We start from the raw sequence: 54821 nt of genomic DNA, 5'->3' as shown, positions 1-54821 counted from the left end.
GGGCTCGTCGGCGAGTCCGGCTCGGGCAAGAGCATCACCGGCTTCTCGATCATCGGCCTGATCGACCCGCCGGGCCGCGTCGAGGCAGGCTCCTCGGTGAAGCTGGAGGGGCGCGAGCTCGTCGGCCTCTCCTCCGCTGAACTGCGAAAAATCCGCGGCAAGCAGATCTCGATGGTCTTCCAGGACCCGATGATGACGCTGAACCCGATGTTGACCATCGGCACGCAGATCAGGCTCGCTCTGGAAGCGCATGAGGCGGTCTCGGGCGCCGAGGCGCGCCGCCGCGCCGTTGCCGCGCTGGCGCAGGTCCGCATTCCCGACGCGGAAGCCAAGGTCGATTTCTACCCGCACCAGTTTTCCGGCGGCATGCGCCAGCGCGTCGCCATCGCGATCGCCCTGCTGCACCGGCCGAAGCTGATCATCTGCGACGAGCCGACGACCGCGCTCGACGTCTCCGTGCAGGCCGAGATTCTTGCCGAGATGAAGGAGCTGGTCGCTGAGCTCGGCACGGCGCTGATCTGGATCAGCCATGACCTCGCCGTCGTCGCTTCGCTCGCCGACCATGTCTGCGTCATGCGCCACGGCAGGATCGTCGAGGCCGGGCCGACGCTCGCGGTGCTGACCCATCCGCAGCATCCCTATACGCAGTCCCTGCTCGACGCCCTGCCCTCGCGTTCCGAACCCGGAAAATTGCTGGCTGGCGGTGTCGGCTCCGACGTCGCGCCGCCGCCGCGCCTCGCCAGACAGGTGCCGCCTGCCGTCGCCGACGCCGTGCACTATGTCCGCATCGAGCATGTCGCCAAGCGCTTCACCCAGACGCCCGGCCTGTTCCGCAAGCTGGCCCAGAAGGCCGGCCTGTCCAAGGCGCCGACCGTGGTGCAGGCGGTCGACGATGTCACGCTGGTGCTGAAGCGCGGCGAGGCGCTCGGCCTCGTCGGCGAATCCGGCTCGGGCAAGTCGACGCTCGGGCGGGTCGCCGCCGGCATCTATGCACCGGATCAGGGTCTCGTCCGCATCGACGGCTCAGCCGTGATGAGCGCGGGCGACAATCCGCATAAGGTCACGACCCGCGTCCAGACCATCTTCCAGGACCCTTTCGCCTCGCTCAACCCGCGCATGACCGTGGGCGACAGCATCGCCGAGGGGCCGCTGGCGCACGGGCTCGTCGAGCGCGCACAGGCGAAGACCTATGTCCGGCAATGGCTGGCGGCGGTCGGGCTCGATCCCGATTTCGCGGCCCGCTATCCGCATCAGTTCTCGGGCGGCCAGCGCCAGCGCGTCGCCATCGCCCGCGCTCTCGCGATGCAGCCCGACGTCGTCGTCTGCGACGAGCCGGTCGCCTCGCTCGACGTTTCGATCCAGGCGCAGATCATCAACCTGCTGATCCGGCTCCGGCAAGAGCTCGACCTGACGCTGATCTTCATTTCGCACGACCTCTCGGTCGTCCGCCATCTCTGCGACCGCGTCGCGATCATGTATCGCGGCCGGATCGTCGAGAGCGGCGCGGCGGGTGAGGTCTACGACCATCCGCAGCACGATTACACCAAGCGCCTGCTTGCCGCGGTGCCGGTGCTGCCGGGCACTGCTACGACCTGAGGAGAACTGCCATGACCGACGCCAACGAACTCCTGCCCTGGCAATGGCCGGAAGAGGTCTGGCGCGGCAAGGTCGAGCAGGTCCGCGCCGGCCGCAACCTGAAGCCGGCCAGGTGGAAGAACGGCGCCCGCTGCGCCGTCGCCCTCTCCTTTGACGTCGATCACGAGACCAACGAACTGCGCGATGGCGGCAAGTCGGTCGGGCGGCTCTCCTGGGGCCAGTACGGCAACCGCGTCGGCGTGCCGCGCATCCTCGATCTGCTGAAGCGGCACGATATCCCGGCGAGCTTTTTCGTGCCCGCCGTCACCGCCCTGCTCTATCCTGAAGAGCAGCGCCGCATCGTCGGTGCCGGCCATGAGATCGGCCTCCACGGCTGGATTCACGAGGTCAACACGGCGGTGCCGGCCGCAAACGAGCGCGAACTGCATCTGCGCTCGGCCGATACGCTGGAGAAGGTCACCGGCATCCGCCCGGTCGGCATGCGCACCCCGTCCTGGGACTTTTCCGAGGTGACGCTTGCGATCGAGCGCGAGCTCGGCCTGCTCTACGACAGCTCGCTCTTCGCCGATGACGATCCCTACGAGATTGTCGAGAAGGGTGAGGCGACCGGCATCGTCGAGCTGCCGGTCGAGTGGATCCGCGACGACGCACCCTATCTCAGCATGAACCGCTTCCAGGCGCTCCGGCCCTATACGTCGCCGGAAGCGGTCTTCGACATCTTCCGCCGCGAGTTCGAGGGCGCCTATGCGGATGGCGGGCTCTTCCTGCTGACCATGCATCCGCATGTCATCACCTATCGCTCGCGCTTCTGGATACTCGAGGAGCTGGTCCGGCTGGCCAAGGCGAAGGGCGATTGCTGGTTCGCGACCCATGCCGAGATCGCGGCCTATGTGAAGGCTGAGGCCGGCATCTAAATCGGCAGGGCGGCGGAACCGCTGCCCGATTCCTGCCGTTTTCGCTTCATCGGGGGTTCAGGCCGGAGGCGGCCTGATATCTGCACGTTGAAACGAACGACGGGAAAAGAAAATGCGCACGAAACGCTGGTTGCTGGTCGGGACCGTCCTGCCGGCCCTCGTCCTTTCGCAAGCCGGGCAGGCCTTCGCCGAGGCCGGATACCGGGTCGCACAGGCCCCCGCCCCCGGAGACAAGGATGATCCGCGCGGGCCGCGGCGCCCGCAGCAGCCAGGCGCACAGCCCGGTCAGCGTGGCCCGGAACGCCCTGCTGCCCCGAGCGCCCCCGCCCAGCCGCATGCGCCGCGCCCGCCGCAGATGCAGCCCGCTCCGGCGGCACCCCGGCCGCAGCCTTCCGTCATGCCCGCGCCGCGCGCCGAGCCCCCGGCCGCGCGTCCGCAGCCCGAGCGCCCGGCGATGCCGCGTGAGGTGCCTGCTGCGCCTCGCCCCACGCCGAATGCCGCGCCATCTCCCCGGGAGGCCCCGGCCGCCCGCCCGACACCACCGCGCCCGCCGGCCGAGCCGACGGTGCCCGCGGCGCCGCGTACCGCGCCTCAGCCGCCCGCGCCGCCGGCCGGCGCATCGCCATCAACCGTTCCGCGTGGCGGCCCGGCTGTTCCGCCTTCGGCTGCGCCGACCCAGTCCCGCCCGCCGGGAACGCCGCCTGCGACGGCGCCGGCCGCTCCGTCCCAGCCCGGTGCCGGCGCGCCGCCCTCTGCGGTTCCGCGAGGTGGTCCGTCGGTTCCGCCCTCGGCTGCGCCGACCCAGCCCCGCCCGCCGGGAACGCCGCCTGCGACGGCGCCGGCCGTTCCGTCCCAGCCCGGCGCCGGCGCGCCGCCCTCTGCGGTTCCGCGTGGCGGCCCGGCCGTTCCGCCTTCGGCTGCGCCGGGCCGGCAGCGCCCGCCGGCCGCGGCGCCGCAGCCCGGTGCTCCCGTCCAGCCGGATGCGACCGTTCCGACGCCGCCTGCAGGGACGGCTCCGACGCGGCCGTCGCGCCCGGCTCCGGGAACACCTCCGGCCGGGGCGCCGGGCGCTCCGGCTCCTGCACAGCCGGGCGCCGCAGTCCCGACGCCGCCCGCCGGTGCCGCGCCGGTCCAGCCGGGACGCACGGCTCCCGGTATGCCTTCCGGGGGAGCGCCAGGTACGGCTGCTCCCGCGCAGCCGGGCGCCATTCCGGGCCAGCCGCCGGCCGGAGCCCCCGGCCAGCCGCCCCAGCGTGAGGGCCGCCGCGGCGGCATCTCGCCGGGCGTGGCCGGTGCGATCGGCCTCGGCGCCGGCGTCATCGGTGGCATCATGGCGACGCAGGGCGCCGAGCGCTTCGACGACATCCGTCGCGAGCGGCGGGAGCAGCGCGAGGGCGACCTCACCATCATCCGTGAGCCCGGCCGCACCATCATCCGCGACGATGACGGCCGCGCCATCATCCGCCGCGACGAGGACCAGCGCTTCCGCGATCTCGGCTGGCAGGGCCGCTCCGAACGCCGTGGCGACGAGAACCGCACGATCTTCGAGCGCCCCGACGGCACGCGGATCGTCACCGTCACGGACGAGCAGGGCCGGCTGATCCGCCGCACGCGCATCGACCGCGACAACCGCGAGGTGATCATCATCGACAACACGCTGCGCGACCGTCCGGGGCGCTTTGCCGATGATGTCGTCGTGCTCCCGCCGCCGCCGCTGCCGATCCCGCGCGAGCGCTATATCGTCGATGCGGACCAGGCCGACGAGGACCTGATCTACGAGACGATCATCGCCCCGCCGATCGCCGCGATTCCGCGCCGCTACACGCTGGACGAGGTCCGCTACTCGCCGGATCTGCGCGCCCGCATGCGCAGCGTCGATATCGATACGATTAATTTCGATACCGGCTCCTGGCAGGTGGGGCAGGATCAGGCGCGCCGCCTTTCGGTGATCGCGGATTCGGTGAAGCGCGCGCTGCAGCGCTCGCCCAACGAGGTCTTCCTCGTCGAAGGCCACACCGACGCTGTCGGCGCCGATATCGACAATCTCTCGCTCTCCGATCGCCGGGCGCAGTCGGTCGCGGAGATCCTGACGCGCGACTTCCAGATCCCGCCGGAAAACCTGACGACCCAGGGCTATGGCGAGCAGTATCTGAAGGTGAACACGCAGGAGGCTTCCCGCGAGAATCGGCGCGTCACGCTCCGGCGCATCACGCCGCTGCTCAACGGCCAGAACCAGTGACACCCGGGCGGGGCGGCTCTCCAGGCAGCCCCGCTCTTCCGCAGGCGCAGGGAACACCCGTTCCCTGCGCCTGTTTCATTTGCGGAGGACAGAGCATTTTCAAGCGAGGTGGGCACCGGTTCGCGTGAAGAAAATGCGACAAGCAATGGTCCAGGCCGAAGGGAGATGCCGCCATGAGAAAGTTCGTTCCGGTTCTGGCTGGATTGCTGGCCGCCAGCCTGCCTGGTGCAGTGCCGGTGCAGGCCCAGACGGTATCGCCTCCGGCCAGACCGCAGGCTCCCGGCGTGCCGCCGGCGCCGCGATCGGGGGAGGCGGCTCGTCCGACGACGCCCAACACTATGGCGCCCCGCGACGAAAAGCGCGGTACCGGCGAGGACAAGGCGCAGGTCCGGCCCGAGCGCGATCCGCCGATGCCCAAGCCGGTGCCCTCGATCATCGCACCTTGAGCAACCGGGTTGAGGATTTGGTAGGGTTGCCCGGCTAGGGTGCCCGCCATGAGCGACACCGTTTCCCTTGCCCAGAGCATCGTCACGATGCAGGCCGCCTCGACCCAGCAGGCGCTGTCCGTCGAGATGCTCAGGCAGAATGCGCAGGCCGATCAGGCTCTGGTCGCCATGCTCCAGCAGAGCGCCGAGCAGACGCAAGCCGCGCTGCCGGCCGGGCAGGGCACGCTGGTCGACCTGACTGTCTGAGCCCTCCGTCCAATCCGACCAGACCTTTGCACAGCCCGTTGCCAAGCGGCGGCGCTGCGCCTAACCTCGTCCGCGTTCCGAGGGGTGCCCGCAAGGGCTGAGACGGCTTTCGAAGCTGAACCCATCGAACCTGATCCGGGTCATACCGGCGGAGGGACTGGAACGCGGTGCAGCCTTGGCCTGCACCCGCATCACAGCGCTTGAACCGCTTCGACGCCGGATCTCCTGACCTGTACCAAGGAGGAGATCCCCTTATGAATGCCCACGCAAAACCCCAGAAGAACAGCGTCAAGACCGCTCCCCAGAGCGTGACGACCGGGCCGATCATCGGCTCGCGCAAGATCTATGTCGCGGCGCCCGAGCATCCCGAGATGCGCGTGCCCTTCCGCGAGGTCGTGCTGACGACGGATGCCGAGCCACCGGTACGGCTCTACGATCCGTCCGGGCCCTTCACCGAGACCGATGCGAAGATCGATCTCAATGCCGGCCTCAATCAGCCGCGCCGCGCCTGGCTCGATGCGCGTGGCTTCCAGACTGTGCCCGGACGCGCTGTGACGGCCGCCGATAACGGCCATATCAGCGAAGCGCAGCTCGTTCCCGCCTGTCCGGCTGAGCGTCCGATCCTCGAGGCGAAGCCAGGCCAGATGACGACGCAATACGAGTTCGCGAAGGCCGGCATCGTCACCCCCGAGATGATCTATGTCGCGCATCGCGAGAATCTCGGCCGGGCCGCCATGCTGGAGGGCGCGCGCGAACGCCATGCCGATGGCGAGAGCTTCGGCGCCAGCGTCCCGGAATTCGTCACGCCCGAATTCGTCCGCGACGAGATCGCGCGCGGCCGAGCGATCATCCCCGCGAATATCAACCACCCCGAGCTGGAGCCGATGGCGATCGGCCGCAATTTCCTGGTCAAGATCAACGCCAATATCGGCAACTCGGCTGTGACGTCGGGCGCCGCCGAGGAGGTCGAGAAGCTGGTCTGGGCGATCCGCTGGGGCGCCGACACGGTGATGGACCTCTCCACCGGCCGCAACATCCACAACATCCGTTCCTGGATCCTCAGGAATTCGCCGGTGCCGATCGGCACCGTGCCGATCTACCAGGCGCTGGAGAAGGTCGGCGGCGATCCGATCAAGCTCGACTGGGAGGTGTTCAAGGACACGCTGATCGAGCAGGCCGAGCAGGGCGTCGACTATTTCACCATCCATGCCGGCGTGCGCCTGCCTTACGTCCCGCTGACGGCGAACCGCGTCACCGGCATCGTCTCGCGCGGCGGCTCGATCATGGCGCGCTGGTGCCTTGCGCATCACAAGGAAAGCTTCCTCTACGAGCGCTTCGACGAGATCTGCGAGATCATGCGCCGCTACGACGTTTCGTTCTCGCTCGGCGACGGCCTGCGGCCCGGCTCGATCGCCGATGCCAATGACCGCGCCCAGTTCGCCGAGCTGGAGACCTTGGGCGAGCTCACCAAGATCGCCTGGGACAAGGGCTGCCAGGTGATGATCGAGGGCCCCGGCCATGTGCCGATGCACAAGATCAAGGAGAACATGGACAAGCAATTGCGCGAATGCGGCGAGGCGCCGTTCTATACGCTTGGACCGCTGACCACCGACATCGCGCCGGGCTATGACCACATCACCTCGGGCATCGGGGCTGCGATGATCGGCTGGTATGGTTGCGCCATGCTCTGCTACGTCACGCCGAAGGAGCATCTGGGTCTCCCGAACCGCGACGACGTCAAGACCGGCGTCATCACCTACCGGATCGCGGCCCATGCCGCCGATCTCGCCAAGGGCCATCCGGCGGCGAAGATCCGGGACGACGCGGTCAGCCGCGCCCGTTTCGACTTCCGCTGGGAGGACCAGTTCAACCTGGCACTCGACCCCGACACGGCCCGCGAATTCCATGACGAAACCTTGCCGAAGGACGCCCACAAGGTCGCGCATTTCTGCTCGATGTGCGGCCCGAAATTCTGCTCGATGAAGATCACGCAGGATTTGCGCGCCGAGGTGCTGGCCATGGGTGAAAACGAGCGCAAGGCGCTGGAGGCGCTTGCAGACGAGGGCATGGCCGCCAAGTCGAAGGAATTCCTCGACAAGGGCGGCAGCATCTATCTACCTGCGGCAGAATGAGCGCTTTCAGCGAAAAGCTCGACGCCGCCGGCGTCGCATCGATCCTCGCGCGGGTGGCAGAACGCCGCCCACGCGTCCATTGCCTGACCAATACGGTGGCGCAGAACGTCACCGCCAACATGCTGCTGGCTTTCGGGGCGGTGCCCTCGATGGCCGGCCACCCCGACGAGGTCGCGGCCGTCGCGGCGGGCGCGGGCGCGATCCTGATCAATCTCGGCACGATCAGCCCGGAGGGCGAGCGGGCCATCCCGAAGCTCCTGGCCGTGGCGCAGAAGCACCGCATTCCACTGGTGCTCGACCCCGTCTTCGTCGAGCTCTCACCCCTGAGATTGCGGCTGGTCGGCGACGTCCTGGCATCGTTCCACGTGCTGGTGCGCGGCAATGCCACCGAAATGGCCGTGCTGGAGCCACTTTTCGTACTGAGGCGGGATATCGTGCGCGTCACCACCGGCGCGGTCGACCGGATCGAGACCGAAGGCCGGAGCCTGTCGGTGGCGCATGGCCATGCGTGGATGACGAAGGTCACCGGCCTCGGCTGCGCATCGAGCGCGCTGGTCGCGGCTTGCCGGGCGGTCGAGCCGGACCCGATGATCGCGGCGGCGGCAGCGCTCACGGCCTATGGTATCGCCGGCGAGATCGCGGCCGAACGGGCCGCCGGGCCCGGCAGCTTCGCGATGCATCTGATCGATGCGCTCGCCGGGCTCGACGAGGCCTCGCTCGCGGCCCGGATGAGCTGAAGCCACCGCTGTCATCCCGCACGCGCTGCGGCACGCAAGTGCTGCTGCGCAGATGCGGGACCGTCCGCAGGAAAAGGCGCCCTCTCGGGCAGGGCGCGCGCTTGAAAGGCGCCCTCTCGTCATGCGGTCCCGTGTCTGCGCAGCGGCATTTCATGCCGCAGCGCGCACGGGATGACGCTCTGCCCCGCTATTGCGTCGGCGTCAGCGAGAGCGGCGCAGGCTTCGGGCGTGGCCTCGGCTTGGTCGCGGCGGCCTTCGGCTCGGTGTTGAGGCCGAGCCGGGCGCGCAGCGAGGCGGCCCGCGCCTCGGTGACCCGCGCGCCGCAGAAGCCGAACTGGCCCTCGCGCTGGAAATCCCGGCAGATCATCTCGCGCTCGGCCGAGAAGCCGGCCTGCTCGCGCGCGAGCACGCGCTGCTCGATGGCGTCGGACTTGGCGGTCAGCGTCCGGTAGCCCTCGCGCACGGCGCGCTCGGCGACGCCGCGCGCGCGCTCGATCTCCTTGGCCTGCCCTGAAACCACGCGCGCATCGGGCCCCCACAGCCCGCGCGGGTCGATCCGGCATTGCGCGGCCTGGACGACGCAAGGCTCCGTCGGCTCGACCACGAGGAAGGCGCCGTCGAGCACGTCGAAGACGATCGGGCAGATCGGCGCCTCCAGCCGGTAACGCGGCACGCCGGCCGGGCGCCCGAGCGCCGTGACGGGGAGAGGCGCGTCGCCGAAGGAGACGGCGCAGGGCTCGACGAGGTTCGTGCTCTGGAAACCGTCGAGATTGAGCTTGAGGCCATAGCCCGTCGCCGTCTTCGAGAACACCGCCTCGCCGTGATGGCCGTGGCGGTGCAGGGTCTTGCCGATGATGGCATCCTCGCCGGCGACCTTGATGGCGGGCATGCTGGGTGGGCGCGGCGCTGCCGGGGCGCCGGGCCGGGAGGGCGCGGCCTGCTGGGTTCCGGGCGCGTTGAACGGCTGGGCGCCGGGCAGTTGCAGTGGCTGCGCATGCGCCACGGTTGCGGCCGTGGCGAGGGCTATCGAGGCCAGGATAAGGCGCATCGGTCGAGTCATGGCGGCCCAGTGAAGCCTGAACGGCCTTTCTGCATGCAGGCGCGAGCCGGGTTAGACAAGGACGGGAAGGCCACACCCGGCCGGAAAGCGCGTTTCGCGGGCAGCCCGGCCGGTGCTCCCCGTTGCTTAATCGGCTCGCCTGTCTTGCAAGGGGTGGAACACCCTCACTATATACGCCGCCAAGGGGCGGTTTAACCACCGTCAAACGTGGAATGCCGGTTTCGTTCGCCGCTGAAGCGGGGGCGATCCGGTCCATGGGCCGGCAGGCGACGGACAACCGTCGCAGGTCGGCGATCTGCTCAATCGAAAGGGATCCCATCCATGGGTAAAGTCATTGGTATCGACCTCGGCACGACCAACAGCTGCGTTGCAGTGATGGAAGGCTCGACGCCCAAGGTCATCGAGAATTCGGAAGGCGCGCGCACCACGCCCTCCATCGTCGCCATCACGGATGACGGCGAACGCCTTGTCGGCCAGCCTGCGAAGCGCCAGGCCGTCACCAACCCGGAGCGCACCTTCTTCGCGATCAAGCGCCTCATCGGCCGGACCTTCGACGATCCGATGACGCAGAAGGACCTGAAGCTCGTTCCCTACAAGATCAAGAAGGCCTCCTCGGGCGATGCCTGGGTCGAAGCCGACGGCAAGGACTATTCGCCGTCGCAGATCTCGGCCTTCACGCTGACCAAGATGAAGGAGACGGCGGAGGCCTATCTCGGCCAGCCCGTCACTCAGGCCGTCATCACGGTTCCCGCTTATTTCAACGACGCCCAGCGCCAGGCGACGAAGGATGCCGGCCGCATCGCCGGCCTCGAAGTGCTGCGCATCATCAACGAGCCGACCGCGGCTGCGCTGGCCTATGGCCTCGACAAGAAGCAGGCCGGCACGATCGCTGTCTATGACCTCGGCGGCGGCACCTTCGACGTTTCGATCCTCGAGATCGGCGACGGCGTCTTCGAGGTGAAGTCGACCAATGGCGACACTTTCCTCGGCGGCGAGGACTTCGACATGCGCCTGGTCGAGTACCTGGCGGACGAGTTCAAGCGCGAGCAGGGCATCGACCTGAAGAAGGACAAGCTTGCTCTCCAGCGCCTGAAGGAAGCGGCGGAGAAGGCCAAGATCGAGCTCTCGACCACAGCCCAGACCGAGATCAACCTGCCCTACATCACGGCGGATGCCTCGGGCCCGAAGCACCTCGCCATCAAGCTCTCGCGCGCCAAGTTCGAGAGCCTGGTCGACGATCTCGTCCAGCGCACCATCGAGCCCTGCAAGAAGGCGCTCAAGGATGCCGGCCTGTCGGCGGGCCAGATCGACGAGGTCGTCCTCGTCGGCGGCATGACCCGCATGCCGAAGGTGCAGGAGGTCGTGAAGCAGTTCTTCGGCAAGGAGCCGCACAAGGGCGTCAATCCTGACGAGGTCGTCGCCATCGGCGCCGCGGTTCAGGCCGGCGTGCTGCAGGGCGACGTCAAGGACGTGCTGCTGCTCGACGTGACCCCGCTCTCGCTCGGCATCGAGACGCTGGGCGGCGTATTCACGCGTCTGATCGACCGCAACACCACGATCCCGACCAAGAAGAGCCAGGTCTTCTCCACCGCCGAGGACAACCAGAACGCGGTGACGATCCGGGTCTTCCAGGGCGAGCGCGAGATGGCGGCCGACAACAAGCTGCTCGGCCAGTTCGACCTGATGGGCATTCCGCCGTCCCCGCGCGGCATGCCGCAGATCGAGGTGACCTTCGACATCGACGCCAACGGCATCGTGTCCGTGACGGCGAAGGACAAGGCCACCAACAAGGAGCAGCAGATCAAGATCCAGGCTTCGGGCGGTCTCAGCGAGGCCGATATCCAGAAGATGGTGAAGGATGCCGAGGCCAACGCCGCCGAGGACAAGAAGCGCCGCGAGGTGGTCGAGGCCAAGAACCAGGGCGAGAGCCTGGTGCATTCGACCGAGAAGTCGCTGAACGACTATGGCGACAAGGTTTCCGAAGCCGACAAGGCGGCGATCGAGACCGCGGTCGAGGCGCTCAAGACCGCGCTGACCGGCGAGGACGCCGAGGCCATCACGGCCCGCACCAACGAGCTGATGCAGGCTTCGATGAAGCTCGGCGAGGCGATGTATGCGGCGAGCCAGGCCGAAGGCGCTGCCGCCGCCGAGGGCGAGCCGGCCGAGGAAGCCAAGAAGGACGACGTCATCGACGCCGACTTCAAGGACGTCTCGGACGACAAGAAGAAGAGCGCGTGATCGCGCGCTCGTAACGCAAGCGACGTTTTGGCCGGGCTCGACCCGGTCATCGCGTCCAGGAATTGCATGCTGTACGGATGGCCGGGCTCGCTGCCCGGCCATGCCGCGTCAAAGCTGCGGGGACAGACATTTCGATGTCGAAACGCGATTACTACGAGATTCTCGGCGTCAGCCGGACCGTGACGGAGGTCGAGCTCAAGGGCTCCTTCCGCAAGCTCGCGATGCAGCATCATCCCGACAAGAATCCCGGCGACAAGGAAGCCGAGATCAAGTTCAAGGAAATCAACGAGGCCTATCAGGTTCTCTCGGACGGCCAGAAGCGCTCGGCCTATGACCGCTTCGGCCATCAGGCCTTCGAGAATGGCGGCGGCGGTGGCCCCGGGGGCAATGCCGATTTCTCCGACTTCATGTCGGATATCTTCGATTCCTTCTTCGGCGATGCACGGCGCGGCGGCGCGCGCGGCGCCAATGGCCGCGAGCGTGGCGCCGACCTGCGCTACAATCTCGAGATCGGGCTGGAAGAGGCCTTCACCGGCAAGAACGAGTCGATCCGGGTGCCGACCTCGATCTCCTGCGACGCCTGCTCCGGCACCGGCGCCAAGCCCGGCTCGAAATCGCGCCAGTGCCCGACCTGCGGCGGCCATGGCCGCGTCCGTGCCAATCAGGGCTTCTTCTCGGTCGAGCGGACATGCCCGACCTGCTCGGGCCGCGGCGAGGTTATCGACGACCCCTGCAAGAACTGCCAGGGCGCCGGGCGCGTCACCCGCGAGCGCACGCTTTCGGTGAACATCCCGGCCGGCGTCGAGGACGGCACGCGCATCCGCCTGGCCGGCGAGGGCGAAGCGGGCCTGCGCGGCGGGCCTGCGGGCGATCTCTACATCTTCCTCTCGATCAAGCCGCACGCGATCTTCCAGCGCGATGGCGCCGACCTGTTCTGCCGCGTGCCGATCGGGCTGGCTTCCGCCGCGCTCGGCGGCGAGATCGAAGTGCCGACGCTGTCGGGCGAGCAGGCGCGGGTCAAGATTCCTGAGGGCACCCAGACCGGCAAGCAGTTCCGCCTGAAGGCCAAGGGCATGAGCGTGCTGCGCTCGCGCGATGTCGGCGACCTCTACATCCAGGTCGTGGTCGAGACGCCGCAGAAATTGACGGCCCGCCAGCGCGAGTTGCTGGAGGAGTTCGAGCGCGAGAGCTCGCACAACAACCATCCGGAGACGGCCGGCTTCTTCGGCCGGGTCAAGGATTTCCTCGGCGGTTTCGGCGGCACGGCCTGAGCCGTCCAGGGCGTCATTCTCGGGCTTGACCCGAGAATCTCTGGCAAGTGAGGCGAAGGAACCTCTTCCGGCATGAGATGCTCTGGTCAAGCCCGAGCATGACGGCTAGAACCCGACCATGAAAAAGGGCCGCCTTTCGGCGGCCCTTTTGCTTTGAGGCGGATGCCTCAGGCCTTGTCGACGACCTTCTTGATCGCGTCCTTGCCCTTGCCCAGCGCCTGCTGGGCCTCGCCCTTCAGCTCCTGGGCCGCGCCCTCGGCTTCGAGGTCCGGCTTGTTGAACGCCTTGCCGGCGGCCTGCTTGACGTTGCCGGCGGCCTCGTTGGCCAGGCCCTTGATCTTGTCGGTCGTGCTGCCCATCGCGCTTAACTCCTGAAAGGTCGGCCCCCAGCCGTTTGTCCGCTGGGAGAACTGGCGCGGCGCGGAAAGGTTCCGGGTTTCAGGTCGCACTTTCCGCCTGCGCGGCGAGGCCACGCAGCGCCTCTGCGGTGGCCGCATCGGCCGGAAAGAACGTCTCCAGCGCCAGCTCCGAAAGCGTGATGTCGACAGGCGTGCCGAACACGGTCGTCGTCGAGATCAGCGACAGCGTGGTCTCGCCGAGCTTCAATTGCATGGGGACTACGATCGCGGCTTCCGCCTCGGCTTCGTGGCGCGATTGCGTCCCCCCGCCAGGGTCGGGGTAGCCCATGAGCTCCCCCAGCAATTCGCCGAGCTTGGGATCGGCGGTCGCCCGGACCTGCTGGCGCAGCCTGGCCAGCAGATGCGCGCGCCATTCCGCGAGATTGAGGATGAAGGGCGCGAGCCCGTCCGGATGCAGCGACAGGCGCAGCACATTGACCGGCGGCTTCAGCAGTTCCGCGTCCGCAACGAGGCCGAGCAATCGCGTCACCGCGTTGTTGTAGGCCAGCAGCGTCCAGTACCGATCGACGGCGACAGCCGGGTAGGGCTCGTGCCCCCTGAGGATCAGGTCAATCGCGCTGCGGGCGGCGTTCAGCGAAGGGTCTTCCAGCGGCCGCTCCGGATAGATCGGGGCGTAGCCCGCCGCCAACAGCAGCGCGTTGCGCTCGCGCAGGGGCACGCCGAGATGCTCGGCCAGGAGCAGCACCATCTCGCGGCTCGGCCGCGAGCGGCCGCTTTCGATGAAGCTGAGATGCTTCTGCGATATCTCGGCTTCGAGCGCGAGATCGAGCTGGCTGAATCGGCGAAGCTGGCGCCAGTCGCGCAGCAATGCGCCGATCGGGGGAGGGTGGTGTGTCGTCATGGCGGAGAAGCTAGCGATCCCGGCGGGCCGTTCCAATTACCTCCCGCTTAATCGACCGGCCGACGCGGTTCCGTCAGCATCCCCTCATCGAAACGGGCTTGAGGCCCAGAACCGCCAAGGAGAATGCCATGTCGCTGATCCAGTCCTCGCCCCTGCTGCGCAGCGCTCTCGTCCTCGATGCCGCCGCCTGCGCCGGCCTCGGCCTCATCCTCGCCACCGCGGCCGGGCCGCTTGCCGCCCCGCTCGGCCTGCCCGCGGAGTTCCTGCGCGGCGCCGGCCTCGTGCTGCTGCCTTGCGCGGCGCTGATCGCCTGGTTCGCCAGCCGCAGGGTTTTGCCGCGCCTCGCGGTCTATGCCGTGATCGGCATCAATCTGTTCTGGATCGCCGACAGCATCGCGATCCTGCTGATGGGCTGGTTCGCGCCGACCGGGCTCGGCATCGCCTTCGTCCTGGCCCAGGCTGCTGCGGTTGCGATCGTAACCGAGCTCGAAGTCATCGGCTTCAAGCGCTCCGGTGCGGCAGCCCTTTCCGGCGAAGCCGCGTCGCTTCGTTGAAAACCGTCATGTGACTGTCGCATGGGCTGATTAGCCGACGGGCCTCTGTCCCCGTCAGCGGTGAGATCCCATGCGCCAGCCCCTCGTCCTCGCGGCTCTTGCCGCTGTCCTGCTCAGCGGCACGGCCATGGCCGAGCCGCTCTTCAACCGGATCGCCACCTTCTCCGTGCCGCAGAACCTGCCGGCCGACCGCGATCCCAAGAAGAAGACCGTCTCCGAGATCATCGCCGCCAATGGCGACGGCACGCTGCTCGCCTATACCGACGCGGAGCAGAAGGCGCTGGGGATCATCGACATCGCCGATCCCGCCAACCCCAAGCCCGCCGGCTTCGTGCCGCTCGAAGGCGAATCCACCTCGGTCACCATCCTCGGCGACAAGGCTTTCGTCGCCGTCGTCACATCCGGCGACAATTTCAAGGAGCCGGCTGGCCATCTCGCCACCGTCGACCTCAAGACGAAGCAGGTCGTGGCGAAATGCGATCTCGGCGGCCAGCCGGACTCGGTCACGCTGACCAAGGACAAGGGCAAGATCGTCATCGCCATCGAGAACGAGCGTGACGAGAAGCTCAACAAGGGCGCCCTGCCGCAGCTTCCCGCCGGCAACCTGACCCTGATCGGCATCAAGGACGGCGCCATCGACTGCGCCACCCGCCAGGTCGTCGACATGACCGGCATCGCCGCCGTCGAGCCGACCGATCCGGAGCCGGAATTCGTCGACGTCAACCAGGACGGGCTCGTCGTGGTGACGCTGCAGGAGAACAACCACCTCGCCATCGTCGATTCGAAGACCGGCAAGGTCGTGACGCATTTCTCCGCCGGCACGGTCGATCTCAAGAACATCGACAAGACCCGCGACGGCAGGATCAGCCCGACCGAAGAATTGAAGGGCGTCGCGCGCGAGCCCGACGCCGTGCGCTGGCTCGACAATGACCGCTTCGTCACCGCCAACGAGGGCGACTGGAAGGGCGGCTCGCGCGGCTTCACGATCTTCCGCAAGGACGGCACCGTCGAGTTTGATTCCGGCTCCGATGTCGATCACACCGCCATGCGCCTCGGCCATTATCCCGAGAAGCGCTCGGGCGCGAAGGGCAGCGAGCCCGAAGGCATCGAGGTTGCGACCTATGGCAACGACCGTCTGATCTTCGTCGGGCTGGAGCGCGCCTCGCTGGTGTTGGTCTATAAGGACGAGGGGGCCGGCAAGGCGCCGCGCTTCCTGCAGGCGCTGCCGACCGGCATCGGCCCTGAGGGCCTGCTCGCCATCCCGCAGCGCGATCTCTTCGTTTCCGCTTCCGAGACCGATGTCGGCGAGAAGGGCGGTGCCCGCTCGGCCGTGATGATCTATCGCCGCGCCGAGCAGACGGCCGCCTATCCGACGATCCAGTCCGCCGACGAGAACGGCCTGCCGATCGGCTGGGGCGCGCTTTCGGGTCTCGCGGCGGATCGCGCGGCTCCGGGCAAGCTCTTCGCGATCACCGACAGCGCCTATACGCCCTCGCGCCTCCTCGAGATCGACGCGACGCAGAAGCCCGCGAAGATCACCGGCGCTATCACCGTGACCAGGGACGGCAAGCCCGCCTCCTACGACCTCGAGGGCATCGCGACCCGCGAGGGCGGCGGCTTCTGGCTGGCTTCCGAGGGCAACCCCGAGAAGAAGGATGCGCCGCTCGCCGATATCCTGCTGCGTGTCTCGGCCAAGGGCGAGGTCGAGGAGGAGATTCGCCTGCCGGAAGCGCTCGCCAAGCACGCGGTCCGCTTCGGCTTCGAGGGCGTGGCTGTGACCGGCACGGGCGCGGACGAGACCGTCTGGCTCGCCGTTCAGCGCGAATGGAAGGACGATCCCAAGGGCAAGGCCAAGCTGCTCTCCTACAAGCCGGCGAGCAAGGAATGGGGCGTGCTGCACTACCCGCTGTCGCAGCCGGCCGCGGGCTTCTGGATGGGCCTCTCCGAGCTGGTTTCCCTTGGCGACGACCGCTTCGCCGTGATCGAGCGCGACAACGGCTTCGGCGCCAAGGCGGTGAAGACGCTCCAGACCTTCTCGGTGAAGGGCTTGAAGCCGGCAGCGATCGGCGCGACCGAAATCCCGACCGTGACCAAGACCCTGCTGCGCGACCTGACGCCGGACCTGATGAAGGCCGGCGGCTACGGTCTCGACAAGGTCGAGGGCATGGCGGTCGACAAGGCCGGCAACCTCTTCGTCGTCACCGACAATGACGGCGTCGACGATTCCTCCGGCGAGACCCAGTTCTTCGCGTTCGGCCCGCTGCCGCGCTGATCCCGCAAACAAAAAGCCCCGGATGCGGGTCGCATCCGGGGCAAGGCGCCTGGCCATATGACTGGAGAGCCAGGTGGGGAGGAGCGGTTACCAGCCGGCGAGGACGGCGCCCTTGAAGCGCTCGGCGACGAAGGCCTTGATCTCGGGCGTGTGGTAGCTTTCGACCAGCGTCTTGACCCAGGGCTTGTCCTTGTCGGCGCTGCGCACGGCGATCAGGTTGACATAGGGGCCCTTGGCATCCTCGCGCAGGATCGCAGAAGCCGGGTCGATCTTGGCATCGACGGCATAGTTGGTGTTGATCGCGGCAGCCGCGACGTCGGCCAGCGAACGCGGGGTCTGCGCGGCTTCGATCTCGATGATCTTCAGCTTCTTCGGGTTGCCGACGATATCGGCCGGGCTCGGCTTGAAGCCGACGCCGTCCTTCAGCTTGATCACGCCCTTGTCCTGCAGCAGCAGGAGCGAGCGGCCGCCATTGGTCGGGTCGTTCTGGATCGCGACGGTCGAACCATCCGGCACCTGCGACCAGTCCTTGTACTTGGCCGAGTAGATGCCGAGCGGGAAGTTCACGGTCAGGCCGGCGCTCTCGATCTTGAAGCCGCGATCCTTCACCTGGTTGTCGAGATAGGGCTGGTTCTGGAAGGAATTGGCCTCCAGCTCGCCGGCGTCGAGCGCCTGGTTCGGCACGACATAGTCGGAGAACTCGATGATCTTGAGCTCGATGCCCTTCTTGGCGAGGACGGGCTTCACCTTCTCCAGGATCTCGGCATGCGGGCCGGGCGAGACGCCGATGCGGATCACCTGGTTCTGCTGGGCGAGCGCGGGGACGGCGGCGAGCGTCAGGGCGAAGCCGGCGAGAAGCGCGGCGCGACGGTTGAGGAGAGTCGTCATGATGTCGTTTCCTTCAGTCGGATGCGGATGAATGGGGCAGCGTCAGGCGTGGCGCAGGCGCTTGTTGAGATGGCGGGCGAGCCGGTCGCCGATGCTCTGGACGAGCTGGACGAGGACGATGAGTACGGCGACGACCGCCGCCATCACGTCCGGCATGAAGCGCTGGTAGCCGTAGCGGATGCCGAGATCGCCGAGCCCGCCGCCACCGACCGCGCCGACCATGGCGGAGAAGCCGATCAGGCTGACCAGAGCCAGCGTCAGGCCGAGCACGATCGCCGGCAGCGCCTCGGGCACCAGCACCTTGCGCACGATCTGCACGGGCGTGGCGCCCATGGCGCGTGCGGCCTCGACCAGCCCCTGGTCTACCTCGCGCACCGCGCCTTCGATCAGCCTTGCGATGAAGGGCGTGGAGGCGACGGTGAGGGGCACGATCGCGGCGGCGGTGCCGATCGAGGTGCCGGCGATCAGGCGCGTGAACGGGATGATCGCGACGACCAGGATGATGAAGGGCGTCGAGCGCGTGGCGTTGACCAGCGTGCCGAGAACGAGGTTGGCGGCCGGCGCCGCGAACAATTCGCCGCGCTTGCTGGTGGCGAGGAAGACGCCGAGCGGCAGGCCGAACAGCGTGCCGATGCCGGCCGCGACCGCGACCATGGCCAGCGTGTCCAGCGTCGATTGCGCGATCAGGCGGATGATTTCAGGAGACATGGCCGATCACCTCCGCCTTGAGTCCGAGGCTTCTGAGGGCGCCGAGCACGGCGTCGCTCTCAGGGGCACGTGAGGGCACCGAGACGAGCAGGCTGCCGAAGGGCTGGCCGGCGATGGCGTCGATCCGCCCGGCCAGGATGTTGACGTCGACGCCGACGATGGCGCTCAGACGACTGATCACCGGGGCGGTCGCGTTCTCGCCGAGGAAGGTGATGCGCAGCACGATATTGTCGCCGGCGCGCGCCTCCTTGCGGATGCGGTGGGCGAGATGCTCGGGCAGCTCAACGCCGGTCACCGTCTCGACGAAGCTCGTGGTCGTCGGATGCTGCGGGTTGGTGAAGACCGCGAAGGTCTCGCCCTGCTCGACGATCTGCCCGCCCTCGATCACGGCGACGCGGTCGCAGATCTCCTTGATGACGGGGATCTCATGGGTGATCAGCAGGATGGTGATGCCGAGTTCGCGATTGACCTGCTTCAGCAGGGCGAGGATCGAGCGCGTCGTCTCGGGGTCCAGCGCCGAGGTCGCCTCGTCGCAGAGCAGCACCTTCGGATCGGTGGCCAGCGCCCGGGCGATACCAACGCGCTGCTTCTGCCCGCCCGAAAGCTCGGCCGGATAGCGCGCGCTCTTGTCGGACAGCCCGACGAGCGCAAGCAGCCGCTCGACCTTGGCGGCGATCTCGGCCTTGCCGGCGCCGGCGATCTCCAGCGGCAGCGCGACATTGTCGAAGACCGTGCGCGACGAGAGCAGGTTGAAATGCTGGAAGATCATGCCGATCCGCCGGCGCTGCTGCCGCCAGCCGGATTCGCTGAGGCCCGTGACATCGGTGCCTTCGATCAGGATGCGCCCTTCGGTGGCGCGCTCCAGCCCGTTGACGAGGCGGATCAGCGTCGACTTGCCGGCGCCGGAGCGCCCGATCACGCCGAGGATGGTGCCGGCGGGCACGTCGAGATCGATCCCGGCGAGCGCGCCGACCGGTTGCTGGCCGCGGCGGCCCGGATAGGTCTTGCCGACCCGCTCGAAGCGGATCGCCGGCTCGGGCAAGGATAGGGGCAAGGAAACAGAAGAGACGCCGGCACTGAGCGTACCGGGTCTGACGGGGGCGTTCATCATGTCCTCAGAAATGCGTGTGGCAGGACCAGTGGGCGATGCCGAGCTGCTCGATGGTCACGTCATGGACCGAGCGGCGCTGGTCGTCCGCGGCTGCGGCGTCGAGCGGGTCGAAAGTGGCCGGAACGGCTTGCGCGAACCAGTTCGCGATACCGTTCCAGAGAGCGGCAAGAAGCTGCATCGCCGCCTCATGAAGCCAGCAGCAGCGGCGCGCCCCGCTGCGAGCGGGAGAGCCGGCGGGCGGCGGTCTCGGCAGCGCCGGGCGTGGCGAAACGCTGGCCATCCAGCGCCCGGAAGGCGGCGGAGGCCGAGACGAAGGTGAAGTCGCGCTCGTCGGCGCGGCGACTCACGAGCCCGATCTGGGCCTCGCCGAGCTCGATGACATAGGCTTGCTGCGCCGGGCGAGCCCGGTCGGGAAGGGAATGAATCTGGGACATGGGACTGCCTTCTGCCGCCAATGCGGCATGCGTCGGAACGAACGGATGGGAAGGACCTTTCGGCCTTGCGATCTCAGCGTCGACAGCGGCAGGACATTCGGCGGAAGCTAATCTGGCTTCGGCTCGTTTTCGCAACGGTCATGTCAGTCTCCTCGATCTGGAGCCCACGACCCAGTCGTGGCGCTTTAGCGTTTGGTGACGCGGCGCAAGCTGCTGCTCAAATCTCCGCGGCTCCCCGATTGCTCAAGGAACGATCTGCAATCTGGTCGGAATTGTCCTCTTTGTCAACCGGATCGTTCTTTTAAAGAAACTAGGGCGTGGAGAAGAATTTTCTCCGCAAGCTCCTTGCTCCGATGACGGATGCGGCAATGCGCGGCTTGACGAAGCCGGGGAAGCGGCGCCATTTGCGGCCATGCAGGCTCGCGCCGCCCTTCTCGATCGTCTTCGCCGCTCCGGGCTCGGGGCCTGGCTGGCGATGGCCTATGCGCTTTGCGTCATGGCCCTGGCGCTCGCGCCGGCTCCTGCCATGGCGGCGTTCGGTGGTTCGGACGGCGTCGTGCTCTGCTCGGGCGCTCCGGTTCCCAATGAAGGCCAGCCGGTTCCTCTCGGCGATCTCGCCCATTGCAAGGGTTGTCCGCTCAATCCGGTTCTCGCTGGCCCGCCAGTCGAGGCTGCGCCCGTACCGGGACGCCTCGCCACGCGGCTCGTTGCGGCCGAGCTATGGGCCGAGGGTTTGCCGCATCGTTTCGCGGCCGGGCTCGCGCAATCGCGCGCGCCGCCGCTGGGCTGAAACCTCCGCCTGCCCATCCGCATCCAATTCCGGCCTGTCCGCTTCGTTTGGGAGCGAGGGCACGTCTTCACGAGGCTGCGTCAGCGGCCCGTTCATCCAGGATATCCATCATGAAGCTTTCCTATTCACTCGCCGCCGCGGCTCTCCTGCTCTCGGCCGGCTTCGCCACCGCCCATGAATTCAAGGCGGGTCCGCTCAAGATCGGCCATCCCTGGTCGCGCGCCACGCCGGCTGGCGCCAAGGTCGGCGGCGGCTATCTCTCGATCGAGAACACGGGCACGGTCGCGGACCGGCTGGTCTCGGTGTCCGTTCCCTTCGCGGCGCGCGCGGAAGTCCATGAGATGGCAGTCAAGGACGGCATCATGACGATGCGGCCACTGGATAATGGCGTCGATGTTCCGGCCGGCGCCAAGGTCGAGTTCAAGCCCGGCGGCTACCACATCATGTTCATGGACCTGAAGCAGCAGCTCAAGCAGGGCGAGATGATGAAGGGCACGCTGACCTTCGAGAAGGCCGGGACCGTCGATGTCGAGTTCAAGGTCGACTCGATTGCGGCAAAGGGCGCCGCCGGCGAGCACAAGGGGCACTGAGCCCCAGGCTGCCACATGCCGTCATGGTCGGGCTTGTCCCGACCATCTACGTCTTCATGGATCGAAAGGCGTGTTCAAGCCGTGGATGCTCGCCACGGGGGCGAGCATGACGGTTGCGGTTCTTCAGATCTTCGCGCGCGGATCGTGTTTGGCGATGCGCGACAGCAGGTAGTCCACCTCGGCCTTGGCCGCGGCGCTGAGCGCCGCGCCCGGCTTGCGCTGGGCGTCATGGCTGAGGATGCCGCGCTTCATCATCGTATACTTGCGCACGGCGAGGCCGACGCCCTGCTGCTGCTCGTAGCGCATCAGCGGCAGATGCGCGTCGAAGATGTCATGGGCCTCGTCGCGCTTGCCGGCCTTCTGCAGGCGGACCACGTCGATCAGCAGCTCCGGGAAGGCATAGCCGGTATTGGCGCCGTCCGCGCCGCGCTCCATCTCGAAATCGAGGAAGAGTCCGCCATTGCCGGTCACGATCGAGATCGGGCGCAGCGAGCCTTCCTTCTGGAACTTGCGCAGCGTCGAGATCTTCTCCAGCCCCGGCCAGTCCTCGTGCTTCAGCATCACGCAGGACGGGTTGTCCATGACGATCTTGCGGATCACGGCCGGCGTCATCACCACCGAGAGCGTCAGCGGATAGTCCTGGATGACGAAGGGGATGTCGCTGCCGATCGCTTCGACGGCCTGCGCGTAATAGCCGGTGATCTGGTCGTCGGTGCGCAGTGAGGGTGGCGGGGCGATCATCACGCCGCCGGCGCCGAGATCCATCGCCTGCCGGGCGAGCGAGCGCATCGCCGCGAAGCCGGGCGCCGAGACGCCGACGATGATCGGCTTGCCGCCCATCCGGGCGACGCAGCGCTTGACCAGCTCGACCGATTCCTCGGGCTCGAGCTTGGGCGCCTCGCCCATGATGCCGAGCACGGTGACGCCGTCCGAGCCGATGTCGTGATAGAACTGGAACAGCCGGTCGGCCGAGGCCCAGTCGATGCTGCCATCCGGGTTGAACGGGGTCGGCGCGATCGGGAAGACGCCGGAAGCGTCGGGGGTGAGGCGCATAATGCGGTCCTTGTCGTGTCGTTAGGTCAGGCGATGCGGGTGCGGACGGTGCCGACGCCGACGATCTCCCCTTCGAGTACGTCGCCCTTGTTCACCGCGGCGACGCCTTCCGGTGTGCCCGTGAAGATCAGGTCGCCCGGCTTCAGTTCGACGAGCCCGGAGAGATAGGCGATCGTCTCCTCGACGTTCCAGATCTGCTTGGCGAGGTCGGAGGTCTGGCGTACGACGCCGTTGACGGTGAGCTCGATCTTGCCGGCGCTGGGATGGCCGGCATGGCTCGCCGGCACGATCTCGCCGATCGGCCCGGAGAGGTCGAAGCCCTTGGCCATGTCCCAGGGGCGCCCGGCCTTCTTGGCGACGTTCTGCAGGTCGCGGCGGGTCATGTCGAGGCCGGCGGCATAGCCGTAGACATGGGCCAGCGCCTCGGATTCGGGGATGTCCTTGCCGCCGGTGCCGATCGCGACGACGAGCTCCATCTCGTGGTGGAGGTCCTTCGTCTTGCTCGGATAGGGCATGTCGGCGCCGTTGATCAGCAGCGCATCGGCCGGCTTGGTGAAGAAGAACGGGTCCTCGCGATCGGGATCATGACCCATCTCGCGGGCATGTTCGGCGTAGTTGCGGCCGACGCAAAAGATGCGGCGCACGGGGAAGGAGCCGCCGCCCGCGACCGGGACGGCCGTCACGGCCGGCGGGTCGATCACAAAATTGCTCATCCTGCTGCTCCCTTGATCACAAGCTTGCGCCGTTCATGGGCGAGCGGCGCCCGGACCGCAAGCGGCTTGCGGCGGCGGCGGGCCTGCACGGGAGGCATTGCGGCACGCTTTTCGCAGGCGCGGCACGGGTTGTGCGGCGCGTCGTTGCAAGTGGGACGATTTGCTCCTTACATTACCCCGCCGGGGGAACCGGCGAGCCTATGGAAGGAACGGCATGTGAGTACGGGAACCGTGAAATGGTTCAACGAGACCAAGGGTTACGGCTTCATCACCCCGGATGGCGGCGGCAATGATGTCTTCGTCCATGTCAGCGCAGTGACGCGCGCTGGTCTGCGCGGTCTGAACGAAGGGCAGAAGGTCAGCTACGATCTCGAGCCGGATCGCAAGACCGGCAAGAACTCGGCCGTGAACCTGCAGACGACCTGAGCGCGTCTATGCGTTCTGCGGGAAGGCGGTGGCGGCGTCTTTCCCGAGCCTAGGGCGGACCGCTCTCGGTCCAGGTCGGACCGAAGCGGATTCCAGGCATTCCCGTCGCCGCAGGCGGCGGTGCGCAGGTGAAAGCATCGGGCCGAAAAGTGGATCCCACTTTTCGGAAAAACCCGATGCGATGACAATGGCCTAAGGGCTTTCTCAGACCCGGCCCGGCGCCGGATGGAACAGCCGGCCTCGCTCCACGATCAGCACGACGACGAGCGCCGCGATGCCGCAGAGCGCGAAGCCCAGCGTCAGCGGCACGACCGTGCCGTTGAAATGCTGGCCGATATAGAAGCCGAGCAGCGCGCCGATCACCGTGGTGACGAAGCCCTGCACCGAGGAGGCCGTGCCGGCGACATGGCCGAGCGGCTCCATCGCCATCGCCCCGAAATTGGGGCCGATCAGCCCGAAGCAGAACATCGCCCCGCCCTGCAGGATCGCGAAGCTCCAGAGCGATTCATGGCCGGCCAGCGCCACCAGCGCATGGATGCCGGTCAGCGCGATATAGCCGAGCAGCGCGCCATGCGAGACGCGGCGCATCCCGAGTTTGCCGACGATGCGCGAATTCAGCAGCGAGGACGCCGCCATGAACATCGCGATCAGGGCGAAGATGGTGGTGAACAGCTCCGGCGCGTGGAAGACGTCGACGAAGACCTGCTGCGCCGAGTTGATGAAGCCGAAGAGGCCGCCGAGCACGAAGGCCATGGCCAGCATGTAGCCGACGCCGATGCGGCTGGTCAGCGTCGTCCGGAAGGAGGCGAGCACGCTCGCCGGCTCGATCGGCTTGCGATCCTCGGGATGCTGGGTCTCGGGCAGTTTCAGCAGGACCCAGAGCATCACGAAAGCGCCGAAGCTGGTCAGCACGCCAAAAATCCAGCGCCAGGGCGCGACCCAGAGGATCGCCTGGCCGATCGAGGGCGCCAGGATCGGCACGGCCAGGAAGACGATCATGGCTAGCGACATGACGCGCGCCATCTCGCGGCCGGAATAGCAGTCGCGCACGATCGAGACGACGAGCACGCGGGTCGCAGCGGCGCCGATGCCCTGCACCACGCGCGCTGCCATCATCGCCTCGAACGAACCGGCGAAGGCAGCGGCGATGCTGGCGACCACGTAGATCGAAAGGCCCGTGAGCAGCACCGGGCGCCGGCCGAACCGATCCGAGATCGTGCCGTAGAAGATCTGCGAGACGCCGAAGCCGAGCAGATAGGCCGTGATGATCCATTGCCGCTGGTTGGCCTCGGCAATGCCGAGCGCCTCGGCCATCTGCGGCAAGGCCGGCAGCATCGAATCGATGGCGAGCGCGTTCGTCGCCATCAAGGCGGCGGTCAGGCCGACGAAGGGGTAGAAGCCCATGCCGTGGCGCGGCCGGGCAAGGGCGGACATGTCGTTCATGGCGATCGCGAAGCTTGCTGCTAGACCCGGCGGCTGCGGTCATGCGGCAGCGGCGGGCGAAATTCTGCCCGCAGCATTAGCCCTGCCGGGTCCGCCGGGCAACCGGTCCAATCGGCCATGCGCCATGCGCCGGGCGCGTTCACCCTTGCTTCTGCATCTCGGCCATCAGCGCATCGTCGATCTCGGCGGCGCGCCGGGCCGCCGGCCGCGCGGAGATGCGGGCGCCATAGGCCTCGAAGGCCGGCCGCTTCTCGATCGTGCCGAATTGCAGCCCCCACAGGACCTGCGAGCCGACATAGACGTCGGCGGCGCTGAAACGGTCGCCGGTCAGGTACTCGCCGCGGGTCACCGCGTATTCGAGCGTGTCCATCGTATCGGCATAGGTGCCGTAGCCGATGGACCGCGCCCGGTCGGGCGGCACTTCCAGGCCGAAGGCCTTGCTGGCGACGGCGGCCTCGACGGGGCCGGCGGCGAAGAACATCCAGCGATAATAGGGGCCGCGCGACCGGCTGTTCGGCGCGGGCGCGAGCCCGGCCTGCGGGAAGGCATCGGCCATATAGGCGCAGATCGCAGCGCATTCCGTGATGACCGTATCGCCATGGACCAGCGTCGGCACCTTGCCCATCGGGTTCAGCGCCTTGTAGTCCGCGCTCTTCATCGGCGTGCCGAAGCCGACGATCTCGGCCCGGTAGGGCTGGCCGATCTCCTCCATCATCCAGCGGGCGATGCGTCCGCGTGACATCGGGTTGGTGTAAAGGACGAGTTCGTCGGCCATCGTCTTTTGCCTCCATGATGGTTCGAGGATGCCCTTATCCTGCGGCATCGGCGTGACGCTGTCAGGAGCCCGTCGCCTGACGCGGGCAGCCTGAGCTGTTATCGTCGCGGCGAAACAGGACGGAAACATGAACGAATCAGGCGTGGCGCGCAGCGTTTCCGTCAGCGACGGGCGGATGGCGATCGAGGGTCTGTCGACCCGCTATATCCAGGATGCGGCGCGGCGCTTCCGGCTGTCGGCTTCGGGCCTGCGTTTCGTCGGCGGCTTCGAAAGCCGCGACGGCCGTCTGGAGGAAAGCCGGCGCTTCCTCACCGAAGCGACGGTTGTCGATGGCGGTTTGCGCCGCGCCGGGCGCGAAGGCGAGGCCGGCACGATTGCCCTGACCTTGCGCCCGCTGTCGCAGGCTGGCGAGCAGCCGCGCCTCCTCCTGATGCTCGGCTGCCGCGACGAAGATGGCGCCTCGCAGCCCTTCGCCGAGGCCTTTCTGGCGCCCGCCGTGTTTGCAGCGCTCGAGGCGGATATGCTCGCCGGCCTGGCGCAGGACATCTCGCTGAGCGCTACGACGAGCCTCTGGATGCGCGAGGAGGATCGCGGGCGCACGAATGGCGAACCGCTCGACTGGTATCTCGGCCTCGACGCCGATGGGCGCTCGACCCAGCCCGCGCACGGCTTCATCGAGACGATCGAGTGGCGGCCTCGCGAGCTTCCGGTTGCCATCGAGACCGCGCCGACCCCCGATCCCGTGCCGGCTCCCGTCCATGAGACCGAGGATGACTGGCCGGAAACCGCAGCCGAGCAGCTGGGCAAAATCAACTGGAGCTTCCGGCTGCTCCTGCTGATGCTGGCCTTCCTGCTGATCATCGTCGCGATGAAGTAGGCGCAGACCCTACGGCTCGTGGCGACGGATGCGGCGGATCATCTCGTTCAGCGCCAGCAGCACCAGCGCCAGGATGAACGGCAGGATGTAGTAGACCACCCGGAAGATCAGCAGCGCGCCCAGCACATGCTCGTAGGGGAAGCGGTTGAGCGCGACGAGCATCGTCGCCTCGAACACGCCGAGCCCGCCCGGCGCGTGGCTGGCGATGCCGATCAGGCAGGCGAAGATATAGGCGGCGAGGAAGGTCGGATATTCCAGGCCGTAGCCGCCGGGCAGCAGCACGAAGAGCACGGCGGCGGCCGCGCAGACCTCGCAGGCGCCGAGCGCCATCTGGCCGAGCGTGGTGCCGAGGCCGGGCAGGTGCAGGTTCCAGCCGCGCACCCGGATCGTCCGTTCGTCCGTGGCGATCCAGGCGAGATAGCCGAGGATGCCCAGGCCCACGAGCCCGCCGACGATCTGGACGACCAGCGGCGAGGTCCGCGCCAGCATCGCCACCGCATCGGCTGAATAGATCAGGCTGGCGCAAAGGATGGCGCCGAGCCCGAGCCAGAAGGTGATGCCGGCGATGACCGTCAGGCTCGCCACCTCGGAGGCGCGCACCCCCTTCGGCGAATAGATCCAGTAGCGCACCGTGCCGCCGGTCACGATCGGGAAGCCGAGCGTGAACGAGACGGAATAGCTGGTGAAGGAGGCGAGCGCGGTTGTGCGATAGGGAATCGAGAGGCCGAGCCGGCGCAGTGCCAGCTTGTCGTAGCCGGTCAGCAGCAGGTAGCTCAGCGCGGTGAAGGCCACGGCGAGGCCGAGCTGGCGCAGGCTGGCATTGGCGAAGGCGCCGGCAAGCTGGCCCGGCTCCATCCCGCTGATGATATGCCAGAGCACGACCAGCGAGGCGCCGAAGATGACGAAGCTCGCCAGCGGGCCGAGCCACCACCAGCGGCTGCGCTTGCGCAGGGGCATTCCTGGCTCATGCGGGCCGAACGACATGCGCTCTCGGGGTTGCGCGGCGCTGCGGGATCGCGGCGGCGCGGTGGCGGGCGGGGCTCGGGTTCAAGCTCCGCCCGACAGATAACGCCTCGGCGGCAATGCACAAGCCGCTGCGACGAATGACGCCGATGAAGGAGGCGACTGGCGCGATGCGCTCACCCCCCGACCATGGCCAGGCGCGTGCGATCCCGGGGGTGGGAACAGCGATGCGGAGCCTTGCGTTTCCAGTTCGAATTCACAGGGGAGTTTTGCCATGCCTCGGGGAGACAAGTCCGCCTACACCGACAAGCAGAAGCGCAAGGCTGAGCATATCGAGGAAAGCTACGAGGAACGTGGCGTTTCGCACGAAGAGGCCGAGCGTCGCGCCTGGGCGACCGTCAACAAGGACAGCGGCGGCGGCAACAAGTCCGGCTCAGGTCGGGGGCAGCCGGACACCGATGAAGCCGCAAAGCGGGGTGGCAAGCTGGGTGGCGAGGCTTCCGCCGCGCGGCCGAAAGCGGCGCGTTCCGCCTCGGCTAAGAAGGCGGCTGAAACGCGGAAGAAGAACGCGTCCTGACGCCCTCCGTCATGGTCGGGCTTGTCCCGACCATCCACGTCTTCGCTGGTCGAAGGTCGTGGTCGAGACGTGGATGCTCGCCACAAGGGCGAGCATGACGAGAATGTGCAGATGCGTTCCGAGTTACCCGCCGATATTGAAGGCGGCCAGCGCGGCCATGTTGACGATGTCGGAATCCTTGGCGCCGAGCGGCACGATCTGGATCGGCTTGTCGAGGCCGACGATCAGCGGGCCGATCACGGTCGCGCCGCCAAGCTCCTGCAGCAGCTTGGTTGAGATCGAAGCAGAGTGGAAGGCCGGCATCACCAGCACGTTCGCCGGCCCCGAGAGGCGGCAGAACGGGTACTGGCTCATCACCTCGCGGTTGAGCGCGACATCGGCCGCCATCTCGCCGTCATACTCGAAATCGACGCGCTGGCCGTCGAGCAGCGCCACGGCCTCGCGCACCTTCTCGGAACGTTCGCCGGCCGGATGCCCGAAGGTCGAGAAGGCGAGCATCGCGACCTTGGGTTCGTAGCCGAGCCTGCGGGCGACGCCGGCCGCCTCGATCGCGATTTCCGACAATTGCCGCGCGGTCGGCATCTCGGTGATCGCGGTATCCGCCACGAGGACGGTGCGGTCCCGCGAGATCACGACCGAGATGCCGATCACCCGGTGGCCCGGCTTCTCGTCGATGACGCGGCGGACCTCTTCCAGCGCGATCGAGTAGTTGCGGGTGACGCCGGTCACCATCGCGTCGGCATCGCCGAGCGCCACCATTGCCGCGGCGAAATGGTTGCGGTCCTGGTTGATCAGGCGCTGGCAGTCGCGGAACAGGTAGCCCTGCCGCTGCAGCCGCTCGTAGAGATATTGCGCATAGGCGCTGTTGCGGTGGGAGAGCCGGGCATTCTGGATTGAGATGCCCTTGGCTTCGAGATCGACGCCGAGGAAGGTCGCAGCTTCGGTGATGCGGTCCTCGCGGCCGACCAGGATGGCATGGCCGAGCCCCTGCGCCACGAAGGAGGCGGCGGCGCGGATGACCTGCTCCTCCTCGCCCTCGGCGAAGACGACGCGCTTGGGATAGCGCCGGACGCGCTCGAAGATGCGGTTGAGCGTGCCGGCGATCGGGTCGCGCCGGGCCGAGAGCTGCGCCTTGTAGGCGGCGACGTCGACGATCGGCTTGCCGGCGACGCCTGAGTCCATCGCGGCCTTGGCGACGGCCATCGGCACGACATGGATCAGGCGCGGGTCGAAGGGCACCGGGATGATGTAGTCCTTGCCGTAGCGCGGGCGCGAACCCTGATAGGCGGCGGCCACCTCGTCGGGTACGTCCTCACGGGCGAGCATCGCCAGCGACTCGGCCGCGGCGATCTTCATCTCCATGTTGATCGTGGTTGCGCGCACGTCGAGCGCGCCGCGGAAGATGAAGGGGAAGCCCAGCACGTTGTTGACCTGGTTCGGATAGTCCGAGCGGCCGGTCGCCATGATCGCGTCGTCGCGGATGGCATGGACCTCCTCCGGCGTGATCTCCGGATCGGGATTGGCCATGGCGAAGATGATCGGGTTCGGCGCCATCGCGGCGACCATCTCCGGCGTCACCGCGCCCTTCTGCGACAGGCCGAAGAAGGCATCGGCCCCGTCCAGCGCCTGCGCCAGCGTGCGCCGGTCGGTGACGGCGGCATGGGCCGATTTCCACTGGTTCATGCCCTCGGTGCGGCCCTGGTAGATCACGCCCTTGGTGTCGCAGAGAATGACGTTGTCGGGCTTGAAGCCCATCGCCTTCAGCAGTTCGATGCAGGCGATCGCCGCGGCGCCCGCGCCGTTGATGACGAGCCTGGTCGTCTTGATGTCGCGCCCGGTGATGTCCAGCGCGTTGATCAGGCCGGCGGCGGCGATGATCGCGGTGCCGTGCTGGTCGTCATGGAAGACGGGGATGTCCATCAATTCGCGCAGGCGCTGCTCGATGATGAAGCATTCCGGCGCCTTGATGTCCTCGAGATTGATGCCGCCGAAGGACGGGCCGAGATAGCGCACGGCGTCGATGAATTTGTCCGGATCCTCGGTATCGACCTCGAGATCGATCGAGTCGACATCGGCGAAGCGCTTGAACAGGACCGACTTGCCCTCCATCACCGGCTTCGAGGCGAGCGCGCCGAGATTGCCGAGGCCGAGGATCGCGGTGCCGTTGGTGATCACGGCGACGAGGTTCGAGCGCGTCGTGTAGTCATAGGCGCGCGACGGATCCTCCGCGATCGCCAGCACCGGTACGGCGACGCCGGGCGAATAGGCCAGCGACAGGTCGCGCTGCGTCGCCATCGGCTTGGTCGGCACGATTTCCAGCTTGCCGGGCCGTCCCTGCGAATGGAACAGCAGGGCTTCCTGATCGGTAAAGGTCGGGCGGGCTCTCTTGGTCTTCGGACGGTCGTTCATCGAAGCGTCTTTTCTTGTGCGTTTCCTCGAGGGGTACCGACCATAAGGCGGCGGCGCCCGAGATCACAAGCGGCGAGTGCTTCACAGAACTCTTGTCGTGGCGAAGGGATATCCCGGGCGGGTCAGGTCTGCGAGGCGGTGCGCACGCTGCGCACGAAATCCGCGACATAGCGGTCGAGCGCCTCGGCCTGCTCGTCGACCTTGCGGGCGGCCTCCGCGACATGGATCGCGGCATCGCCGGTGACGCGTGCTTCCGCGCCGACGGCCCCGACATTGGTGGTGACGGTGTCGGCGCTCAGCGCGACGGCCTGCGCATCGGTGGCGATCGTCGAGGCGATGCCGGCCTGGCGGCTGACGACGGCGGCGATCGCGCCCGAGGTCTGCTCGATCGTCGTCATCGTGCCCTCGATATGGGCGACGGCCTCGAAGGCGGCCGCGGCGGCGCCGCGGATATCGGCCAGCGTCGCGGCGATGTCGCGGGTCGCCTTCTGCGTCTGCTCAGCGAGCGTCTTGACCTCGCCGGCCACCACCGCGAAGCCGCGTCCGGCCGCCCCGGCGCGGGCCGCCTCGATCGTCGCGTTGAGGGCGAGCAGATTGGTGCGGGCCGCGATCTCCTCGATGAAGTCGAGCACGGCGCGGACCTTGTCGGCAGCTTCCGTCAGCCCTGCGACGTCGCTGCGCGTGCTGCGGACATAGGATGCGGCGGCGCGCACGGTGTCGTCGGCATGGCTGGTCTGCTGGGTGAGTTCGCGGATCGAGGCCTCGATCTCTTCGGCCGCGATCGCGACGCTGCCGATCCGGCGCGAGGCGCTGCCGGCCTCCTGCGTCACGCTTTCGGCGCGCTGGGTCGTCTTGTTGGCGTTCTCGACCATCTGGCCGGCGGCATCGTGCATGCCGCGCAGCGAGGCACCGACATCGCGGAGCGCCTTGCCGACGGTCCGCTCCAGATCACCGGCCAGCGCGTCGAGGGTCGTCTTGCGCAGCGTCTCGATCTCGCCGCGGCGGGTTTCCAGCGTCTTCTCGGCTGTGACGTCGAGCAGGATGCCGTCCCAGACCAGCGTTCCGTCACGCAGGCGCCGCTTGGTCGATTCACTGCGCAGCCAGACGATGCCGCCGTCGGGCGCGTTATAGCGTCCCTCGAAGCGCCAGAGCGTCTCGGTGTCCTGCTGGTCGCGCCGCTGCTGCTCGAAGCGGGCGCGATCCTCCGGCAGGAGTTTTCCAAGCCAGATTTCCGGGTCCCGTTCGACCTCTTCCCTGGTGATGCCGAGCAGCTTGTCGATGGCGAAGGAGGCGAACTGGTAGGTCAGCGTGCCGTCCGGTCGCACGATGCGCTGGTAGAGCGTGCCGGGCGCGCGATCGATCAGCGTGCGCAGCCGATAGGCCGTTTCCCGTCTTTCGCTGTCGTTGATGACGATGATGCCGGTCAGGAAGATGCCGATCGTTCCGACCAGGATCATCACCGGCACGGCTTCGCGCAGGAAGCGCTCGCCGGCCGCGCCGGGGATGAAGCCCACCGAGGCGATCAGGATGAGGGCGTCGATGGCGCTCAGCGCGGCGAGATCACCGATGCCGAGCGGCCGGCGGCGGCGCGCCAGCCACAGGGCATAGGCGATGCCGATCGCGGCGCGGGCGAGGATGCCGGTGATGCCCGTCACCATGCCGACGCCGCCGCTGAGATAACGCATTACGACGAGCGGGGCAGCCGTCAGGACGGAGGCGATCGGTCCGCCGACCGGGCCGGCAAGGATCGCGAAGCTGTTGCGCGAATCGACGACGAGGCCGGGCATGATCTCGAAGGGGTTGCCCATGCTGACGAGGGCGCCGGCCGCGAACAGCACGCCGACAATGACCTGACGCAGCCAGGAGCGGTCACCGAGCCGAGGCGTCGCGACGGTCAGCAGCAGTCCCGCCAGCAGCAGGAAGAACAGGCTCTCGGCGAGATTGATCAGCAGCAATGTGGAGGCCCTGGCCCGATTCGGCGCCCGAATATTGCTTTCAATTGTTGAAAGCCGTCCTAACGGATGGTCTTGCCCGGACATTTTGCTAGCGTGCCCGCGCAATGCGCCAGAGCTCTTCCCCCGAGACCGCCCGTTCCACCGCACCGGCCGCCGCCGCGGATCGCGTCACGCCGATGATGGCGCAATACGTGGAGATCAAGGCCGCCAATCCGGATTGTCTGCTGTTCTACCGGATGGGCGATTTCTACGAATTGTTCTTCGCCGATGCCGAGATCGCCTCGCGCACGCTCGGAATCGTGCTGACCAAGCGCGGCAAGCACCAGGGCGACGACATCCCAATGTGCGGCGTGCCGGTCGAGCGCGCCGACGACTATCTCCAGCGCCTGATCGCGGCCGGCCACCGCGTCGCCGTCTGCGAGCAGACCGAGGACCCGGCCGAGGCCAGGAAGCGCGGCAACAAGTCGGTGGTGAAGCGCGATGTCGTGCGCCTCGTCACGCCCGGCACCATCACCGAGGAGCGCCTGCTCGAACCGGGCCGCGCCAGCCTGCTTGTCGCCGTCGCGCGCCGCAAGACCGGCGAGGCGGCCTCGCTCTATGGCCTTGCGGCCATCGATATCTCGACCGGGCGTTTCACGGTGATGGAGACGCCGCAGGAGCGGCTCGCCATCGAGTTCTCGCGTCTGGAGCCGCGCGAGATCGTCTGCCCCGACGCCATCCATGACGATCCCGAGCTCAAGGAGTTCTGGCGAGAGATCGCGGTGCCGGTGACGCCGCTCGCCCGCGACGGGCTCGACGCGGCCTCGGCCGAGCGGCGCCTGAAGGAATTCTTCGGCGTCGCGACGCTCGATGCCTTCGGCGCCTTCACGCGGGCCGAGATCGCGGCGGCGGGTGCGGCGCTGGCCTATGTCGAGCGCACGCAGCTCGGCGCCCGCCCGCCGCTTTCGGCCCCGGTGCGCGATTCCGGCTCGGCGACGATGCTGATCGACGCCGCGACCCGCGCCAATCTGGAGCTGACGCGCACTCTCGGTGGCGAGCGCCAGGGCAGCCTGCTTGCCACGATCGACCGCACGGTGACGCCGGGCGGCGCGCGCCTTCTGGCCGAGCGTCTCGCCGGCCCGCTGACCGATCCGGCCGCCATCGCCGCGCGCCATGACGCGGTCGAGCTGCTCGTCGCCGATGCCGGCCTGCGCGAGGATTTGCGCTCGGCCCTTGAGAAGGTGCCGGACGTCGCTCGCGCCTTGGCGCGGCTCTCGCTCGACCGCGGCGGCCCGCGCGATCTCGCGGCGCTCGGCGTCGGGCTCGACGCGGCCCGCGCGATCGCAGCACTGCTCGTCCGGCGTGGCGAACTCCCTGTCGAGCTCGCTCGCGCCATGCGCGCGCTCGGCGAAAGCGATCCCGATCTGCCGGTACGCCTCAACGCGACACTGGCCGACGAACTGCCGCTCAACCGTCGCGACGGTCGTTTCGTCCGCGAGGGTTTCGATCCGGCGCTCGACGAGTTGCGTCTGCTCCAGATCGACTCGCGTAAGGTCATCGCCCAGTTGCAGGCGCGCTACGCGGCCGAGACCAACTGCCGGACGCTGCGCATCAAGCACAACGCCATGCTCGGCTATTTCGTCGAGGTGCCCCAAGTGACCGGCGAAGAATTCCTGCGCGATCCCTGGCGCGCGACCTTCGTCCACCGCCAGACCATGTCGGACGCGATGCGCTTCTCCTCGGTCGAGCTCGGCGAGCTCGAAGCCAAGATCGCCTCCGCCGCCGACCGGGCGCTGAAGCTCGAACTCGCGATCTTCGCCGCGCTCAGCGAGGCCGTGCTGGCCCAGGCCGAGCCGATCAAGGCGGCAGCCTTGGCGCTGGCCGAGCTGGACGTTGCAGCGGCCCTGGCCGATCTCGCCAGCCGCGAGGGCTGGAGCCGCCCGCAGGTCGATGACGGCGTCGCCTTCACCATCGAGCGCGGCCGCCATCCCGTGGTCGAGGCCGCGCTGAAGCGCGACGGTAAACCCTTCGTCGCCAACGATACCGAATTGTCGCCGCCGGGCACTGAGGCCAAGGGCGGGCGGATCTGCCTGATCACCGGTCCGAACATGGCCGGTAAATCGACTTTCCTGCGCCAGAACGCCCTGATTGCCGTGCTCGCCCAGATGGGCTCTTTCGTGCCGGCGACCTCCGCGCATATCGGCATTGTCGATCGGCTGTTCTCGCGCGTCGGCGCCGCCGACGACCTCGCGCGCGGCCGCTCGACCTTCATGGTCGAGATGGTCGAGACCGCCGCGATCCTGAACCAGGCCGGTCCCCGCGCGCTGGTCATCCTCGACGAGATCGGGCGCGGCACCGCGACCTTCGACGGTCTCTCGATCGCCTGGGCCGCGATCGAGCATCTCCACGAGATCAATCGCTGCCGCAGCCTGTTCGCGACCCACTATCACGAGCTGACAGCTTTGGGAGACCGGCTCGACCGCGTCGCCAACGCGACCGTCCGCGTCACCGAATGGAAGGGCGAGGTCGTCTTCCTGCACGAGGTCGTGCCGGGCGCGGCGGATCGCTCCTACGGCATCCAGGTCGCCAAGCTCGCCGGCCTGCCGCCGGCCGTGGTGGAGCGCGCCCGCGCCATCCTCGGCGAATTGGAGAAGACCGAGCGCGAGAAGCCGGTCGCCTCGCTGGTCGACGATCTCCCGCTCTTCGCCGTGCCGCAGCGCCGCCCGGCGCCGGTGGTTGCCGAAGGCGAACCGGATGGCCTGCGCGAGGCGCTCGCCGGGATCGACCCGGACGAGATGACCCCGCGCGAGGCACTGGAGGCGCTCTATCGGTTGAAGGGTTTGGGCTGAGTGGTTCTGGAGGACATCTCCACGCAGTCGTCCCGGATAAGCCGCGACAGCGGCGCCGATCCGGGATCCATTCCGGAGCGCTTCCGATAAAGCTTCAGGAATGGATCCCGGGTCTGCGCTTCGCTCCGCCCGGAATGACGGCGCGTTTTAATGGATCGGGGGATCAGCCCAGCCGCTTGATGGCGGTGATTTCGCCGAAGCTCTTGGCGCGGATGCGGTCGCGCGCCTCGCGCAGGGGCTCGCGATAGACGCTCATCACATGTCCGCTGGCGTGGAGCAGCGTGTCGGGGGCGGTCAGGATGCCGACATGGCCCTTCCAGAAGATCAGGTCTCCACGCTGGAGCCCCGATAGATCCTCGCGCAGTTTGACCGGGCGGCCGAGCCTCGCTTCCATCATGTCGGAATCGCGCGGCGCTGCGATACCGGCCGCCGCGAGGCTGAGCTGCGTCAGCCCCGAGCAGTCGAGCCCGAGGCTGGTCTTGCCGCCCCAGAGATAGGGTACGCCGACGAAGCGCTCGGCGACCCCGACGAAATCCGGCTCCGACTGGTCGAGCGGCGCGAGATGGGCGGCGAAGACATGGCCGCCATCGGCCAGAACCGCGAAATCGCCCTTGCTTTCGACCACGGCGACATTGGCGCCGAGCGACAGCGCGGTGAGCGGCGGCAGTTTGATCGAGGGGCCGGGATAGACGAAGGTCCGCAAGCCAGCGACGCGATGCGTGGGCGCCGGCTGGTCCGGGCGCAAGGCATCGTCGGGGATGTAGCCGACATAGCCGTCGCGGGCGAGCTGCCCCCAGGCCCAGCCCTCCTCGCGCTCATAGACCTCAACCAGTTCGCCGGCCAGCGCCTCGGTGTCGAGGGCGGCGTCCGGGCGTGGCTCGCGCCGCACTGGGGCGGAGGCCGCGACGATGCGCATCGGTTGCGGGTCGGCGAAGCGGGCGGCCTCGACCTGGCCCGTCAACGCACGCGCTGCGAGATCGGGGCGGAAGGCATGGATACGGCGGTCAAGAATCGCGGTCATGGCGGCAATCTAGCGTGGCGGGAGACGGTTCGGGAGGGGCCTCAGCTTCCGCCGATCTCCCTGGCATGCTCTGTCACCAGATCGGCCAGGCGCTCGACGGCGAGCGCCCCGGCGACGGTGCGCTGGATCACGACATTGCGGCGGTCGGCCTCGTCGCGCTTGCGCGTCAGCAGGCCGAGCTTGCCGAGCGTATCGAGGGCGCGGGTGATCACCGGCTTGGTCACGCCGAGCTGCTGGGCGAGACCTCGCACCGTATGCGGCGGCAATTCGAGATAGACGGTGAGCAGGATCGCGGTCTGGCGGGCCGAGAGATCGGCGTCATGGTCCCGCACCAGATCGAGATGCACCTGCCGCCACAGCTTGAGCGCCTGCGAAGGCTTGATCTCCAGGGGCATGAACGGGTCCAGATCGTTACGGACCCGTATCATTATCCCGGTGGGGCTGCCGCGCAATCGCCTTTGCCGATCAGCCTTAACCGCGCGGATGAAGCATCGGCCCGAAAAGTGGAGACCGGTTTTCGGACCAGCCGATGCGGGATCAAAAACGCTGTTTCACCAGCGCATGGATCAGCCGCGCGCCCTGGCACTCGCCGCCCTCCGGCCGCCCCGGCTTGGCCGAGGGATTCCAGGCATAGATGTCGAAATGCGCGTAGGATTGCGTCTTCTCGACGAAGCGGTTGAGGAACAGGGCCGCCGTGACCGAGCCGGCCATGCCGCCAGTGGAGATATGGTTGACGTCGGCGATCTTGGAATCGAGCAGGCCGTCATAGGGCGGCCAGAGCGGCAGCCGCCAGACCGGGTCGTTCACGGCCATGCCGAGCCGCGCGATCTCGGCGGCGAGGCTCTCGTCATGCGTGTAGAACGGCGGCAGGTCCGGGCCGAGCGCGGTCCGTGCGGCGCCGGTCAGCGTCGCGAAATCGACGAGCAGCTCGGGTGCCTCCTCGTCGGCCAGCGCCAGCGCATCGGCCAGGATCAGCCGGCCTTCCGCGTCGGTGTTGCCGATCTCGACCGAGAGGCCCTTGCGGCTCGCCAGCACGTCGCCGGGCCGGAAGGCGTTCCCGGACACGGAATTCTCGACGGCCGGCACCAGCAGCCGCAGCCGCACGGGCAGCTTCGCCAGCATGATCATCCGCGCCGCCGCGATCGCCGCCGCCGCGCCGCCCATGTCCTTCTTCATCAGCAGCATCGAGGCGTCGGGCTTGAGGTTGAGACCGCCCGTGTCGAAGGCGACGCCCTTGCCGACGAGCGTCACCTTGGGATGGGCAGGGTCGCCCCAGACCAGGTCGACGAGCCGCGGCGCGCGTGTCGAGGCGCGGCCGACGGCGTGGATCATCGGGAAATTGCGGGCGATCAGGTCGTCGCCGACGATGCTGGCGACCGTCGCGCCGCATTCGGCCGCGAGTCCGCGGATCGCCGCTTCGATTTCGCCCGGCCCGAGTTCGTTGGCCGGCGTGTTGACGAGGTCGCGCGCCAGCATTGCGGATTCGGCGATCAGGCTGATTTCCTCGCCGTCGACGCCGTCGGGTACGACCAGCCGGGCGCGGGCCGGGTTCGGCTTGCGGTAGCGATCGAAGCGGTAGCCCTGCAGCAGCCAGCCCAGCGTCGCCAGTGCCGGATCGTCGATAGCGCCGGACAGCGCGTAGTCGCCGGCCGGCAGCAATGCGGCGAGGCGGCCCGGCGCGAACGGATCGGGTCGGCGCCCGGTGGTGTCGACGCCGAGCAGGACGGTCGCGATGGCCCCTTGCGGATCCGGCAGCAGGCAATGCTGGCCGGCACGGCCGGCGAAACCCTGGGCGAGGGCAAAGCTGCGGCTGGCCGGCGATAACTGGTCCAGAAGGGCGGGCCATGTGCCGGTCGAGACGGCGTGAACGGGAATGCCTGCGGCGGTCGAGGTCAGGAGGCTGTGCACGAGCGGTGTTCGATTTCGAGCGGGAGCATCGGGGCGGCGATTAAGAATGCATTAGGGTTAACGCTTTATCACCGGACCGACCAGACAAACCCATCCAGACGACCCGTGTTCGGGAGGCGATCCGGCCCATGTCTTCTTCAGCCCGGCCCCATTCCTCAGTCCGCCTTGCAGCCTCGGTGCAGCCCCTGTCCGCTCCCGTGGCCCATCGCGGCTCGCGGGCCGGCCTCGGCCTCGCGGTCTGCCTTGCGGCGCTCGTCCTGGCGGGCTGCCAGGGGCGCGGCGGCCCGGGCGACATCACCGGCTCGATCGGCCGCAGCCAGGCGAGCCAGCCGCGTACGGCGGCGGGCTGGCAGGCCGACCGGGAGACCTGGGCGAAGCGCTACGACGCCAATCCGAAGGACCGGGACGCCGCCTTCTACTATGCGCGCGCGCTGCGCAGCCTCGACCAGAACGCACAGGCCCTGGCCGTGCTTCAGGGCGCCGTCCTGATCCACCAGAACGATCGCGAGCTTCTTGGCGCCTATGGCCGTTCGCTCGCCGATAACGGGCGCCTGCGGGAGGCGGACGACGTTCTCTCGCGGGCGCATTCGCCCGAGCGCCCCGACTGGCGCATCCTGTCGGCGCAAGGCACGGTCGCCGATCAGCTGGGCGACCACACCCGTGCCCAGCAGATCTACCAGTCCGCGCTGAAGCTCGCTCCCAACGAGCCGACGATCATGTCGAACTACGGGCTGTCGCTCGCCCTCTCGCGCAACCTGCCGGAGGCCGAGCGCATCCTCGCCGAGGCCGCGGCCTCCGAGCGCGCCGATGCCCGCGTCCGTCAGAACCTCGTCCTGGTCCTCGGCCTGCAGGGCCGCTTCGGGGAGGCGGAGACCTGGGCGCGGCGCGACCAGAGCCCGGCCGAAGCCGCCCAGACGATCGCCTATCTCAAGCGCAGCGTCAGCCAGCGCAATAGCTGGGAGATGCTGAAGGGTGGCAAGAATGGCCAGTCTCAGTCGGGCCAGGCCCAGTCGCCCGCCAGGCAGCCGCTGCCGGTGCGGGGAGCGGGTTCTCCGCCGGCCGCAACCCCGTCCGCCTGAACTGCCATTTCCAGGGATCGCCGGGCTCAAAAAAGCCCGGCGCGGGTATCCGGGCTGTCTCAAAGACGCCGTCGAGACATGCTGGAAGTAGCGATCGGAGCTTGGTGTGGCACGGAGCAGCGCTGCGAACGGTTGTTGCCAGATGGCAGGCCTGTAAGGAAACAGGGCTGCACCGCACCATAAGCAGACGCAGTTCGTCCGCACGCGTGCAGGACCCTCCGTACCAGCGGCGGCGACGACAATTGCTGGAAGTCAGAGCATCGTTTTGGCGCACGGTGCGGATTTGCGTCACCAGCGCAGGAAACGTGGCAGGATGAGCGCGCCGAGCGTGGTCATGATCGCGGTCGCGATCGTGTACCAGGTCGCCAGGAAGGGCGCGGTATCGTCCGGGCAGTGCAGGCTGTAGGCGATCGTGGCGAGCCCAGCGGAGGCGAGGCCGGCGCAGGCCCCCGTCAAGGCGCTGTCGACCGGTGCGCCGCGGCGAGCCAGCAGCAGAAGCACGACGAGCGGAAGCAGCGCGTAGAGCGGTACCGCAATGAGGCAGGCTCGCCAGTAGCGGCCGAAGATCAGGGCATGCCATTGCTCGGCCGGCGCCTGCGCCAGCGTCAGGAGGGCCCAGCCAGCAGCAGCCAGCAGCGGGAGCGCAACGAGCGGCAGGCGCCGCGCCGGCTTCAGGCCGGGCCGCAGGCTGCTCTGGAACAGCACGAGCGCAATCGCCGCGACGCTGGCGCCGAATGCGGCCTTGGCGATGACCGGCAGCGTCGTCCAGGCGCTTGCGAGGTCGGGCCTGGTTCCGAGCGTCAGCAGGACAAGCCCGGCCGTTGCCGCGAGCGCCGCGAATGCCGAGAGCCAGGTCGTGCGGCGCAGCCAGCCAGTATCGACCGGCCGGCTGTCCACGCTCATCAGGGAGATCAAATCGTCGGTCTGCATGTCCGATTTTCGAAGGTGGTCCGGTTCAAGGGGAGTTCGCGCGGAGCCGGCGAAAGGTTACGGCGTGTCGATGCCTGATGCACATCGTCATGGTTGTTTCCTCCGTTTCGAGAGGAATTGTGCCATGGCCTGAAGGCCGCGATGGATCGCGACCTTGGCCGCCGTTTCCGTCATCCCGGCAGCGGTGGCGGCGTCGGCGACGCTGGTGCCCTGGAGCTTGACCTGATCGATCAGGCGCCGTGTGCGCTCCGGCAGAGCTTCCATCGCGCGTGCCAGATCGAGCCTTGCGTCGACCGCGGCACTCTCCGGAGGGCCTGCGAGCTGATGGGCTTCGTCCTCGAGCGGCAGGGCTCCGACATGGCGGCCGGAGCGGCGCAGATGATCGACCAGCTTGTAGCGCGCGATCGCATGCGCCCAGGCCGTCACCGGGCTCGCGGCATCGTAGGTGTGGCGCGACAGGTGCAGCGCCAGCAGGGTTTCCTGCAGCACGTCCTCGGCCTCGCTCGCCTCGCTCCGACCGGCACGGGTCAGCATCTGGCGGAGATAGCCGCGCAGCCGCAGGCTGATCGTGTCGAGGAACAGGCGATAGGCCGCGGCATCGCCGGCAAGGGCCGCGAGGAAGATCGGTCGGAGCTGGGTTTCGAGCTCTTGCAGCGACACGTCTTGCGCTTGTTCGCAGGGGGATTCGCAACGCAAGTCCGTTGCATGGCCGGGGCCGGCTCACAAGCCCGCGATGGCCGGGTGAAGCGCCGGCGCGCTCCGGCTACGCTCGCGCGCAAGGGCAGGCTTCAGCGAAGCAGCGGAGAGATCGCAAATGGCATCGAGGCTAGGGCTCGTCGGTGCGCTGGCCGGCTTCGTCCTGATGGCGTCGGCCGCGGCGCAGACGCTCGTCCCTGCCCAGTTCCGCGATGCCTGCCCTGCGGATGCAGGCTGCAGCGTGGCGAGCGGCCGTTACCGCCTCGTGCTGCCGCCGCAGGCGTCGGCAGGGCGGAAGGTCGGCGCGATCATGTACTTCCACGGCTATCAGGGTTCGGCCGAGGAGGTGATCGCCGATGCCGGCCTCGTCGCTGTTACCCGACGTCTTGGCGTCGCGCTGATCGCACCCGACGGCGCCGGGCGCTCATGGTCCTATCCTGGCTCGCCTGCCCGTCATCGCGATGAGTTCGTCTTCGTCGGACAGGTGCTCGACGATGTCGCCGCGCGCTTTCCCATCGATCCCGGCCGCATCCTTGCGAGCGGTTTCTCGCAGGGCGGTTCGATGGTCTGGTATCTCGGCTGCCGGATGCCCGGGCGCTTTGCTGGCTTCGCGCCGATCGCGGGGGCTTTCTGGGAGCCGGTGCCGGAAAGCTGCGCAGGTCCGCGCCCGCCGCTGATCCATGTCCATGGCATGAGCGACACGACCGTGCCGCTCGCCGGCCGCACCCTGCGCCAGGGCTCCCGGCAGGGCGATGTCTTCAAGAGCCTCGCGGTCTTCGCGCCCGGCGGCTGTACCGCAGGCTGGGCGGAAGCTGCCCGCGCCGCTCTCAAGCCGGAAGGCTTGACCTGCCGCGTCGCGACCGGTTGTGGCGGCCCGGCGCGGCTGGAGCTCTGCCTGCATGGCGGTGGCCATGTCGCAGACGCTGCCTGGGTCGAACGCGCCTGGCGCCTGACGATGCGGCCGCCTGCCTCGGCTGCCGGTCTCACGTCTCCGTGATCGTGTAACCAAACCGGGCTCCCGCGCGATCTCTCCCGCAGAGCCGCTTTTGCGGCAAGGCGGAGAGAGACGATGCGTCACGAACGGATAGCGGCCGTGGAACCGACTGGAGCCGATCCGGAAGAATTCGTGACCGGTGCCGATCTCCTGGCGGCCCAGTTGGCGGTGGCCGGCGCGACCCATGCCTTCGGCATCCCCGGCGGCGAAGTGCTGGCGCTGGTCGATGCGCTCGAACGCGCTGGAATCCGCTTCCAGATCGCGCGGCACGAGAACGCGGCCGGCTTCATGGCGGAAGGGCTTTGGCATGCGACCGGCGCGCTGCCCGTGCTGGTCGCGACGCTGGGGCCCGGCGTCGCCAATGCGGTCAATGTCCTCGCCAATGCCCAGCAGGACCGCGTGCCCCTGATCGTCGTGACCGGCTGCGTCGACCAGGCTCTGGCCGAGAGCTACACGCATCAGGTCTTCGATCATCAGGCCGTGCTGCGCCCGCTGGTGAAGGCGAGCTTCCGTGTCGCGCCGGGCACCGAGGACCTTGTCGTGGCCAAGGCCGTCGCCATAGCCCGGCGCGGGCGGCCGGGACCGGTCCATATCGACCTGCCGATCTCTGTCGCGGAAGCCCGCACCATCAAGCGCAAGGCGCCAGCCGTGCTCTCCGTGGCGCCTTCCGTCCCGGCCGATCTTCGGCCTGCGCAAGCGCTGATCGCCACCGCGCAGCGCCCTTTGGTGATCGCGGGGCTCGATCTTGTCGGCCAGGACGGCGCAGCGGCTGCGCTCGACGAGTTCCTGACCCGCACCGGCGCGCCGCTGCTCACCACCTACAAGGCCAAGGGGCTGGTGCCGGAGGATGATCCGCGCGTGATCGGGGCCGTCGGCCTTTCGCCAAGGGCCGACGCAATCGTCCGCCCGCTGATCGAGGCCGCCGACCTGATCGTTCTCGCCGGCTATGACCCGATCGAGATGCGCCAGGGCTGGCGAAACCCTTGGCCGGCCGGCACGCCCGTTATCGATATCGTTGCGGAGCCGATCCAGCACGGCATGCATCATTCCAGCCTGTTGCTCGAAGGCGATGTCGGCATGACGCTGACGAGGCTCTCGGAAGAGCGGGTGGCGAAGGCAAACCGGCCGGACGATGAGCCTGCCGCGATCCGTAAGGCCTTCCGCGCCGCCTTCGCCGCTCCCGACGGATGGGGGCCGCATGCGGTCTTCGAGACGCTGCGTCGGGCTGCGCCGGCCGGCATCATCGCGACCGCCGATTCCGGGGCGCACCGCATCCTGCTCAGCCAGATGTGGGGCTGCGACGGCCCGCGCCGCCTGCTGCAATCGAGCGGATTCTGCACCATGGGCTGCGCCCTGCCGCTGGCGATAGGCGCGGCGCGGGGCTCCGGCCGGCCGACATTGTGCTTCGTCGGGGATGCCGGGCTCGAAATGGTGCTGGGCGAGCTGGCGACGCTGCGCGATCTCGGCCTGCCGGTGATCGTCGTCGCGCTCGTCGATCGGGCGCTCGGGCTGATCGCGCTGAAGCAGCGCCAGCTCGGCCTGGTCCGCGCCGCCGTCGATATCGGCGAGACCGATTTCGCCGCCATCGCCCGCGCAATGGGCGGGCACGGCGCCACGATCGACGACCGCGAAACGCTGGCGCGCGAGGCGGAGGCGGCCTTCCGCCGCGGTCGCTTCACTGTGCTCGCCTGCCGCATCGACGCTTCCAGCTACGAGGGAGCGTTCTGATGGCCGCAGCCTCCACCACTCCCGCGAAGCGGCCTCGCGACGAGCGACTCGACCTCTTTCGCGGCTTGACCATGCTGATCATCTTCGTCGCGCATCTGCCGGAGAACAGCTGGAACGGCTGGATTCCCGCGCGCTTCGGCTTTTCCTCCGGCGCGGAGCTCTTCGTCTTCTGCTCCGGCATCGCCAGCGCGCTCGCCTTCGGCAGCGTCTTCACGCGTCGCGGGTGGTGGTTGGGTACGGCGCGCATCGCCTACAGGATCTGGCAGGTCTACTGGGCTCAGATCGGCCTCGTGCTGGCGCTGATCGCGCTCGCCGCCGCGCTGGACCGGTTCCTCGGTCTCGCCGTGGTCGCGCAGCAGTTCCAGCCGCTGCTCGCCGATCCCGAGAACGCTCTGCTCGGCCTTGCCACGCTCTCCTGGCAGCCGGACTATCTCGACATCCTGCCGATGTATCTCATCATCCTGGCGCTCGTGCCCGTGATGATGCTCGGGCGTCGGCTCCATGCCGCCCTGCCGTTCCTGATCGCGGCAACCCTCTATGCCGCGGTTTGGGCGACCGGCCTCAATCTCTCCGGCAACCCGTGGAACGGCGCCGGCTGGTTCCTCAATCCGTTCGCCTGGCAGTTCATCTTCTTCATCGGCTTCTTCATCGCCATGAAATGGCTGCCGATGCCCCCGTTTGGTGACCGGCGATTGATGCTGGCGGCCGCGCTCTTCCTCCTGCTCTCGGTGCCGCTGTCCTTCTGGGGCATCCTGGAACACTGGCCGTTGGCGCAGGCGGCCCGCGATCTCGTCATCCCGGCCAGCGAGAAGACCGACCTGCATATCCTGCGCGTGCTGCATTTCCTGGCGCTCGCTTATCTCGTGCTGAGCCTGATCGAACCCTGGCGGGACCGGCTCGATCGCGGCGCGGGCCATCTGCTCATCCTGATCGGGCGGCAGTCGCTCGCGTGTTTCCTGGCAAGCGTCGTGCTGGCGCGGCTGCTGGGCACGATCGCTGATATGGCCGGGCGCAGCGAGCCTGTCGTGGCGGCGCTCAATCTCACTGGCTTCGCGCTGATCCTCGCCACTGCGCTCGCGGTCGGCTGGTTCAAGAGCGCGCCATGGGCCGGCCCGGAGCGCAGGCCGCTGGCCGGGCCGCTGAGCGAACCGGCCGCGCAGGCCCCGCTGACAACACGGGTCCGTGAAGCGAGTTGAACGCCGCTTGATCGCGCCGTTGCGAACTCCCTGACGAGCGCCCTTCACCGGCGCGGCAATGGAGCAGCCCATGTCTTATGCCGTTCATCACGACCTCTCCGGCGATCGCATCACCGTCTTCAACGACGCGGCGCGCCTCGCCTGGAACGACATGCTCGAAGCGCTGATGGCCCATGCCGCCGCGACGCCCGAGCATCTCGCCCGGGCGCTCGCCGCCGACCCGGATTTCACGCTGGCCCATGCCGCCAAGGGGCTGATGCTGCTCTCGCTGGCCCGTGGCGAGCATGTCGCCCCGGCCCGCGAGTGCCTGCTCAGAGCGCGCGCGGCGGCGCTGTTGCGGCCGGTGACGCAGCGCGAAACGATGATCGTCGAGGCCCTGGCGTTCTGGCTTGACGATCAGCCGCGCCGGGCGGCCGAACGGCTGGAAACGATCCTCCTCGCCCATCCCTTCGATGTTCTGGCGCTCAAGCTCTCGCATGGGCTGCGCTTCATGCTGGGCGACCAGAGCGAGATGCTCGCGACGCTCAACCGTTTCGCGCCAGGCTTCGGCGAGAGCCATCCGCTCGCCGGCTTCGTCCATGGCTGCCATGCCTTCGCGCTGGAGGAGCGCGGCTTCTATGCGCAGGCCGAGCGTATCGGTCGCCGTGCCGTGGCCTTGAGCCCGCGCGACGCCTGGGGCCGCCACGCCGTCGCCCATGTGCTGGAGATGACGGGGCGCACCGACGAGGGCATCGTCTGGCTCGGCGACGGGCGCGAGGTTGCCCACGCCAACAACCTGCGCTTCCACATCTTCTGGCATCTCGCGCTGTTCCGTCTGGAACGCGGCGAGACCGCCGAGGTGCTGCGGCTCTATGACGATGAGATCCGGGCCGAGCCGACCGACGATTACCGCGACATCGCCAACGGCGCCTCGCTGCTCGCCCGGCTCGACTATGCCGGTGTCGATATCGGCGATCGCTGGGAAGAATTGGCTGCCAAGGCCGAGGGGCGCATCCATGACGGCCGCCTCGTCTTTGCCGATCTGCACTATGCGCTGTCCCTGCTCGGCGCCGGCCATGCCAACGGGGCCGAGAGCATCGCCCGCAGCCTGATCGAGGATGCGGAAGCGCATTCCAGTAGCGAGCGGCGCGATGCTGCCTGTCACGGCGGGCTGGCTGCCTTCGGGCTGATCGCCTTCCATGAGGGCGATTATGACGAGGCCGCCCGTCTGCTCGGCTCAGCCCGCAACGGCTTGATCGCGATCGGCGGCAGCCATGCCCAGCGTGACCTGTTCGAGCAGGCCTATGCCGAGAGCCTGATTCGCGCCGGCGAGCACGAGCGTGCCGCCGAAATCCTCACGGAGCGCCTCAGGCGCCGCGGCGGCTCGAATCTCTTCGCCGCCCGCCGCTTGGCGCAGTTGCACGGCAGCAGAGCCGGGCGGCTCGCAGGCCTCGCCATCGCTTCCACCCCGCTTGCCATCGCCCACTGACACCGGAAAGGACCCTGCCATGACGACCGCGACCATGACCCGCAGCTTCGCGCTGCCCTCGACCCGCACCGTCATCAACCTGGCTCTCGGCGGTTTTGCCGGCCTCGGCTTCTGGGAACTGTTCTCGGCCGTGCCGACCGCCTGGTTCGCCGAATTTCCGCTGGAACCGCCGGAGCTGGTGAAGTCGCTCTTTTATCATCAGCTCGGCCTGACGATCTCGACGCCGACCGCCAAGCTGCTGCACTTCGTCACCGGCTTCCTGTTCTATCCGCTCGGCTACTGGATCCTGACGCGCCGGGTGAAGAGCTTCGGCATGCCGGCCGATGGCTGGATCTGGGGCGTGATCACCTATTTCATCGCGCTCGCCTTCTTCGCGCCGTTGGCCGGGCAGCATTTCCTGCTGAACGACGTGCCGCGCCTCTCCTTCATGAGCCTCGTCGGCCACGCGCTCTACGGCTATCTCGCGGCCTATGTCTTCGAGGCTCTGGAAGCGCGCGAGAGGTGACGCCATGCTCGACAGACGCGCCTTCATCGGTCTCGCCGCGGCGGCGCTCGCTGCCGGCGGCGAGGTCCGCGCCGAGGCTCGACGCCCGGTCAACACGCTCGGCTCGCCGGATGGCGTCGCGATCCGCGGCTACGATCCCGTCGCCTATTTTCGCGACGGAGGTCCGCGGCTCGGCAAGCCGGAATTCGCGGCCCATTTTGGCGGTGCCACCTGGCGTTTCGTCAGCGCCGAGCACAAGGCACTGTTCGAGGCCGATCCACAGCGCTACCTGCCGGCCTATGGCGGCTTCTGCGCCTATGGGACTTCGCGGGGATATCTCGTGAAGATCGAGCCGGAAGCCTGGTCGATCGTCGATGGACGGCTCTACCTCAACTACGACCTGAGCGTACGGAAGACCTGGCTGGGGCGGACCAGGACCTATATCGCCCGCGCTGACGGCAGCTGGCCGCGCTTGACGACGAAGGATATCCGTTAGGTTGCATGAGAGCTCCGCGCCAGAAATCTCCTTCAAGACCTGATGCGTTTGAAATCAGGTCAACAACTGCAATTGCGGGGGTTTTTGGCGTGCACTAGCCGCATATCGGTCTCACCCGCGTGAGATTTGCGCATGCTCCAGTCTCACCGTGAGCGAGACAGTCTCATCTTGAATGAGATCCGACAGGCATGGCGGTCGATCGACTTCACTTCCACTTGAAGACCTGAATCAGCGCGGGCGTCATGATGATGACGAACAGCACCGGCAGGAAGAACAGGATCATCGGCACCGTGAGTTTCGGCGGCAGCGCGGCCGCCTTCTTCTCGGCCGCGTTCATGCGCTGGTCACGGCTTTCCTGTGCGAGCGTGCGCAGTGCGGTGCCCAGCGGTGTGCCGTAGCGCTCGGCCTGGATCAGGGCCGTCGAGACCGACCGGACGCTTTCGAGGCCGGTGCGGAGCGCGAGGTTCTCGTAGGCGATGCGGCGGTCGGAGAGATAGGAGAGCTCGGCGGTGCACAGCGCGAACTCCTCCGCCAGCGGAACCGACTGATTGCCGATCTCGCCGGAGACCTTCCGGAAGGCATGCTCGATCGACATGCCGGCTTCCACGCAGATCAGCAGCAGGTCGAGCGCATCCGGAAAGGCCTGGCGCATCGACGCCTGCCGCTTGCCGGCCTGGTTCGTCAGGAAGACCTCCGGCGCCTTGATGCCGATATAGGCGCCGGCGATGGCCATGGCGATCTTGACCGCGAAGGGCTGGCCGAAACCGTTGATGGCGAAGACGTAGAACAGTGTTAGCAGGAACAGCCCGACCGGCACGGCGAGACGGAAGAAAAGGAAGGTGACCTCGGCCTGGGGGCCGCGATAGCCGGCCATGGCGAGCTGCTTCTTGGCGTTTTCGGTGCCGAGCCAGTCGCCCAGCTTGAACCGCTCCACGATGCGCCGCATGTAGGCTTTCGGCTCCTGACGCAGCGAGACCTTCTCGTTCTGCCGGTTGAGCCGTTCGCGCTCGCGGGCGCGGATCTTCTCGCGTTCCGTCGCGACGTTCTTCATCCGCTTCTGGAGGCTGTTGCCCTCGGTCAGCGGAATCGCGATCGTCAGCACGGTCGCGGCCGCCGCGATGGCGGCCAGCAGGCCCATCATGAACTGCGGATTGGTGACGGCGCTGGCGATCTGGGAAATCATCGTCCGCCTCAGATCTCGAAGTTGATCATCTTGCGCATGACCAGGATGCCGATCAGCATCCACAGGCCGCTCGCGACCAGCGCGACCTTGCCGGAATTGGTGATCCAGAGAAGCTCGATATATTTCGGGGTGGTGAGCCAGACGAGGAATGCCACGATCGGGGGCAGCGATCCGATGATCGCCGCCGAGGCCTTCGCCTCCGTCGACACGGCCTGGATCTTGTCGCGCATCTTGCGGCGTTCGCGCAGCACGCGCGAGAGGTTCCCGAGGGTTTCGGACAGGTTGCCACCGGTCTTCTGCTGGATGGCGATGACGATTCCGAAGAAATTGGCCTCGGCACAGGGCATCCGCTCGAACAGCTTGACCGTGGCCTCCGACAGCGGCAGGCCCAGCGCCTGTCCCTCGATGATCATTCTGAACTCGCTCTTCACCGGCTCCACCGCCTCGTTGGCGATGATGCGCAGGCAGTCGTTGACGGGCAGGCCCGCCTTGATGCCACGCACGATGACGTCGAGCGCGTTGGGGAATTCGGCCCCGAACTTCTTCAGTCGCTTGATCTTGCAGCGTTTCAGGAACCAGGCGGGGATGCCGAAGCCGCCGATGAAGAGACCGGCGAGACCGAGGACCCAGGTTCCGCTCGCGAGCCATAGCGTGAGCCCGAGCACGGCCGCGACGCCCGCGCTGATCGCGTAATATTTCTTGGCGGTCCAGGTCAGTCCGGCCTGGGCGATGCGCTGCTCGAGCGGGACCTTGTTGCGCGCGTTCTCGCGGTCCTCGAGTTCCTTGAGGCTCTGCGCGACCTGGCCGCGCTTCTGGCGCGCCTGCGCCTCCCGGTCGATGCCGCGAACCGTGCTCGGCCCGGCGAATTCCTTGCGCCGCTTCTCGGCGCGCTTTTGGCCGCTCAGCGTCGGATACAACAGCGCATAGACCACGCCGCCGACGGCGAACATGGCGAGCAGGGCGACGGCGAGCGTGCTCGTGTTCATGCCCCGCCTCCCGGTAAGGCCTTCCGCTCAGACGGCATTGCTGACGCCCGCGTCTTCGAGCTGGTCGAGAGCGGCGGCGAGGCGCTGGTCCTCGTTGAAATAGCGCGCACGCTCCCAGAAGCGCGGCCGCCCGACGCCGGTGGCACGGTGCCGGCCGATGAGCTTGCCGGCGGCATCCTCGCCGACGATATCGTAGAGCATCAGGTCCTGTGTCGTGATCACCTCGCCCTCCATGCCCATCACTTCGGTGATGTGGGTGATGCGGCGCGATCCGTCGCGCAGGCGCTGGGCCTGGATGATGACGTCGATCGACGAGCAGATCATCTCGCGCAGCGTCTTCGACGGCAGCGAGAACCCGCCCATGGTGATCATCGATTCGATACGGCTCAGGCACTCGCGCGGCGAGTTGGCGTGCAATGTGCCCATCGAGCCGTCATGGCCGGTGTTCATTGCCTGGAGCAGGTCGAAGGCCTCGGGGCCGCGCACCTCGCCGACGATGATGCGTTCGGGGCGCATGCGCAGGCAGTTCTTGACGAGGTCGCGCATCGTCACCGCGCCCGTGCCTTCGAGGTTGGGTGGGCGGGTTTCGAGCCGCACCACATGCGGCTGCTGGAGCTGGAGCTCGGCGGCGTCCTCGCAGGTGATGACGCGCTCGTCATGGTCGATATAGTTGGTCAGGCAGTTGAGCAGCGTCGTCTTGCCCGAGCCCGTGCCGCCGGAGATGACGATGTTGCAGCGGACGCGCCCGATGATCTTTAGGAGCTCGGCGCCCGGCGGCGAGATCGCGCCGAACTTGACGAGCTGGTCGAGCGTCAGCTTGTCCTTCCTGAACTTGCGGATGGTGAGGGCCGGGCCGTCGATCGCCAGCGGCGGCGCGATGACGTTGACGCGCGAGCCGTCGGCGAGGCGCGCATCGCAGATCGGCGAGCTTTCGTCGACGCGGCGGCCGACCTGGCTGACGATGCGCTGGCAGATATTCATCAGCTGGGCGTTGTCGCGGAAGCGGATGTTGGTGAGCTGAATCTTGCCGGCGGTTTCGATGAAGGTCCGGCCGGCGCCGTTGACCATGATGTCGGCGATGTCGTCGCGGGCCAGCAGGGGCTCGAGCGGTCCGTAGCCGAGCACGTCGTTGCAGATGTCGTCGAGCAGTTCCTCCTGCTCCGCGATCGACAGCACGACATTCTTCAGCGAGATGATCTCGTTGATGATGTCGCGGATTTCCTCGCGGGCGGATTCGGCGTCGAGCTTCGCGAGCTGCGACAGATCGATGGCCTCGATCAGCGCCCCGAAGATCGTGCTCTTCATCTGGTAGTAGTCTTCGGATCGCGGGGCCGTCTCGGCGACGGGCGTGATCCTGCGCTCTTCCGCAGCGGTCTGAACCGGCTCGGGCTTGCTGCGCGGCGCAGCCGGCATGGCCGCGGGCGCCCTGGCGCTCAGATTGGGCGCGTGACCTGCGCCTGCGGATCGCTTGCCGAACATCTCGTCACTCTCCCGCCCGGTCCGGGCCGGTCTCTTGCCTGGTGAGCGGGCATCGTCCCGTCATCGTCGGTTCCTGCCCGTCACGAGGCCTTGCGGCGCTTCAGCTTCGCGACGAACGGTTCGAGCAGGCTGCGCCGGCCCCGCTTGGCTTCGCCGCGTCCGGTCAGGGCGCTGGCGATCTGGGTGAAGGCCTCGGTCGCCTTGCTCCCGGCCTGCACCTCGGCGATCATCTGGCCGTTGTTGGCGGCGGTGCCGAACAGGTGGGCGTCGAACGGAATCGTGCTGAGCACGTCGATACCGAGCGCCTTCGAGAACTCCCCGGCATTGATCTCCGGCCGTTTCGGGACGCCGACCCGGTTGAGGACGAGCCGGGCGACGGCATCGTTCGGCCGCGTCGCCCGCGACAGGTCGATCAGGTTCTTGGCGTTGCGCAGGGAGGCGAGCTCCGGCTCGGCGACGATGACGATCTCGTCGGCGCTGAGCACCGTGCGCTTGACCCAGGCGCCCCACTGGTGCGGCACGTCGAGGATGATGCAGGGCACGCTGGCGCGCAGCAGATCGAGGAGCTGTTCGAGCGCCTCCTCGTCGAGATCGATCGTCCGGTCCAGCACGGCCGGGGCGGCGAGCAGCGCGAGGTTGTCGCTGCAGCGCGAGAGCAGCCGGTCAAGCAGGTTGGAATCGAGGCGCTCGGGTGCGAACACGGCTTCGGCGATGCCTTGCGGCGGGTCTTGGTTGAAGTTCAGGCCGGCCGTGCCGAAGGCGATGTCGAGATCGACGATGACGGTCGAGGCGTCGAGATTGCGGGCGATCGCCCAGGAGACGTTGTGCGCGACCGTCGAGGCGCCGACGCCGCCCTTGGCGCCCATCACCGCGATGACGCGGCCGAGATTGCGGGCCTCCGGGGCGACATAGAGCTCCGACAGGGTACGCAGGACGTCGAGGGGCTCCAGCGGCGCGATCAGGTACTCGCTGACGCCGCGCCGGATCAGGTCGCGATAGAGCTGGACGTCGTTGACATGGCCGATCACGACGACCTTGGTGCCGGCGTCGCAGCTTTCGGACAGCGATTCGAGATGCGAGACCAGCGTCGCCGGGTCTGCCACGGCTTCGAGCACGATGATGTTGGGCGTCGGGGCCGAGCGGAAGGCCTCGACGGCGGCAGCCGGGCCGCCCATCTGGACGCGGGCATGCGCCTTGTCCATGCGCCGGTCGGCGACCGCGGCCTGCATGGTCGCGGCAATGGCCGGCGTTTCGCAGAAGGCCTGCAGCGTGATGCGCGGCAACGGTGCGATGGTCTCGTCGCTTGGCAGCTCGATCGCCGAATTCTCGCGGATTTCGGAATGCATCAGTTGCCGCCTCCGACCGTGGAGTTGATCTGCGGCGTCGCCTGCCGGTACTGCGTCGAGGGGTCCTTGCCTTCGCGGATCTTCGTGATGGCGCCCATGCGCTTGACGATGTCGGGGCGGCCTTCGTCGCGCGACCGGACGAGATCGATCGGATCGGCCACCTGCGCGGCCAGCGTCGCCTGCGAGGAGCAGCCGAGATTCCAGTAGGGTGCGTTCGAGGACGAGAACCTGAAGTCGGAGCTGCCCAGGTCTGTCGGCCATTGGCCGCAGGCATGCGCCACGCCCGCCTGGAGCGAGGCGAAGGTCAGGCGGATCGGCGAGGCCAGGCCCGGATCCTGAACCGGGTAGCTGCGGACGCTGAGGATGCCGGGCGAAACGCCGCCGCGCGACAAGGCCGCCCGGATGCCGTTCAGCGTATCCTGGGTCGCATGGTCGCGGTGGGCTCCGGTCGGGACCTCGGCCACCAGGCCACCCTTGCCGGAGCGGCGGAATTCGCGGGCGAAGCTGGCGACATCCTCGGCCTGCCTGATATCGAGTCTGCCGCCGGAACGCCCGACGAAGACGTCGAGCGAACGGGGGGCGTCGCGCAGGACGATCGGGTGCCGCTCGCGCACGTCGTCCGGCCCGAAGGCGAGCGTGTCGCCCCCGGCCGGGCGATTGGCGCAGCCGCCGAGCAGGGCTCCGAGCGCCAGCATGGCGGCGATCAGGCGCGGTCCTGTCGTGTCGATCCGTGAGGAAACCGTCATGGTCGGGCCATCCATCATCGTTGTCACCGGGCGCTCAGTCGGCGATGAAGCCGACGCGGCCCTTGTAGGCCTGGGGAACCGGGCCGCCGCCGCTGCCGTAGATCTTGTTCAGGCGGCCGAGCAGGATCGCCTGGGAGTCGTGCGTTTCGACGAAGCCGTCATCGGGCCGCTGGACTTCGGTCGGCTGCATCGGCTTGGCGATGTAGGGCGTGACCGTGATCATCAGCTCGGTCTCCTCGCGCTGGTAGTCGCGCGACCGGAACAGCACGCCGATGATCGGCAGGTTCATCAGGCCGGGCAGGCCGTTGATCGAGCTCTTGGAGACGCGCTGGATCAGGCCGGCGGTGGCCAGCGTGCCGCCGGACGGCAGCTCGACCGTGGTGTCGGATTTGCGCACGCGGAAGGCGGGGACGGTGACGGTCGGCTGGCCGGAGCCGCCCTGGAGCACGATCTGGTTCTCGAAGTCGAGTTCGGTGACCTCGGTCGCGATGCGCATGCTGATCTTGTTGGCCGAGAGTACGATCGGCGTGAAGTTCAGGGCGACACCGATGGGCTTGTAGGAGACGCCGAGCGAGCAGACGGCCTTGGCCGGGTCGCAGGTGTAGCCGGTCGGGATCGGGACTTCGCCGCCTGCCGTGAATTTCGCGCTCTCGCCCGAGATCGCGGTCACCGTCGGTTCGGCGAGGACGCGTGCCATGCCGGCCCGCTCCAGGGCCCGCAGCGTGAAATTCTGGGAATTGCCGATGCCGGCGCCGATCGCCGAGGCGGACAAGGCCTGCGGCGAGAGCGAGAACGGGTTGTCGATCGAGGGCGTGATGGAGAACTTGCCGAGCTTCCATTCGCCGCTGGAATTGATGCCGAGCTGCTTGATCGCCTTGCGCGAGACCTCGGACACCGTGACCTTCACCATCACCTGGTCGCGGTCGCGGATGGTCAGCGAGTTGATGACCGTCCCGCTCTTTCCTGTCGCGTCGCTGCCGACGAAGGCCTTGGCGATGTCGACGGCCTGGGTCGCATCCGAGGCATCGGGCACCGTCCCGACGAGCAGGATCGAATCGCCCGCCGGCTTGATCTCGATCTGCGCGTTCGGCAGCGCCGTGCGCAGCGTCTGTCTGAGAACGTTGAGGTCGCGCCCGACATTGATGTCGAGCGCGGTGATCTGCTGGCCGTCGCCATCCATCACGAACATCGAGGTCGCGCCGTCGGCGATGCCGATCACGAAAAGCTTGCGCGCCGTCCGGACGACCGCGTTGGCGACCTTCGGGTTGGCGACGAAGACCTCCTTGGCGTCGCGCGGCAGCTCGACGATGAGCGAGCGGCCGATCGAGAGGTCGAGCTTGCGGGAGATCGCGTTCTCGCTCGAGCCGACATTGATGACGGGAGCGGGGCCGCTCCTGCTCGACTGGGCGGCGACGCTGCCGGCGGCGAGGGCGAGCGCGAGAGCCGTCGCGATGCGGAGAGAAGATCTGATCATGGCTTCACGCTCTTCGAGGTCACACCGTAGCGCACGAGCGTCATGGAGTTGTCTGCCTGGGTCGGTGGCGCGGTTTCGTTGGCATCCTTGAGGCTGCGCAGG

General features: G+C 67.9%; 52 protein-coding genes and 1 riboswitch (2 of these 53 cut by a window edge). Of the genes, 24 read left to right on the top strand and 28 right to left on the bottom strand.

Annotation, left to right across the window (positions count from 1 at the left end; translation table 11 throughout):
* Together AC1RLU_RS20470 and AC1RLU_RS20465 are read left to right on the top strand one after the other, a co-directional pair.
* Nucleotides 1-1596, top strand: partial view of a dipeptide ABC transporter ATP-binding protein gene (locus AC1RLU_RS20470; protein ID WP_492797872.1) — the 3' portion only. Its footprint begins 117 nt before the window's first position; 1596 of the gene's 1713 nt are visible here — the last part of the coding sequence; its start codon lies off the left edge, out of view; the stop codon is at nucleotides 1594-1596.
* Between the two features lie 11 nt (nucleotides 1597-1607).
* Nucleotides 1608-2510, top strand: a complete 903-nt coding sequence (locus AC1RLU_RS20465) for a polysaccharide deacetylase family protein (RefSeq protein WP_492797870.1) — start codon at nucleotides 1608-1610, stop codon at nucleotides 2508-2510.
* 591 nt (nucleotides 2511-3101) lie between these two features.
* Here AC1RLU_RS20465 and AC1RLU_RS20460 read toward each other — a convergent pair.
* A complete protein-coding gene (locus AC1RLU_RS20460; RefSeq protein WP_492797869.1) occupies nucleotides 3102-3656 on the bottom strand; it encodes a hypothetical protein in 555 nt (184 codons plus the stop codon).
* A 10-nt stretch (nucleotides 3657-3666) separates the two neighbouring features.
* Here AC1RLU_RS20460 and AC1RLU_RS20455 point away from each other — a divergent pair, with 10 nt between their 5' ends.
* From AC1RLU_RS20455 to AC1RLU_RS20435, 5 genes are all read left to right on the top strand, one after another.
* On the top strand, nucleotides 3667-4749 hold the full coding sequence (locus AC1RLU_RS20455) for an OmpA family protein (protein WP_492797867.1): 1083 nt from the start codon (nucleotides 3667-3669) through the stop codon (nucleotides 4747-4749).
* Nucleotides 4750-4922: 173 nt separating this feature from the next.
* The gene (locus AC1RLU_RS20450) at nucleotides 4923-5195 is read left to right on the top strand and encodes a hypothetical protein (RefSeq protein ID WP_162766347.1); all 273 of its coding nucleotides are present in this window, start codon (nucleotides 4923-4925) and stop codon (nucleotides 5193-5195) included.
* A 48-nt stretch (nucleotides 5196-5243) separates the two neighbouring features.
* A complete protein-coding gene (locus AC1RLU_RS20445; RefSeq protein WP_091857295.1) occupies nucleotides 5244-5441 on the top strand; it encodes a hypothetical protein in 198 nt (65 codons plus the stop codon).
* A 70-nt stretch (nucleotides 5442-5511) separates the two neighbouring features.
* Nucleotides 5512-5616, top strand: a riboswitch (TPP riboswitch).
* Nucleotides 5617-5695: 79 nt separating this feature from the next.
* Entirely contained in the window at nucleotides 5696-7573 is a 1878-nt protein-coding gene (thiC, locus tag AC1RLU_RS20440; protein WP_061971637.1) for a phosphomethylpyrimidine synthase ThiC, read from the top strand.
* Complete coding sequence (locus AC1RLU_RS20435; RefSeq protein WP_492797864.1) at nucleotides 7570-8310, top strand: hydroxyethylthiazole kinase; 741 nt, start codon at nucleotides 7570-7572, stop codon at nucleotides 8308-8310. The genes thiC and AC1RLU_RS20435 overlap by 4 nt, the downstream gene beginning before the upstream one ends.
* 187 nt (nucleotides 8311-8497) lie before the next feature.
* Here the strand turns inward: AC1RLU_RS20435 and AC1RLU_RS20430 are convergent, their stop codons facing one another.
* Nucleotides 8498-9358, bottom strand: a complete 861-nt coding sequence (locus tag AC1RLU_RS20430; RefSeq protein ID WP_091857292.1) for a hypothetical protein — start codon at nucleotides 9356-9358, stop codon at nucleotides 8498-8500.
* A gap of 333 nt (nucleotides 9359-9691) precedes the next feature.
* On the opposite strand from AC1RLU_RS20430, the gene dnaK reads away from it, so the two are divergent.
* Together dnaK and dnaJ are read left to right on the top strand one after the other, a co-directional pair.
* Entirely contained in the window at nucleotides 9692-11608 is a 1917-nt protein-coding gene (gene dnaK / locus AC1RLU_RS20425; protein ID WP_492797862.1) for a molecular chaperone DnaK, read from the top strand.
* A 134-nt stretch (nucleotides 11609-11742) separates the two neighbouring features.
* Entirely contained in the window at nucleotides 11743-12879 is a 1137-nt protein-coding gene (gene dnaJ / locus AC1RLU_RS20420) for a molecular chaperone DnaJ (RefSeq protein WP_492797860.1), read from the top strand.
* Between the two features lie 167 nt (nucleotides 12880-13046).
* Here dnaJ and AC1RLU_RS20415 read toward each other — a convergent pair whose 3' ends face one another.
* Nucleotides 13047-13238, bottom strand: a complete 192-nt coding sequence (locus AC1RLU_RS20415; protein WP_492797858.1) for a CsbD family protein — start codon at nucleotides 13236-13238, stop codon at nucleotides 13047-13049.
* A gap of 79 nt (nucleotides 13239-13317) precedes the next feature.
* Complete coding sequence (locus tag AC1RLU_RS20410; RefSeq protein ID WP_492797856.1) at nucleotides 13318-14139, bottom strand: helix-turn-helix domain-containing protein; 822 nt, start codon at nucleotides 14137-14139, stop codon at nucleotides 13318-13320.
* A 128-nt stretch (nucleotides 14140-14267) separates the two neighbouring features.
* Between AC1RLU_RS20410 and AC1RLU_RS20405 the strand changes: the two genes are divergently transcribed.
* On the top strand, nucleotides 14268-14693 hold the full coding sequence (locus AC1RLU_RS20405; RefSeq protein ID WP_492797854.1) for a hypothetical protein: 426 nt from the start codon (nucleotides 14268-14270) through the stop codon (nucleotides 14691-14693).
* A gap of 70 nt (nucleotides 14694-14763) precedes the next feature.
* Nucleotides 14764-16965 carry an esterase-like activity of phytase family protein gene (locus tag AC1RLU_RS20400; RefSeq protein ID WP_492797853.1) on the top strand — a complete coding sequence of 734 codons (2202 nt, stop codon included), beginning with the start codon at nucleotides 14764-14766 and terminating at the stop codon, nucleotides 16963-16965.
* Nucleotides 16966-17052: 87 nt separating this feature from the next.
* On the opposite strand, the gene AC1RLU_RS20395 is transcribed toward AC1RLU_RS20400, so the two are convergent.
* Genes AC1RLU_RS20395 through AC1RLU_RS20375 form a run of 5 tightly spaced genes read right to left on the bottom strand, consistent with a single transcriptional unit; the run spans nucleotide 17053 to nucleotide 20106 of the window.
* Entirely contained in the window at nucleotides 17053-17853 is an 801-nt protein-coding gene (locus tag AC1RLU_RS20395) for a MetQ/NlpA family ABC transporter substrate-binding protein (RefSeq protein ID WP_492797851.1), read from the bottom strand.
* Between the two features lie 42 nt (nucleotides 17854-17895).
* Complete coding sequence (locus AC1RLU_RS20390; protein WP_492797849.1) at nucleotides 17896-18561, bottom strand: methionine ABC transporter permease; 666 nt, start codon at nucleotides 18559-18561, stop codon at nucleotides 17896-17898.
* Nucleotides 18551-19669, bottom strand: coding sequence for a methionine ABC transporter ATP-binding protein (locus AC1RLU_RS20385; protein WP_492797848.1), 1119 nt, complete (start codon nucleotides 19667-19669; stop codon nucleotides 18551-18553). Before AC1RLU_RS20385 ends, AC1RLU_RS20390 begins: the two co-directional genes overlap by 11 nt.
* A gap of 7 nt (nucleotides 19670-19676) precedes the next feature.
* Nucleotides 19677-19850, bottom strand: coding sequence for a hypothetical protein (locus tag AC1RLU_RS20380; protein WP_156407231.1), 174 nt, complete (start codon nucleotides 19848-19850; stop codon nucleotides 19677-19679).
* A 7-nt stretch (nucleotides 19851-19857) separates the two neighbouring features.
* Entirely contained in the window at nucleotides 19858-20106 is a 249-nt protein-coding gene (locus AC1RLU_RS20375; RefSeq protein ID WP_492797846.1) for a hypothetical protein, read from the bottom strand.
* Nucleotides 20107-20518: 412 nt separating this feature from the next.
* Between AC1RLU_RS20375 and AC1RLU_RS20370 the strand changes: the two genes are divergently transcribed.
* Nucleotides 20519-20896, top strand: coding sequence for a hypothetical protein (locus tag AC1RLU_RS20370; protein ID WP_113586356.1), 378 nt, complete (start codon nucleotides 20519-20521; stop codon nucleotides 20894-20896).
* 110 nt (nucleotides 20897-21006) lie between these two features.
* Nucleotides 21007-21486: a copper chaperone PCu(A)C gene (locus tag AC1RLU_RS20365; protein ID WP_492797844.1), complete on the top strand. Its 480-nt coding sequence runs from the start codon at nucleotides 21007-21009 to the stop codon at nucleotides 21484-21486.
* A gap of 123 nt (nucleotides 21487-21609) precedes the next feature.
* On the opposite strand, the gene AC1RLU_RS20360 is transcribed toward AC1RLU_RS20365, so the two are convergent.
* Complete coding sequence (locus AC1RLU_RS20360; protein ID WP_091857761.1) at nucleotides 21610-22539, bottom strand: dihydrodipicolinate synthase family protein; 930 nt, start codon at nucleotides 22537-22539, stop codon at nucleotides 21610-21612.
* A gap of 26 nt (nucleotides 22540-22565) precedes the next feature.
* The gene (locus AC1RLU_RS20355) at nucleotides 22566-23252 is read right to left on the bottom strand and encodes a fumarylacetoacetate hydrolase family protein (RefSeq protein ID WP_061971663.1); all 687 of its coding nucleotides are present in this window, start codon (nucleotides 23250-23252) and stop codon (nucleotides 22566-22568) included.
* A gap of 216 nt (nucleotides 23253-23468) precedes the next feature.
* On the opposite strand from AC1RLU_RS20355, the gene AC1RLU_RS20350 reads away from it, so the two are divergent.
* Nucleotides 23469-23678, top strand: a complete 210-nt coding sequence (locus tag AC1RLU_RS20350; RefSeq protein WP_061971665.1) for a cold-shock protein — start codon at nucleotides 23469-23471, stop codon at nucleotides 23676-23678.
* A 204-nt stretch (nucleotides 23679-23882) separates the two neighbouring features.
* On the opposite strand, the gene AC1RLU_RS20345 is transcribed toward AC1RLU_RS20350, so the two are convergent.
* Both AC1RLU_RS20345 and AC1RLU_RS20340 read right to left on the bottom strand, forming a co-directional pair.
* On the bottom strand, nucleotides 23883-25121 hold the full coding sequence (locus AC1RLU_RS20345) for a multidrug effflux MFS transporter (protein ID WP_492797842.1): 1239 nt from the start codon (nucleotides 25119-25121) through the stop codon (nucleotides 23883-23885).
* Between the two features lie 139 nt (nucleotides 25122-25260).
* The gene (locus AC1RLU_RS20340; protein ID WP_492797840.1) at nucleotides 25261-25896 is read right to left on the bottom strand and encodes a glutathione S-transferase family protein; all 636 of its coding nucleotides are present in this window, start codon (nucleotides 25894-25896) and stop codon (nucleotides 25261-25263) included.
* 127 nt (nucleotides 25897-26023) lie between these two features.
* Between AC1RLU_RS20340 and AC1RLU_RS20335 the strand changes: the two genes are divergently transcribed.
* The gene (locus AC1RLU_RS20335; RefSeq protein ID WP_492797839.1) at nucleotides 26024-26773 is read left to right on the top strand and encodes a hypothetical protein; all 750 of its coding nucleotides are present in this window, start codon (nucleotides 26024-26026) and stop codon (nucleotides 26771-26773) included.
* 9 nt (nucleotides 26774-26782) lie between these two features.
* On the opposite strand, the gene AC1RLU_RS20330 is transcribed toward AC1RLU_RS20335, so the two are convergent.
* The gene (locus tag AC1RLU_RS20330) at nucleotides 26783-27730 is read right to left on the bottom strand and encodes a lysylphosphatidylglycerol synthase domain-containing protein (protein ID WP_061971670.1); all 948 of its coding nucleotides are present in this window, start codon (nucleotides 27728-27730) and stop codon (nucleotides 26783-26785) included.
* 280 nt (nucleotides 27731-28010) lie between these two features.
* Here AC1RLU_RS20330 and AC1RLU_RS20325 point away from each other — a divergent pair, with 280 nt between their 5' ends.
* Nucleotides 28011-28313 carry a plasmid stabilization protein gene (locus AC1RLU_RS20325; protein ID WP_492797838.1) on the top strand — a complete coding sequence of 101 codons (303 nt, stop codon included), beginning with the start codon at nucleotides 28011-28013 and terminating at the stop codon, nucleotides 28311-28313.
* A 123-nt stretch (nucleotides 28314-28436) separates the two neighbouring features.
* On the opposite strand, the gene AC1RLU_RS20320 is transcribed toward AC1RLU_RS20325, so the two are convergent.
* Together AC1RLU_RS20320 and AC1RLU_RS20315 are read right to left on the bottom strand one after the other, a co-directional pair.
* Nucleotides 28437-30722, bottom strand: a complete 2286-nt coding sequence (locus AC1RLU_RS20320) for an NADP-dependent malic enzyme (RefSeq protein ID WP_113586349.1) — start codon at nucleotides 30720-30722, stop codon at nucleotides 28437-28439.
* Nucleotides 30723-30844: 122 nt separating this feature from the next.
* On the bottom strand, nucleotides 30845-32677 hold the full coding sequence (locus AC1RLU_RS20315; RefSeq protein WP_492797836.1) for a methyl-accepting chemotaxis protein: 1833 nt from the start codon (nucleotides 32675-32677) through the stop codon (nucleotides 30845-30847).
* A gap of 104 nt (nucleotides 32678-32781) precedes the next feature.
* Here AC1RLU_RS20315 and mutS point away from each other — a divergent pair, with 104 nt between their 5' ends.
* The gene (mutS, locus tag AC1RLU_RS20310; RefSeq protein ID WP_492797834.1) at nucleotides 32782-35505 is read left to right on the top strand and encodes a DNA mismatch repair protein MutS; all 2724 of its coding nucleotides are present in this window, start codon (nucleotides 32782-32784) and stop codon (nucleotides 35503-35505) included.
* Nucleotides 35506-35668: 163 nt separating this feature from the next.
* Here the strand turns inward: mutS and AC1RLU_RS20305 are convergent, their stop codons facing one another.
* The 3 genes from AC1RLU_RS20305 to AC1RLU_RS20295 form a co-directional block, all read right to left on the bottom strand.
* Entirely contained in the window at nucleotides 35669-36526 is an 858-nt protein-coding gene (locus AC1RLU_RS20305; RefSeq protein WP_492797833.1) for a C40 family peptidase, read from the bottom strand.
* A 41-nt stretch (nucleotides 36527-36567) separates the two neighbouring features.
* Complete coding sequence (locus AC1RLU_RS20300; protein ID WP_492797832.1) at nucleotides 36568-36921, bottom strand: MarR family winged helix-turn-helix transcriptional regulator; 354 nt, start codon at nucleotides 36919-36921, stop codon at nucleotides 36568-36570.
* A gap of 142 nt (nucleotides 36922-37063) precedes the next feature.
* Nucleotides 37064-38434, bottom strand: a complete 1371-nt coding sequence (locus tag AC1RLU_RS20295; RefSeq protein WP_492797830.1) for a leucyl aminopeptidase family protein — start codon at nucleotides 38432-38434, stop codon at nucleotides 37064-37066.
* A 128-nt stretch (nucleotides 38435-38562) separates the two neighbouring features.
* Here AC1RLU_RS20295 and AC1RLU_RS20290 point away from each other — a divergent pair, with 128 nt between their 5' ends.
* Complete coding sequence (locus tag AC1RLU_RS20290) at nucleotides 38563-39513, top strand: tetratricopeptide repeat protein (protein ID WP_492797828.1); 951 nt, start codon at nucleotides 38563-38565, stop codon at nucleotides 39511-39513.
* A 288-nt stretch (nucleotides 39514-39801) separates the two neighbouring features.
* Here the strand turns inward: AC1RLU_RS20290 and AC1RLU_RS20285 are convergent, their stop codons facing one another.
* Both AC1RLU_RS20285 and AC1RLU_RS20280 read right to left on the bottom strand, forming a co-directional pair.
* Nucleotides 39802-40443, bottom strand: a complete 642-nt coding sequence (locus AC1RLU_RS20285; RefSeq protein WP_492797826.1) for an NrsF family protein — start codon at nucleotides 40441-40443, stop codon at nucleotides 39802-39804.
* 87 nt (nucleotides 40444-40530) lie between these two features.
* Complete coding sequence (locus tag AC1RLU_RS20280; RefSeq protein ID WP_492797825.1) at nucleotides 40531-41103, bottom strand: sigma-70 family RNA polymerase sigma factor; 573 nt, start codon at nucleotides 41101-41103, stop codon at nucleotides 40531-40533.
* Between the two features lie 154 nt (nucleotides 41104-41257).
* Between AC1RLU_RS20280 and AC1RLU_RS20275 the strand changes: the two genes are divergently transcribed.
* The 6 genes from AC1RLU_RS20275 to AC1RLU_RS20250 all read left to right on the top strand — a co-directional run bounded on the left by AC1RLU_RS20275 (nucleotide 41258) and on the right by AC1RLU_RS20250 (nucleotide 47505).
* A complete protein-coding gene (locus AC1RLU_RS20275; protein ID WP_492797824.1) occupies nucleotides 41258-42136 on the top strand; it encodes a CE1 family esterase in 879 nt (292 codons plus the stop codon).
* A 96-nt stretch (nucleotides 42137-42232) separates the two neighbouring features.
* Nucleotides 42233-43861 carry a thiamine pyrophosphate-binding protein gene (locus tag AC1RLU_RS20270; protein ID WP_492797823.1) on the top strand — a complete coding sequence of 543 codons (1629 nt, stop codon included), beginning with the start codon at nucleotides 42233-42235 and terminating at the stop codon, nucleotides 43859-43861.
* Nucleotides 43861-45057: an OpgC family protein gene (locus AC1RLU_RS20265; RefSeq protein WP_492797821.1), complete on the top strand. Its 1197-nt coding sequence runs from the start codon at nucleotides 43861-43863 to the stop codon at nucleotides 45055-45057. The genes AC1RLU_RS20270 and AC1RLU_RS20265 overlap by 1 nt, the downstream gene beginning before the upstream one ends.
* Nucleotides 45058-45127: 70 nt before the next feature.
* Nucleotides 45128-46525, top strand: a complete 1398-nt coding sequence (locus AC1RLU_RS20260; RefSeq protein WP_492797819.1) for a tetratricopeptide repeat protein — start codon at nucleotides 45128-45130, stop codon at nucleotides 46523-46525.
* 19 nt (nucleotides 46526-46544) lie between these two features.
* On the top strand, nucleotides 46545-47030 hold the full coding sequence (locus tag AC1RLU_RS20255) for a hypothetical protein (RefSeq protein WP_492797818.1): 486 nt from the start codon (nucleotides 46545-46547) through the stop codon (nucleotides 47028-47030).
* A 4-nt stretch (nucleotides 47031-47034) separates the two neighbouring features.
* Entirely contained in the window at nucleotides 47035-47505 is a 471-nt protein-coding gene (locus AC1RLU_RS20250; RefSeq protein WP_492797816.1) for a YHS domain-containing (seleno)protein, read from the top strand.
* A 205-nt stretch (nucleotides 47506-47710) separates the two neighbouring features.
* Here AC1RLU_RS20250 and AC1RLU_RS20245 read toward each other — a convergent pair whose 3' ends face one another.
* From AC1RLU_RS20245 to cpaB, 7 genes are all read right to left on the bottom strand, one after another.
* Nucleotides 47711-48688, bottom strand: a complete 978-nt coding sequence (locus AC1RLU_RS20245) for a type II secretion system F family protein (RefSeq protein ID WP_492797814.1) — start codon at nucleotides 48686-48688, stop codon at nucleotides 47711-47713.
* Nucleotides 48689-48696: 8 nt separating this feature from the next.
* A complete protein-coding gene (locus AC1RLU_RS20240; RefSeq protein ID WP_061971697.1) occupies nucleotides 48697-49674 on the bottom strand; it encodes a type II secretion system F family protein in 978 nt (325 codons plus the stop codon).
* Between the two features lie 27 nt (nucleotides 49675-49701).
* Nucleotides 49702-51153, bottom strand: a complete 1452-nt coding sequence (locus tag AC1RLU_RS20235) for a TadA family conjugal transfer-associated ATPase (RefSeq protein ID WP_492797813.1) — start codon at nucleotides 51151-51153, stop codon at nucleotides 49702-49704.
* 80 nt (nucleotides 51154-51233) lie between these two features.
* A complete protein-coding gene (locus AC1RLU_RS20230; RefSeq protein WP_492797812.1) occupies nucleotides 51234-52499 on the bottom strand; it encodes a CpaE/TadZ family protein in 1266 nt (421 codons plus the stop codon).
* The gene (locus AC1RLU_RS20225) at nucleotides 52499-53245 is read right to left on the bottom strand and encodes a CpaD family pilus assembly protein (protein WP_492797810.1); all 747 of its coding nucleotides are present in this window, start codon (nucleotides 53243-53245) and stop codon (nucleotides 52499-52501) included. Before AC1RLU_RS20225 ends, AC1RLU_RS20230 begins: the two co-directional genes overlap by 1 nt.
* 34 nt (nucleotides 53246-53279) lie before the next feature.
* On the bottom strand, nucleotides 53280-54719 hold the full coding sequence (locus AC1RLU_RS20220) for a type II and III secretion system protein family protein (protein ID WP_492797808.1): 1440 nt from the start codon (nucleotides 54717-54719) through the stop codon (nucleotides 53280-53282).
* Nucleotides 54716-54821 carry the 3' end of a Flp pilus assembly protein CpaB gene (gene cpaB, locus AC1RLU_RS20215; protein ID WP_492797806.1) on the bottom strand. 668 nt of this gene lie beyond the right edge of the window, so only the last 106 of its 774 coding nucleotides appear in the window; its start codon lies beyond the right edge, outside the window; it ends in the stop codon at nucleotides 54716-54718. Before cpaB ends, AC1RLU_RS20220 begins: the two co-directional genes overlap by 4 nt.

Source organism: Allobosea sp. GW822-FHT05A11 (assembly GCF_058800455.1).
This window is presented reverse-complemented; position numbering and strand designations above follow the sequence as displayed.

What these genes read in the sequence shown, in the direction of transcription:
- AC1RLU_RS20465 (WP_492797870.1), top strand. Translation starts at nt 1,608, where the DNA reads ATGACCGACGCCAACGAACTCCTGCCCTGGCAATGGCCGGAAGAGGTC.
- AC1RLU_RS20455 (WP_492797867.1), top strand. Translation starts at nt 3,667, where the DNA reads ATGCCTTCCGGGGGAGCGCCAGGTACGGCTGCTCCCGCGCAGCCGGGC.
- AC1RLU_RS20450 (WP_162766347.1), top strand. Translation starts at nt 4,923, where the DNA reads ATGAGAAAGTTCGTTCCGGTTCTGGCTGGATTGCTGGCCGCCAGCCTG.
- AC1RLU_RS20445 (WP_091857295.1), top strand. Translation starts at nt 5,244, where the DNA reads ATGAGCGACACCGTTTCCCTTGCCCAGAGCATCGTCACGATGCAGGCC.
- thiC (WP_061971637.1), top strand. Translation starts at nt 5,696, where the DNA reads ATGAATGCCCACGCAAAACCCCAGAAGAACAGCGTCAAGACCGCTCCC.
- AC1RLU_RS20435 (WP_492797864.1), top strand. Translation starts at nt 7,570, where the DNA reads ATGAGCGCTTTCAGCGAAAAGCTCGACGCCGCCGGCGTCGCATCGATC.
- AC1RLU_RS20430 (WP_091857292.1), bottom strand. Translation starts at nt 9,358, where the DNA reads ATGCGCCTTATCCTGGCCTCGATAGCCCTCGCCACGGCCGCAACCGTG.
- dnaK (WP_492797862.1), top strand. Translation starts at nt 9,692, where the DNA reads ATGGGTAAAGTCATTGGTATCGACCTCGGCACGACCAACAGCTGCGTT.
- dnaJ (WP_492797860.1), top strand. Translation starts at nt 11,743, where the DNA reads ATGTCGAAACGCGATTACTACGAGATTCTCGGCGTCAGCCGGACCGTG.
- AC1RLU_RS20415 (WP_492797858.1), bottom strand. Translation starts at nt 13,238, where the DNA reads ATGGGCAGCACGACCGACAAGATCAAGGGCCTGGCCAACGAGGCCGCC.
- AC1RLU_RS20410 (WP_492797856.1), bottom strand. Translation starts at nt 14,139, where the DNA reads ATGACGACACACCACCCTCCCCCGATCGGCGCATTGCTGCGCGACTGG.
- AC1RLU_RS20405 (WP_492797854.1), top strand. Translation starts at nt 14,268, where the DNA reads ATGTCGCTGATCCAGTCCTCGCCCCTGCTGCGCAGCGCTCTCGTCCTC.
- AC1RLU_RS20400 (WP_492797853.1), top strand. Translation starts at nt 14,764, where the DNA reads ATGCGCCAGCCCCTCGTCCTCGCGGCTCTTGCCGCTGTCCTGCTCAGC.
- AC1RLU_RS20395 (WP_492797851.1), bottom strand. Translation starts at nt 17,853, where the DNA reads ATGACGACTCTCCTCAACCGTCGCGCCGCGCTTCTCGCCGGCTTCGCC.
- AC1RLU_RS20390 (WP_492797849.1), bottom strand. Translation starts at nt 18,561, where the DNA reads ATGTCTCCTGAAATCATCCGCCTGATCGCGCAATCGACGCTGGACACG.
- AC1RLU_RS20385 (WP_492797848.1), bottom strand. Translation starts at nt 19,669, where the DNA reads ATGAACGCCCCCGTCAGACCCGGTACGCTCAGTGCCGGCGTCTCTTCT.
- AC1RLU_RS20380 (WP_156407231.1), bottom strand. Translation starts at nt 19,850, where the DNA reads ATGCAGCTTCTTGCCGCTCTCTGGAACGGTATCGCGAACTGGTTCGCG.
- AC1RLU_RS20375 (WP_492797846.1), bottom strand. Translation starts at nt 20,106, where the DNA reads ATGTCCCAGATTCATTCCCTTCCCGACCGGGCTCGCCCGGCGCAGCAA.
- AC1RLU_RS20370 (WP_113586356.1), top strand. Translation starts at nt 20,519, where the DNA reads ATGCAGGCTCGCGCCGCCCTTCTCGATCGTCTTCGCCGCTCCGGGCTC.
- AC1RLU_RS20365 (WP_492797844.1), top strand. Translation starts at nt 21,007, where the DNA reads ATGAAGCTTTCCTATTCACTCGCCGCCGCGGCTCTCCTGCTCTCGGCC.
- AC1RLU_RS20360 (WP_091857761.1), bottom strand. Translation starts at nt 22,539, where the DNA reads ATGCGCCTCACCCCCGACGCTTCCGGCGTCTTCCCGATCGCGCCGACC.
- AC1RLU_RS20355 (WP_061971663.1), bottom strand. Translation starts at nt 23,252, where the DNA reads ATGAGCAATTTTGTGATCGACCCGCCGGCCGTGACGGCCGTCCCGGTC.
- AC1RLU_RS20345 (WP_492797842.1), bottom strand. Translation starts at nt 25,121, where the DNA reads ATGAACGACATGTCCGCCCTTGCCCGGCCGCGCCACGGCATGGGCTTC.
- AC1RLU_RS20340 (WP_492797840.1), bottom strand. Translation starts at nt 25,896, where the DNA reads ATGGCCGACGAACTCGTCCTTTACACCAACCCGATGTCACGCGGACGC.
- AC1RLU_RS20335 (WP_492797839.1), top strand. Translation starts at nt 26,024, where the DNA reads ATGAACGAATCAGGCGTGGCGCGCAGCGTTTCCGTCAGCGACGGGCGG.
- AC1RLU_RS20330 (WP_061971670.1), bottom strand. Translation starts at nt 27,730, where the DNA reads ATGCCCCTGCGCAAGCGCAGCCGCTGGTGGTGGCTCGGCCCGCTGGCG.
- AC1RLU_RS20325 (WP_492797838.1), top strand. Translation starts at nt 28,011, where the DNA reads ATGCCTCGGGGAGACAAGTCCGCCTACACCGACAAGCAGAAGCGCAAG.
- AC1RLU_RS20320 (WP_113586349.1), bottom strand. Translation starts at nt 30,722, where the DNA reads ATGAACGACCGTCCGAAGACCAAGAGAGCCCGCCCGACCTTTACCGAT.
- mutS (WP_492797834.1), top strand. Translation starts at nt 32,782, where the DNA reads ATGCGCCAGAGCTCTTCCCCCGAGACCGCCCGTTCCACCGCACCGGCC.
- AC1RLU_RS20305 (WP_492797833.1), bottom strand. Translation starts at nt 36,526, where the DNA reads ATGACCGCGATTCTTGACCGCCGTATCCATGCCTTCCGCCCCGATCTC.
- AC1RLU_RS20300 (WP_492797832.1), bottom strand. Translation starts at nt 36,921, where the DNA reads ATGCCCCTGGAGATCAAGCCTTCGCAGGCGCTCAAGCTGTGGCGGCAG.
- AC1RLU_RS20290 (WP_492797828.1), top strand. Translation starts at nt 38,563, where the DNA reads ATGTCTTCTTCAGCCCGGCCCCATTCCTCAGTCCGCCTTGCAGCCTCG.
- AC1RLU_RS20285 (WP_492797826.1), bottom strand. Translation starts at nt 40,443, where the DNA reads ATGCAGACCGACGATTTGATCTCCCTGATGAGCGTGGACAGCCGGCCG.
- AC1RLU_RS20275 (WP_492797824.1), top strand. Translation starts at nt 41,258, where the DNA reads ATGGCATCGAGGCTAGGGCTCGTCGGTGCGCTGGCCGGCTTCGTCCTG.
- AC1RLU_RS20265 (WP_492797821.1), top strand. Translation starts at nt 43,861, where the DNA reads ATGGCCGCAGCCTCCACCACTCCCGCGAAGCGGCCTCGCGACGAGCGA.
- AC1RLU_RS20260 (WP_492797819.1), top strand. Translation starts at nt 45,128, where the DNA reads ATGTCTTATGCCGTTCATCACGACCTCTCCGGCGATCGCATCACCGTC.
- AC1RLU_RS20255 (WP_492797818.1), top strand. Translation starts at nt 46,545, where the DNA reads ATGACGACCGCGACCATGACCCGCAGCTTCGCGCTGCCCTCGACCCGC.
- AC1RLU_RS20250 (WP_492797816.1), top strand. Translation starts at nt 47,035, where the DNA reads ATGCTCGACAGACGCGCCTTCATCGGTCTCGCCGCGGCGGCGCTCGCT.
- AC1RLU_RS20245 (WP_492797814.1), bottom strand. Translation starts at nt 48,688, where the DNA reads ATGATTTCCCAGATCGCCAGCGCCGTCACCAATCCGCAGTTCATGATG.
- AC1RLU_RS20240 (WP_061971697.1), bottom strand. Translation starts at nt 49,674, where the DNA reads ATGAACACGAGCACGCTCGCCGTCGCCCTGCTCGCCATGTTCGCCGTC.
- AC1RLU_RS20235 (WP_492797813.1), bottom strand. Translation starts at nt 51,153, where the DNA reads ATGTTCGGCAAGCGATCCGCAGGCGCAGGTCACGCGCCCAATCTGAGC.
- AC1RLU_RS20230 (WP_492797812.1), bottom strand. Translation starts at nt 52,499, where the DNA reads ATGCATTCCGAAATCCGCGAGAATTCGGCGATCGAGCTGCCAAGCGAC.
- AC1RLU_RS20225 (WP_492797810.1), bottom strand. Translation starts at nt 53,245, where the DNA reads ATGACGGTTTCCTCACGGATCGACACGACAGGACCGCGCCTGATCGCC.
- AC1RLU_RS20220 (WP_492797808.1), bottom strand. Translation starts at nt 54,719, where the DNA reads ATGATCAGATCTTCTCTCCGCATCGCGACGGCTCTCGCGCTCGCCCTC.